The sequence below is a fragment of the Ferrimonas sediminum genome (assembly GCF_900100175.1).
GTDB lineage: Bacteria > Pseudomonadota > Gammaproteobacteria > Enterobacterales > Shewanellaceae > Ferrimonas > Ferrimonas sediminum.
Map to the genome: position 1 here is coordinate 1 of NZ_FNEM01000020.1, position 57,671 is coordinate 57,671.

Annotated in this window: 54 protein-coding genes and 1 pseudogene (1 of these 55 running past the window's edge); 16 read left to right on the forward strand and 39 right to left on the reverse strand. The window is 59.4% G+C overall.

The window, feature by feature from the left end:
• Positions 1–391: 391 nt before the first annotated feature.
• Complete coding sequence (murI, locus tag BLT77_RS17240; RefSeq protein ID WP_090367846.1) at positions 392–1,159, reverse strand: glutamate racemase; 768 nt, start codon at positions 1,157–1,159, stop codon at positions 392–394.
• Positions 1,160–1,294: 135 nt separating this feature from the next.
• Between murI and trmA the strand changes: the two genes are divergently transcribed.
• Positions 1,295–2,395, forward strand: a complete 1,101-nt coding sequence (gene trmA, locus BLT77_RS17245) for a tRNA (uridine(54)-C5)-methyltransferase TrmA (protein ID WP_090367720.1) — start codon at positions 1,295–1,297, stop codon at positions 2,393–2,395.
• Positions 2,396–2,466: 71 nt separating this feature from the next.
• On the opposite strand, the gene BLT77_RS17250 is transcribed toward trmA, so the two are convergent.
• Together BLT77_RS17250 and fabR are read right to left on the reverse strand one after the other, a co-directional pair.
• Positions 2,467–3,054 carry a hypothetical protein gene (locus BLT77_RS17250; protein ID WP_143026673.1) on the reverse strand — a complete coding sequence of 196 codons (588 nt, stop codon included), beginning with the start codon at positions 3,052–3,054 and terminating at the stop codon, positions 2,467–2,469.
• Positions 3,055–3,269: 215 nt separating this feature from the next.
• Positions 3,270–3,911 (reverse strand): HTH-type transcriptional repressor FabR, encoded by a 642-nt coding sequence (fabR, locus tag BLT77_RS17255; protein ID WP_090367724.1) that lies wholly within the window; start codon positions 3,909–3,911, stop codon positions 3,270–3,272.
• A 145-nt stretch (positions 3,912–4,056) separates the two neighbouring features.
• Between fabR and BLT77_RS17260 the strand changes: the two genes are divergently transcribed.
• Positions 4,057–5,178, forward strand: coding sequence for an acyl-CoA desaturase (locus tag BLT77_RS17260; RefSeq protein WP_090367726.1), 1,122 nt, complete (start codon positions 4,057–4,059; stop codon positions 5,176–5,178).
• 189 nt (positions 5,179–5,367) lie between these two features.
• Here the strand turns inward: BLT77_RS17260 and BLT77_RS17265 are convergent, their stop codons facing one another.
• Positions 5,368–6,669 (reverse strand): endonuclease/exonuclease/phosphatase family protein, encoded by a 1,302-nt coding sequence (locus BLT77_RS17265; RefSeq protein WP_090367728.1) that lies wholly within the window; start codon positions 6,667–6,669, stop codon positions 5,368–5,370.
• Positions 6,670–6,943: 274 nt separating this feature from the next.
• Here BLT77_RS17265 and selD point away from each other — a divergent pair, with 274 nt between their 5' ends.
• Both selD and mnmH read left to right on the forward strand, forming a co-directional pair.
• Positions 6,944–7,984, forward strand: coding sequence for a selenide, water dikinase SelD (selD, locus tag BLT77_RS17270; protein ID WP_090367729.1), 1,041 nt, complete (start codon positions 6,944–6,946; stop codon positions 7,982–7,984).
• Complete coding sequence (gene mnmH, locus BLT77_RS17275) at positions 7,984–9,081, forward strand: tRNA 2-selenouridine(34) synthase MnmH (protein WP_090367732.1); 1,098 nt, start codon at positions 7,984–7,986, stop codon at positions 9,079–9,081. Before selD ends, mnmH begins: the two co-directional genes overlap by 1 nt.
• A 27-nt stretch (positions 9,082–9,108) precedes the next feature.
• Here mnmH and cysQ read toward each other — a convergent pair whose 3' ends face one another.
• The 14 genes from cysQ to gspC form a co-directional block, all read right to left on the reverse strand.
• On the reverse strand, positions 9,109–9,921 hold the full coding sequence (gene cysQ, locus BLT77_RS17280) for a 3'(2'),5'-bisphosphate nucleotidase CysQ (RefSeq protein WP_090367734.1): 813 nt from the start codon (positions 9,919–9,921) through the stop codon (positions 9,109–9,111).
• A gap of 25 nt (positions 9,922–9,946) precedes the next feature.
• Positions 9,947–10,498, reverse strand: coding sequence for an ADP compounds hydrolase NudE (gene nudE, locus BLT77_RS17285; RefSeq protein ID WP_090367736.1), 552 nt, complete (start codon positions 10,496–10,498; stop codon positions 9,947–9,949).
• Between the two features lie 115 nt (positions 10,499–10,613).
• Positions 10,614–11,366, reverse strand: coding sequence for a type II secretion system protein N (locus tag BLT77_RS17290; protein ID WP_090367738.1), 753 nt, complete (start codon positions 11,364–11,366; stop codon positions 10,614–10,616).
• A gap of 1 nt (position 11,367) precedes the next feature.
• Positions 11,368–11,844: a type II secretion system protein M gene (locus BLT77_RS17295; protein WP_090367740.1), complete on the reverse strand. Its 477-nt coding sequence runs from the start codon at positions 11,842–11,844 to the stop codon at positions 11,368–11,370.
• Positions 11,841–13,040, reverse strand: coding sequence for a type II secretion system protein GspL (gene gspL, locus BLT77_RS17300; protein WP_090367742.1), 1,200 nt, complete (start codon positions 13,038–13,040; stop codon positions 11,841–11,843). Before gspL ends, BLT77_RS17295 begins: the two co-directional genes overlap by 4 nt.
• Positions 13,037–14,032, reverse strand: a complete 996-nt coding sequence (gspK, locus tag BLT77_RS17305) for a type II secretion system minor pseudopilin GspK (protein WP_090367744.1) — start codon at positions 14,030–14,032, stop codon at positions 13,037–13,039. Before gspK ends, gspL begins: the two co-directional genes overlap by 4 nt.
• Positions 14,032–14,796 (reverse strand): type II secretion system minor pseudopilin GspJ, encoded by a 765-nt coding sequence (gspJ, locus tag BLT77_RS17310; RefSeq protein WP_090367746.1) that lies wholly within the window; start codon positions 14,794–14,796, stop codon positions 14,032–14,034. Before gspJ ends, gspK begins: the two co-directional genes overlap by 1 nt.
• Positions 14,777–15,145 carry a type II secretion system minor pseudopilin GspI gene (gspI, locus tag BLT77_RS17315; RefSeq protein WP_090367748.1) on the reverse strand — a complete coding sequence of 123 codons (369 nt, stop codon included), beginning with the start codon at positions 15,143–15,145 and terminating at the stop codon, positions 14,777–14,779. Before gspI ends, gspJ begins: the two co-directional genes overlap by 20 nt.
• A complete protein-coding gene (gene gspH, locus BLT77_RS17320; protein WP_090367750.1) occupies positions 15,142–15,726 on the reverse strand; it encodes a type II secretion system minor pseudopilin GspH in 585 nt (194 codons plus the stop codon). Before gspH ends, gspI begins: the two co-directional genes overlap by 4 nt.
• Positions 15,726–16,163, reverse strand: a complete 438-nt coding sequence (gene gspG / locus BLT77_RS17325; RefSeq protein WP_090367752.1) for a type II secretion system major pseudopilin GspG — start codon at positions 16,161–16,163, stop codon at positions 15,726–15,728. Before gspG ends, gspH begins: the two co-directional genes overlap by 1 nt.
• Positions 16,164–16,184: 21 nt before the next feature.
• Positions 16,185–17,402, reverse strand: coding sequence for a type II secretion system inner membrane protein GspF (gspF, locus tag BLT77_RS17330; RefSeq protein WP_090367753.1), 1,218 nt, complete (start codon positions 17,400–17,402; stop codon positions 16,185–16,187).
• A gap of 3 nt (positions 17,403–17,405) precedes the next feature.
• Positions 17,406–18,977, reverse strand: coding sequence for a type II secretion system ATPase GspE (gspE, locus tag BLT77_RS17335; RefSeq protein ID WP_090367755.1), 1,572 nt, complete (start codon positions 18,975–18,977; stop codon positions 17,406–17,408).
• Positions 18,978–18,980: 3 nt separating this feature from the next.
• A complete protein-coding gene (gspD, locus tag BLT77_RS17340) occupies positions 18,981–21,140 on the reverse strand; it encodes a type II secretion system secretin GspD (RefSeq protein ID WP_090367757.1) in 2,160 nt (719 codons plus the stop codon).
• 20 nt (positions 21,141–21,160) lie between these two features.
• On the reverse strand, positions 21,161–22,087 hold the full coding sequence (gspC, locus tag BLT77_RS17345) for a type II secretion system protein GspC (RefSeq protein WP_090367759.1): 927 nt from the start codon (positions 22,085–22,087) through the stop codon (positions 21,161–21,163).
• Positions 22,088–22,346: 259 nt separating this feature from the next.
• Here gspC and hslR point away from each other — a divergent pair, with 259 nt between their 5' ends.
• The 3 genes from hslR (at position 22,347) to BLT77_RS17360 (ending at position 25,352) form a co-directional block, all read left to right on the forward strand.
• Positions 22,347–22,751: a ribosome-associated heat shock protein Hsp15 gene (gene hslR, locus BLT77_RS17350; protein WP_090367761.1), complete on the forward strand. Its 405-nt coding sequence runs from the start codon at positions 22,347–22,349 to the stop codon at positions 22,749–22,751.
• A 13-nt stretch (positions 22,752–22,764) separates the two neighbouring features.
• A complete protein-coding gene (gene hslO, locus BLT77_RS17355) occupies positions 22,765–23,628 on the forward strand; it encodes an Hsp33 family molecular chaperone HslO (RefSeq protein ID WP_090367763.1) in 864 nt (287 codons plus the stop codon).
• A 182-nt stretch (positions 23,629–23,810) separates the two neighbouring features.
• Positions 23,811–25,352 (forward strand): phosphoenolpyruvate carboxykinase, encoded by a 1,542-nt coding sequence (locus BLT77_RS17360; protein WP_090367765.1) that lies wholly within the window; start codon positions 23,811–23,813, stop codon positions 25,350–25,352.
• Between the two features lie 216 nt (positions 25,353–25,568).
• Here the strand turns inward: BLT77_RS17360 and BLT77_RS17365 are convergent, their stop codons facing one another.
• Genes BLT77_RS17365 through greB form a run of 4 tightly spaced genes read right to left on the reverse strand, consistent with a single transcriptional unit; the run spans position 25,569 to position 28,911 of the window.
• Entirely contained in the window at positions 25,569–26,396 is an 828-nt protein-coding gene (locus BLT77_RS17365; protein ID WP_143026674.1) for an SdiA-regulated/phytase-like domain-containing protein, read from the reverse strand.
• Positions 26,381–27,682 (reverse strand): two-component system sensor histidine kinase EnvZ, encoded by a 1,302-nt coding sequence (gene envZ, locus BLT77_RS17370; protein WP_090367769.1) that lies wholly within the window; start codon positions 27,680–27,682, stop codon positions 26,381–26,383. Before envZ ends, BLT77_RS17365 begins: the two co-directional genes overlap by 16 nt.
• Before the next feature lie 9 nt (positions 27,683–27,691).
• Positions 27,692–28,417, reverse strand: coding sequence for an osmolarity response regulator transcription factor OmpR (gene ompR / locus BLT77_RS17375; RefSeq protein WP_028112663.1), 726 nt, complete (start codon positions 28,415–28,417; stop codon positions 27,692–27,694).
• A gap of 11 nt (positions 28,418–28,428) precedes the next feature.
• Positions 28,429–28,911: a transcription elongation factor GreB gene (gene greB, locus BLT77_RS17380; RefSeq protein WP_090367771.1), complete on the reverse strand. Its 483-nt coding sequence runs from the start codon at positions 28,909–28,911 to the stop codon at positions 28,429–28,431.
• A 159-nt stretch (positions 28,912–29,070) separates the two neighbouring features.
• Here greB and BLT77_RS17385 point away from each other — a divergent pair, with 159 nt between their 5' ends.
• A complete protein-coding gene (locus BLT77_RS17385; protein WP_090367773.1) occupies positions 29,071–31,398 on the forward strand; it encodes a Tex family protein in 2,328 nt (775 codons plus the stop codon).
• Here BLT77_RS17385 and BLT77_RS17390 read toward each other — a convergent pair.
• Complete coding sequence (locus tag BLT77_RS17390) at positions 31,388–31,852, reverse strand: hypothetical protein (RefSeq protein WP_143026675.1); 465 nt, start codon at positions 31,850–31,852, stop codon at positions 31,388–31,390. The genes BLT77_RS17385 and BLT77_RS17390 overlap by 11 nt on opposite strands.
• A 57-nt stretch (positions 31,853–31,909) precedes the next feature.
• On the reverse strand, positions 31,910–32,710 hold the full coding sequence (bioH, locus tag BLT77_RS17395; protein ID WP_090367777.1) for a pimeloyl-ACP methyl ester esterase BioH: 801 nt from the start codon (positions 32,708–32,710) through the stop codon (positions 31,910–31,912).
• Between bioH and BLT77_RS17400 the strand changes: the two genes are divergently transcribed.
• A complete protein-coding gene (locus tag BLT77_RS17400; RefSeq protein ID WP_090367779.1) occupies positions 32,709–33,437 on the forward strand; it encodes a ComFC family protein in 729 nt (242 codons plus the stop codon). The two genes, bioH and BLT77_RS17400, sit on opposite strands and share 2 nt — an antisense overlap.
• 20 nt (positions 33,438–33,457) lie before the next feature.
• Here the strand turns inward: BLT77_RS17400 and BLT77_RS17405 are convergent, their stop codons facing one another.
• Complete coding sequence (locus tag BLT77_RS17405) at positions 33,458–35,911, reverse strand: M14 family zinc carboxypeptidase (protein ID WP_176819369.1); 2,454 nt, start codon at positions 35,909–35,911, stop codon at positions 33,458–33,460.
• 214 nt (positions 35,912–36,125) lie between these two features.
• Here BLT77_RS17405 and nfuA point away from each other — a divergent pair, with 214 nt between their 5' ends.
• Entirely contained in the window at positions 36,126–36,704 is a 579-nt protein-coding gene (gene nfuA / locus BLT77_RS17410) for a Fe-S biogenesis protein NfuA (RefSeq protein ID WP_090367783.1), read from the forward strand.
• Between the two features lie 55 nt (positions 36,705–36,759).
• On the opposite strand, the gene dinF is transcribed toward nfuA, so the two are convergent.
• Positions 36,760–38,097, reverse strand: a complete 1,338-nt coding sequence (dinF, locus tag BLT77_RS17415; RefSeq protein WP_090367785.1) for an MATE family efflux transporter DinF — start codon at positions 38,095–38,097, stop codon at positions 36,760–36,762.
• Positions 38,098–38,116: 19 nt separating this feature from the next.
• Between dinF and BLT77_RS17420 the strand changes: the two genes are divergently transcribed.
• On the forward strand, positions 38,117–39,169 hold the full coding sequence (locus BLT77_RS17420) for a polysaccharide deacetylase family protein (protein WP_090367786.1): 1,053 nt from the start codon (positions 38,117–38,119) through the stop codon (positions 39,167–39,169).
• 182 nt (positions 39,170–39,351) lie between these two features.
• On the opposite strand, the gene BLT77_RS17425 is transcribed toward BLT77_RS17420, so the two are convergent.
• The 5 genes from BLT77_RS17425 to BLT77_RS17445 form a co-directional block, all read right to left on the reverse strand.
• Entirely contained in the window at positions 39,352–39,972 is a 621-nt protein-coding gene (locus tag BLT77_RS17425; RefSeq protein ID WP_090367788.1) for an SCO family protein, read from the reverse strand.
• Entirely contained in the window at positions 39,972–40,877 is a 906-nt protein-coding gene (gene cyoE, locus BLT77_RS17430; RefSeq protein ID WP_090367790.1) for a heme o synthase, read from the reverse strand. Before cyoE ends, BLT77_RS17425 begins: the two co-directional genes overlap by 1 nt.
• Positions 40,871–41,854: a COX15/CtaA family protein gene (locus tag BLT77_RS17435; RefSeq protein ID WP_090367791.1), complete on the reverse strand. Its 984-nt coding sequence runs from the start codon at positions 41,852–41,854 to the stop codon at positions 40,871–40,873. Before BLT77_RS17435 ends, cyoE begins: the two co-directional genes overlap by 7 nt.
• A gap of 9 nt (positions 41,855–41,863) precedes the next feature.
• Positions 41,864–42,403 carry a hypothetical protein gene (locus BLT77_RS17440; protein ID WP_090367793.1) on the reverse strand — a complete coding sequence of 180 codons (540 nt, stop codon included), beginning with the start codon at positions 42,401–42,403 and terminating at the stop codon, positions 41,864–41,866.
• Positions 42,404–42,512: 109 nt separating this feature from the next.
• Entirely contained in the window at positions 42,513–43,223 is a 711-nt protein-coding gene (locus BLT77_RS17445) for an SURF1 family protein (protein WP_090367795.1), read from the reverse strand.
• Between the two features lie 24 nt (positions 43,224–43,247).
• On the opposite strand from BLT77_RS17445, the gene BLT77_RS17450 reads away from it, so the two are divergent.
• Entirely contained in the window at positions 43,248–43,463 is a 216-nt protein-coding gene (locus BLT77_RS17450; protein ID WP_090367797.1) for a DUF2909 domain-containing protein, read from the forward strand.
• Here the strand turns inward: BLT77_RS17450 and BLT77_RS17455 are convergent.
• The 6 genes and pseudogenes from BLT77_RS17455 to lexA form a co-directional block, all read right to left on the reverse strand.
• Positions 43,460–44,332 carry a cytochrome c oxidase subunit 3 gene (locus BLT77_RS17455; RefSeq protein WP_090367799.1) on the reverse strand — a complete coding sequence of 291 codons (873 nt, stop codon included), beginning with the start codon at positions 44,330–44,332 and terminating at the stop codon, positions 43,460–43,462. The genes BLT77_RS17450 and BLT77_RS17455 overlap by 4 nt on opposite strands.
• A 13-nt stretch (positions 44,333–44,345) precedes the next feature.
• Positions 44,346–44,885 (reverse strand): cytochrome c oxidase assembly protein, encoded by a 540-nt coding sequence (locus BLT77_RS17460; protein WP_090367801.1) that lies wholly within the window; start codon positions 44,883–44,885, stop codon positions 44,346–44,348.
• Between the two features lies 1 nt (position 44,886).
• Positions 44,887–46,500 carry a cytochrome c oxidase subunit I gene (ctaD, locus tag BLT77_RS17465; RefSeq protein WP_090367803.1) on the reverse strand — a complete coding sequence of 538 codons (1,614 nt, stop codon included), beginning with the start codon at positions 46,498–46,500 and terminating at the stop codon, positions 44,887–44,889.
• A gap of 31 nt (positions 46,501–46,531) precedes the next feature.
• A pseudogene (gene coxB / locus BLT77_RS17470) lies at positions 46,532–47,596 on the reverse strand (cytochrome c oxidase subunit II); the annotation flags it as partial.
• A gap of 421 nt (positions 47,597–48,017) precedes the next feature.
• A complete protein-coding gene (locus tag BLT77_RS17475; protein WP_090367807.1) occupies positions 48,018–48,467 on the reverse strand; it encodes a SulA-like leucine-rich domain-containing protein in 450 nt (149 codons plus the stop codon).
• Positions 48,467–49,087 (reverse strand): transcriptional repressor LexA, encoded by a 621-nt coding sequence (lexA, locus tag BLT77_RS17480; protein WP_028112645.1) that lies wholly within the window; start codon positions 49,085–49,087, stop codon positions 48,467–48,469. The genes BLT77_RS17475 and lexA overlap by 1 nt, the downstream gene beginning before the upstream one ends.
• A gap of 227 nt (positions 49,088–49,314) precedes the next feature.
• Here lexA and plsB point away from each other — a divergent pair, with 227 nt between their 5' ends.
• The 4 genes from plsB (at position 49,315) to BLT77_RS17500 (ending at position 54,800) form a co-directional block, all read left to right on the forward strand.
• Positions 49,315–51,696 (forward strand): glycerol-3-phosphate 1-O-acyltransferase PlsB, encoded by a 2,382-nt coding sequence (plsB, locus tag BLT77_RS17485; protein WP_090367809.1) that lies wholly within the window; start codon positions 49,315–49,317, stop codon positions 51,694–51,696.
• A 55-nt stretch (positions 51,697–51,751) separates the two neighbouring features.
• Positions 51,752–52,987: an aromatic amino acid transport family protein gene (locus tag BLT77_RS17490; protein WP_090367810.1), complete on the forward strand. Its 1,236-nt coding sequence runs from the start codon at positions 51,752–51,754 to the stop codon at positions 52,985–52,987.
• The gene (locus BLT77_RS17495; RefSeq protein ID WP_090367812.1) at positions 52,984–53,703 is read left to right on the forward strand and encodes a tRNA-uridine aminocarboxypropyltransferase; all 720 of its coding nucleotides are present in this window, start codon (positions 52,984–52,986) and stop codon (positions 53,701–53,703) included. The genes BLT77_RS17490 and BLT77_RS17495 overlap by 4 nt, the downstream gene beginning before the upstream one ends.
• 668 nt (positions 53,704–54,371) lie before the next feature.
• The gene (locus BLT77_RS17500) at positions 54,372–54,800 is read left to right on the forward strand and encodes a DUF2057 family protein (protein ID WP_090367814.1); all 429 of its coding nucleotides are present in this window, start codon (positions 54,372–54,374) and stop codon (positions 54,798–54,800) included.
• 190 nt (positions 54,801–54,990) lie between these two features.
• Here the strand turns inward: BLT77_RS17500 and BLT77_RS17505 are convergent, their stop codons facing one another.
• Both BLT77_RS17505 and BLT77_RS17510 read right to left on the reverse strand, forming a co-directional pair.
• The gene (locus BLT77_RS17505; protein ID WP_090367816.1) at positions 54,991–55,392 is read right to left on the reverse strand and encodes a MerR family DNA-binding protein; all 402 of its coding nucleotides are present in this window, start codon (positions 55,390–55,392) and stop codon (positions 54,991–54,993) included.
• Positions 55,393–55,396: 4 nt separating this feature from the next.
• Positions 55,397–57,671, reverse strand: the 3' portion of a protein-coding gene (locus tag BLT77_RS17510; protein ID WP_090367818.1) for an efflux RND transporter permease subunit. The gene runs 860 nt beyond the window's last position; only the last 2,275 of its 3,135 coding nucleotides appear in the window; the start codon falls outside the window, past its right edge — the gene reads right to left on this strand; its stop codon occupies positions 55,397–55,399.

The window sequence follows — 57,671 nt, forward strand, 5'->3', positions numbered from 1 at the left end:
TTTTTTGAAGTCCGAAGACTTCGACTCAATGAATTACTGAATTAACTTGTTATAGTCACTCAGTGCAACATTGATATTTGAGATATCAATCCTGCGCGAGTGCCCACACAGATTGTCTGACTAATTGTTAAAGAACGTTGCAAAGTGAACCGTGGTTCCCGTTGCTGAGGCTGCGTATCTTACGCTTTCCTCAATCCCCGTCAAGCGTTATTTTCAAAGGCTTTTCCGAGTGTCGAATTGTTGCTCAGTGCCTTACTCAGTAAGCCGCTGTGCCCCGTCGACAGGAAGCGCATTATAGGGAGCTTCCAGCGGAACGCAAGAGGGTTTTTCGATAAAAAAGACCGTTTGTGATCATTCTGACCTAAAAGGCTCAAAAGCAAACAAGTTCAGGTTAAAGATCAAACCCGTAGCCGCGTAACAGAGGTTTTAACTCCATTCCGGGGGCCGCCCCACTCCACAAATACTGGTTCGGTACCGTCAACGGCGCCTGAGGTCGATCGCTAAGTAAGGTTTGAGCACGCCGGGCAATGGCATCACCGGAATCCACCAGGGCAACGTCTGGCCCCAGTACCGCTGACAACTCTTCTCTTAATAGAGGGAAGTGGGTACATCCGAGCACCACCACATCGGGACGAGCACCCTTCCCCATAAAGGGCTGCAATATAGAGGCCAGCACAGAGGTCGATACCGGCCGCCCGGCCAGCTTATCCTCCGCCAGCCGAACCAGTTCACTGCTGCCCAGACGAAGTACTTCACAATCGGCAGCAAACTGATTCACCAACTCATCGGTATAAGAGCGCGACACGGTTCCCGGCGTTGCCAACAGGCCGATCACCTTGCGGCGGCTGAGCAGGGCCGCTGGCTTAATTGCTGGCACCACACCAATCACCGGTACCGACAACCTCTGCCGCAATGCCGGCAGGGCCAGGGTACTGGCCGAGTTGCATGCCACCACCACCAATGCTGGCTTCAGGGTGTTGACCGTTTCATGAATCAGCGACACGCACCCCGACACCAACACCTGGTCCTCCAGCTCCCCATAGGGGAAGCGAGCATTATCAGCCAGGTAATGGATCGGCCAGGCGGGAAACGCCTGCCTGATATGGCTATAGACTGACAAGCCGCCTACACCGGAATCAAACAACAGTATCGAGCTCATGGAAATCAGGGTCATCTATCGCGAAAATGGCAGCTGATGATTTTCACACAGAGCCGAGCATTTACCAAGAGGACTAGACTTACGGTGGCGCTTGGTTAGAATTCCCCCTCTTTTACCCAGCTACCGGAGACCCCCATGGATCTGAAAGCTCTTGATCCAGCTAATTACGATAAGCAATTGGCACAAAAATGCGAGCGCATGACCACCATGTTTGCGCCCTTTAATGCTCCGGATCTGGAGGTGTTTGCCTCCGAGCCAACCCACTACCGTATGCGTGCGGAGTTCCGGGTTTGGCACGATGAAGACGACCTGTACTACATCATGTTTGACCAGGCCAAGGGCGGCAAGGTTCGTACCGATCAGTTCCTGCCCGCCAGCGAGCTCATCAACACCTTTATGCCCAAGCTGATGGCTGCCATCAAACCCTTTCCGGCACTGAGGTTCAAGTTGTTCCAGGTGGACTTCCTCTCCTCCCTCAGTGGCGAGTTGGTGATCTCCATGCTGTATCACCGCCAGTTGGATGAGGCCTGGGAAACCGGTATTGCCGAATTGCGGGAACAATGGCAGCAACAGGGCTATAAGGTCGACATCATTGGCCGGGCCAAGAAACAGAAGATCTGCCTGGAACGGGACTATGTCGATGAAACCCTGACGGTTCATGGCACCCCGATGCATTACCGACAGATTGAAAACAGCTTTACCCAGCCTAACGGCCGGGTGGCAGAAAAGATGCTGGAGTGGGCGGTCGACTGCACTCGAAACAGCAGCGGCGATCTGCTGGAGCTGTACTGCGGCAACGGCAACTTCTCTCTGGCGCTGGCACAAAACTTCGAACGGGTTCTGGCCACCGAACTGGCCAAGCCATCGGTCGAGTCGGCCCAGCACAATATCGCTACCAACCGCATCGACAATGTCACCATCATTCGCATGTCCGCCGAAGACTTTACCGATGCCATGAACGGCGTCCGTGAGTTTCGTCGCCTGAAGGGCATCGATCTGACCGCCTTTAACTGCAACACCATCTTTGTGGATCCACCCCGTGCCGGTCTGGATAAGGCCACCGAGAAGATGGTCCAGGGTTACGACCGCATCCTCTACATCTCCTGTAACCCGGACACCCTGCTGGATAACCTGGAAACCCTGGGCCAGACTCATAAGATCACCCGGTTAGCGCTGTTCGACCAGTTCCCCTACACCCACCATATGGAAGCGGGTGTGCTGCTGGAGCGTAAGTAAGCCCTGACCGCCCCAACAAAAAGCGCAGCCAAGAGGCTGCGCTTTTTTGTCACCGGTACCTTGGCACTAGGCTAACGGCAGGTTTCGACAAAGCCAAAATTGACCTCATCGCTGTGTATGATGCCCAGGCAAACATCCTCAACCCGGTAGTAATACAGAAAACCACTTTGATCGCCGAACGCCAACCGTCCCGTTAACGAGGTTGACAGGTCCAGTGTGCCCCATTGAGTACAGGTGCTCTGATGGCAGACGATCACTGCACCATTGGCGTCAATCTCCACGCAGCCGTCAGAGGTACAGCTGCTCAGTGGTGCAGTGAACTCTGCAAGCTGAGCATCGGACGGAGCCATTCTGGCATCCCAGGCCGCAATTCCCATCATGGTTTCCGGCGAACCGGTCACGGCATCGGAGCCACAATAGCGGTCGGCAAACGCGGATACCTGTAACTCACTGTCTGTTTGACGCACCTGAGCCCGCCGTGACGTCTGCCCCTCGTTCACCGGCAACAGCTGATTCGAGGCCGACAGCGTCAGACCCGGTGTTAGAAAAGAGGGAGAAAACACACCGAGAAGCAGCTGGCCGCTGTCGGTCTTTAGGGCATACCCCGGCCGGGTAAAACTGGACCCGGGGAAGCACGCCTGGCGACCAAACCCCGCCACCGACACCGTTCCCGTCCAAAGCGTTTCGGCGTTGAACGCTTATTCGGCCACCGCCGAGTCTGTGCAGCCACAGACCGCGGCACTCAGCCCAACAGACACCGCTACAGCCTGAAGTTGTTTCAAAATCACAAGACCTTCCTTTTCATTGCGCCAGTGATTATAACTCGATTACCGACTCAATCCAGCCTATCACAAAAGGAAGTCAAGCTATTGATTTATGGTTGATTAACCTGTGGTTCCAGGTCTTTTTCTCGGCCACTTCGCTGCAGAGACTCCGAGCCTTTGGCGATCATTTTCAGTTGGATGATCAGCCTCTCGGCCAGGGCCTGCCGCTCCTTTTTATTCAGATCCAACGCTTCGGCCCCACTGGCAAACACCAGCGTCACCAGTGCTTCGGCCTGGGCATAGGCCAGATCCGGCCGGCGGCCGGCTTTAGCCTGAAGGTAGTGATTCAACTCATCGATGAAATGACGAATCTCCCGGTTAACCGCGCCACGAAACGCCGCCGAGGTACCGGAGCGCTCCCGCAACAGCAAGCGGAACACATTGGGGTTGCTGTCGATGAACTCCATAAAGGTCTCGATGGAGGCGCGAATCACGCTGCCCCCCTCTTCTGCCCGCTGCCGACCTTTACGCATCAGTTGCCGCAGTGTCAGGCCCCCTTCGTCCACCATGGTCAGACCCAGCTCTTCCATATCCTTGAAGTGACGATAGAACGAGGTTGGAGCAATGCCAGCTTCCCGGGCCACTTCCCTCAGGCTCAAGTTGGAGATGCTGCGCTCAGCGCTCAGCTGATTGAATGCCGCGTCCAACAATGCGCGCCGGGTGCGCTCTTTTTGCTGTGCTCGAATCCCCATTGATTTACTACCCTTAATGAACAAGTCGACCATTCTAACTTGAATGTCGGCAAAGCTCACCTGCGACCTATATCAATTGTCACTTGAGTTCTTCGACAAAGATCACCAAAATAGCGCACAGATGTAAGCTGAATGAGTATCACGGATGAATCCTAAACCGCCACTGATCATACTGAATGCCCTTATCTTCGGGCTCACCGCTCTGGCCGCACTGACCCTCGCTCCCCTGCATGGGTACCTCGTGGGCTATCAAACTGAAACCTTGGTGCTGGCCGTGCTGCTGTGGGCCTGGAACGGCCTATCGATCACCGCCGGCTATCACCGCCTCTGGTCCCACAAGGCTTATGCGGCCCACCCCACGGTACAGTGGTTCCTGGCCATTGGCGGTGCCATGGCATTGCAAAACAGCATCCTGCATTGGGCGTCGGATCATCGTCGCCACCATAAGCATGTGGACCACGACAGCAAAGATCCCTACAGCGCCAGCCGCGGCTTCTGGTACAGCCACATCGGCTGGATGCTGCGTAACTATCAGGGCGAGCCGGATTACAGCAACGCCCGGGATCTGCAGAAAAACACCATCGTGATGTTCCAGCACAAGCACTATGCCATCCTGGTGCTGGCCACCAATATCGCCCTGCCTCTGCTGGCCGGTGTGCTGATTGGTGACCTCTGGGGCACCTTGCTGATGGCTGGCGTGGTACGACTGGTGGCGATGCATCACGGAACCTTCTTCATCAACTCGCTGGCCCACATCTGGGGCAGCCAGCCCTACAGCGACAAGCAGTCCAGCCGCGACAACGGTGTCATCGCCCTGCTGACCTTCGGCGAGGGCTACCACAACTTCCACCATACCTTTGAGTATGACTGGCGCAATGGCATTCGCTGGTTCCACTTCGACCCCACCAAGTGGCTCATTGGCGCCCTGGCTAAACTGAAACTGGCGTCCAACCTGAGGGAGGTGCCGGCAGAACGCATCGAAACCGCCAAGCTGCAGATGCAACTTAAGCAGAGTAAGGCGATGTTGCTGGATCGGGGGCTACCGGAGGAATGGCTCAACAAACTGGAGTACCAATACCAGAGCGTACTGGAGCGGATGAAGCTTTACTATCAAATCAAGCAGCAGACTCTGAAGGAGAAGCGACAACATCTGGACAGCAGTGCCAAGGCGCAGCTAAAAGAGATGAAACTGTGCCTGCAGGAGCAGCAGCAACAATGGCTGAAACTGAGGCAACAGCTGGCAACGACCACACTGGCCAAACTCTGATCAGGCCATTACGCTGCCACAGTGGCAACCGCAGGGCCGGTGTTTCCAACATCGCGGACAGCGGCGCTTCTATCAGGATTAGAGGCAGGGGCCAACACCGCTTCTGATCCCAGGCAAACCGTCATTAACCGCAGCCACAAACACACAGGGCCAGCCTTTGGCTGACCCTGTGTGACGGGGTAACCTCGCCTACTGGCTAAAGCTGACGTCCATCCACACCAAGCGGTGAGACGAACTGGCCTGGGGGTCATTCACCATCTGGCCCTGGCCATTGTTTCGATAGAACAGCGCCTCCCCATCGTCACCAAGCTGGGCCCAGACAATGCCCTGATCCACGAACTTAAGCTGCTGTTCCAGCATGATGTAATCGTTACGCAGTGCATTCAGGCCGGTAATGATGCCGGGCATACTGTGGGTACTGGCCGTGGTCTGGGCATAATCTACCCCGGCGGCGCTGGTCGGTGCTTCCCAGTTAACCCCGGTAAAGCGGTGCAGGGTGCTGGAGTTGACCAGGGTCCGCATGGCGGCGGAATCGGCGCGATAGCTGGGAGCGCCATCGGCGCCCAGTGCCCAGGCACCTTCATGATCGTTGTAGAAGTTGCCCATCAGCACAAAGGGACGGCTACTGTCGTAGCCACCGGTGACGCGACGGCTGTTGTCATCGTCATTAACGATGTAGCTGTTGTAGTCCTGACTGATGTAATCGGCCACGAACTCCACCTGGGCGCGGTTGCGCATATAAGCCCGGTTGGAGGCATCCACCTCGGCTGGCTCACCCAGGTAGGTCGCCAACAGCTGTACTATGCGACCGTCTGGCAGCTTCATGGGAATGTCGACAAAGTTGGTGTCCATCAATGGCAGGCTGTTCCAGGTTTCGGAGGCAAACCAATCATTGCCGCTGCCATCCTGGGGCTTCTGCTGACCATCGGCGGTAGGCACTCTCTTCCACTCCAGCTGTCGGTAGGTGCGGACGTTGTTTTCATCCAGGGCATAACGAGACAGCAGCGCAAAGCTCTTTTCACCGGCATAATGGCCATAGCCTTTGGCATCGAAAGGCAGGGTGCCCGGCGCCGAACCGTCTTTATTCAGGTCATCGAGAACCGGGATGCCCGAGTTACTGTTGGCCAGGTACAGATAGGGGTAGCTGACCGCGTCCAGATCCGGATCCTGCGCCTGATTCAGATATTCACTGACAAACAGCTCCAGTGCCCGCTTGCGGTACTCTTCACCGCCCAGCCCATCGGCACCCGAGAATCCGGTCACCAGCAGCACATCCGGCCTGGCACGCTGAATCACCTCGGCCACATTTTGCAGGCGCGGCTCATTGCCGCTGCCGGTTTCGCTCAGAGCCTGGTTGTAATCGGAAAACTCCATGTCGGCATGGTAGGTGGCAAAGCGTATGGTGTCGCTGAAATCCGAAGTGCTGCTGGAATCACTGCAGGCACTGAGCCACAGTGCCGTGGTCACCGCTAACATGGGTTTCAAATTCATCGGGACTCTCTTGGATGGACTAACTAAACAGGCGCTCAAATTACGACCAAAGGTGAACTAAATCAAGGACATAAATGCTGCGCGATTGTGATGGGATTGTTTACCGGAAGCCGAATTTCCTTTGAAATCCAGCACCTAAGCAATTTGAGTCGTGATTATAAAGCAATGACAACCTAATTTAATCGTGGGAATCTGAACCAACATAGATTCCCTTGGCCTTCGCATGGGGTATCATCTGTCTCATTTCCACCGAAACCGAAACAGGCAAACGACGATGACCACACCCATCAAACTGACGGAATACAGCCACGGAGCGGGATGCGGATGCAAGATCTCCCCCAAGGTACTGGATACCTTGCTGGCCAGTCAGCTTACGCCCTTTGATGACTCGCGCCTGGTGGTCGGCAACGCCAGCCGCGATGATGCTGCCGTCTACGATCTGGATGGTACCACCGGCATTATCAGCACCACCGACTTCTTTATGCCCATCGTCGATGATCCCTTCACCTTTGGCCGCATTGCGGCCACCAATGCCATCAGTGATATCTACGCCATGGGCGGCCGTCCCATCATGGCCATCGCTATTTTCGGCTGGCCAGTCAACCTGCTGCCAGCAGAAGTGGGGCAACAGGTGATCGAAGGCGGCCGCGCCGCCTGTCGCGACGCCGGCATCATGCTGGCCGGAGGGCACTCCATCGATGCCCCGGAGCCAATTTTTGGCCTGGCAGTCACCGGCCAGGTGCCCCTGCCCCAGCTTAAGCGTAACGATACTGCCACCGCCGGCAGCACCCTGTATCTGACCAAACCTCTGGGAGTCGGCATTCTGACCACCGCCCAGAAACAGAAGAAACTGGCGCAAGAACACGACGGCATCGCCGTGGAAGCGATGTGCCAGTTGAATACCATCGGCGCCGATCTGGCACAGATCGACGGCGTCAGCGCCATGACCGACGTCACCGGGTTCGGCTTGGCCGGTCACCTGATTGAACTCTGCGAAGGCGCCAACCTGCGTGCCCGGGTCTCTCTGTCCAAATTGCCGCTGCTGGATCAGGTCGATCACTATCTGGCCCAAGGCTGCATTCCTGGCGGGGCCGGCCGTAACTTCGACAGCTACGGCCACAAGCTGCCTCCCCTGGATGAGCGCAGCCGAACCCTGATGTGCGACCCTCAAACCTCAGGCGGGCTGCTGATCGCGGTGGAGCCTCATGCCATTGCCCAGGTGGAAGCCCTGCTGGCATCCGCTAAGCTGCCACTGCACCCCATCGGCACCCTGACCGCCCCCCTGGGTGAAGGCCGCATTGAGGTAACCGAATAATGGCGACTGTCAGTGCCGACCACTATCGAGACATCCTGCTCTCCGACCGTCCTCTGATCGATCTGCGGTCGCCGGTAGAGTTTGCCAAAGGCGCCTTTCCCAACAGCATCAACCTGCCGCTGATGACCGACCAGGAGCGCGCCGCCGTGGGAACCTGTTATAAGAAACAGGGACAGATGGCGGCGATAGAGCTGGGCCACAAACTGGTTCAGGGCAAGGTCAAGGCACAGCGGCAGCAAGCCTGGAGCGAGTTCCTTGAGCGTCACCCGGATGCCTACCTGTACTGCTTCCGAGGCGGCCTCAGGAGCCAGCTCAGCCAGGAGTGGATCGCCGAAACCGGTCATCAGCGCCCCTACATTGAGGGCGGCTACAAGGCGATGCGCAGCTTTCTGATGGCACAGACCGACACCATCACCGAGCAGGCACCGATGTGGATCATCGGCGGCATGACCGGCTGTGGTAAGACCGACTTTCTCAAGTGCCGTCAGGACATGGTGGATCTGGAGGGGCTGGCCAATCACCGGGGCTCCAGCTTTGGCCGCCAAATCACCGAACAGCCGGTTCAGATTGACTTTGAAAACGCCCTCGCCGTGGCACTGATGAAGCATCAGCAACAGCATCAGCAGCTGGTGCTGGAGGATGAGAGCCGCCTTATCGGCCGGGTGTCATTGCCGCTGGAGATGCATGAGCGGATGCAGGCAGCGCCGCTGGTGTTGCTGGAGGTATCGCAACACGACCGCATCGAGCGGATCCTAAAGGACTACGTCACCGACATGGCCAGCGCCTTCATCGGCCGGGACGGCGAGGAGCTGGGTTATACCAACTTCCAGGGCCACCTGCTGGGCGCGCTGGATCGAATTCAGAAGCGCCTCGGCGATCAGAAGTACCGCCAACTCCGAGGGATCATGGAGCACGCGCTGCAGCGTCAGCCCAGCGGCGACCTGGACGGGCACCGGCAGTGGATCGACACCCTGCTGCAGGAGTACTACGACCCCATGTACCGTCATCAACTGGAAAAGCGGCGTCAACGGGTGGTGTTTCAGGGCAACCATCAGGATGTCCATCAATGGCTGGATCACAAGGCCGGAACTCAATAATAAAAAACGGCCTCAGGGGCCGTTTTTTTATGCGTGCTGCAGAATCTCGCGCCAGGGCAGCGTTGGCGCCCCCATGACCAGATAATTGGGGTTTTCCAGACTTTCACGCTCATTGTAAGACAATGGCTGCAGGTCGATATCCAGAATCCGTCCGCCGGCCTGCTCGACAATGCACTGCGATGCCCCGGTGTCCCACTCTCCGGTAGGCCCCAGGCGCAGGTATACGTCCGCTTCCCCTTCGGCCACCATGCAGCTTTTCAGCGACGCACTGCCAAAGGGCACAAAGCGATAATTGCGACCCGGCTCCAACAAGTCGATCACCGCTTCCAGGCGCTGACGGCGGCTGACGGCGATCACCATCTCCTCGTCGACCAGGGCCGCTTCACGACTGTGAATGGGACTGTTGATGCCATTGGCACGCTTAAACGCGCCCAGGCCTTTGCCGGCAAAATAGCACACCTTGGAGATGGGCGCGTACACCACCCCCATCACCGGAACATGGTTATCAATCAGGGCGATGTTAACCGCAAAGTCACCGCTGCCGGCGATAAACTCCTGGGTGCCATCAAGGGGATCAATCAACCAGTAACGGCCCCAGGCCTGGCGGTCACTCAAGGGAATGTCGGCATCTTCCTCCGAAAGAATCGGAATCTCCGGCGCCAGTTTGGCCAGGGCAGCCACGATCAGCTCATGGGCCGCCAGATCGGCGCTGGTCACCGGGGTATTGTCGGACTTGGTGATCTCTTGATATTGACCGTGCTCATAAATCGTTCGGATCTGCTCGCCAGCCTGACGCGCAATCTCAATTACGGGTTCTAACAGCGTGTTATTTCTCTCCACAACCTCTACCTACTGTGGCAAATCTCTAACTAAGTTTCAGCGCTTTTCTCGCCAAAAACAAGGCGCTGATCGCTCGGGATTCGGAGAAATCCGCCCGCGCCAACAACCCGTCCAGATCGGCAATGGGCCAGGGCACCAGTTCCAGCGGTTCAGGCTCATCCCCTTCTAACTTGCTAGGCGTCAATCCTTGAGCGAGCAAGATAATCATTTTGCTTGAAAAATACCCTGGTGCCAGCGCCACTTCCATTAGCGGCGTCAGGCGTTCAGCCTGAAAGCCGGCCTCCTCCTGCAGTTCGCGGTTGGCGGCCTGCAGCTCATCTTCACCGGGATCAATTAACCCTTTAACAAAACCCAATTCGTACGTTTCGGTGCCGACGGCGTACTCCTTTACCAGCAACACGGTGTGCTCATCCAGCATCGGTACCACCATCACCGCGCCACGGGATCCGCCCTGCATCCGCTCATAGACACGCTCGACACCATTACTGAATTTGAGATGGACCTGCTCAACACGAAACAGCCGGCTTTTGGCCACCAGCTCGGTGTGGATAATCTGCGGTTTTTGTTGCGAACTCATGGATTCCAGGATTCAGGGTTGCGTATGGGATTAGCATACACACTCGCCTGTCGATTTGATATTGGTCACATAATAAAAAGGGCCGCCGAAGCGACCCTGTTGCGGTAAGCCGGCGCTAAAAACCGGGGATGCGGCCAGAGTACTGCAGCGGATAGGCACCACTGGCGTCCGCCTGCCCCAGGAAACCCAAAGACTTGGTCAGCGCTTCCGGCTGGCTGTCGGTAGCCCGAATCCGCGCATCCAGCTCAACCTGCATATTGGCTTTCAGCATGGCGGTACCGGAGACTCCGATGCGGTTATCCTGTTCAGTCATGGTCAGCATCAAATTGCCCTGCTGACAGCTGAGTTTACTGCTGAGGTTGCCCAGAGGAAACTGGCCAAACTGGTTATTCACATCCAGTTGCTGCACCATCAAGCGGCCATCGAGACGCTCGCACCAGGGCTGCCCCTGGGCACCGTCGGCCAGATTAAGATTGATCTCGCCGGCCACCTGGGTGCGGAACGGCAACCGTCGTTTGCCCACCAGCACCGACACCGGGCTGTCCAGTCGCAGGCCTTCCACCTCCAATCCAGACAGGCCATAGGCCACCGTGCCGCGACCGCTGATCGCACCGCTCACCGATACCGCCGCTTCCACTTTTCCCTGCAGCAGTGACCCGGGAGCCACCTTCCAGCTAAGATTCTCCAGCGTCCGTCCCGACACCGTCAGGGTCGCAGCGCGCCCCTGCCACAGGCTGCCCTCCAGCCCCAGCACCTGCACCCCTTTCGGTTTAGGAGCCAACTGCCAAACCATGGAGACCGGCACCGTAATCACCAGAAACAGAATGTACAACGCCAATGCGGCGACGCCATATTTTACAAAACGCATGTTACCCCTTCACCAGCTGTAAGCGCCGAACTTCTACCTTGCCATTGGCATCGGCTCTGGACAGATCCAGCGCTTCCACCCGTACGCCCTGCTCAGAGAGGTAGGACAGCCAATTCAACAAGCCGTCGAAACTGCTTTCATCCAGCCATACCTGCAACTTATCCCCCTGGGGCTGCATGCGGTCAATGGACAGGGCAAACTGCCTGGCGCTCTCGGTAGCCAGCTGACTCAGGCTGCCTCGCGCCTGGGTGCCAGCGCCGGACTTCTGACTCAGGTAGCGACCGGCGTCGGCCTTGAGGCTGGCCAGCTTGGCCTGCTCCGACTTAAGACCACGCTCGGCCTGGATCACGGCGTTCCCCAAAGGCTGCCACACCATCCAGTAAAACAGCCCGACCACCAGAAACGGCGCCGCCAGGGTCAGCATCTGCCGCTCACGGGGATTCAATCTACTCCACCAGAGTTTCACTGCTGCCATCATCGTGTCCTCACCGTCAGGGCGCCACTGACCCCCTGCTCCTCATTATTCATTGCGCCGGTTTCCACCACAAACTGGGAGCCGGCCTGCTGCTGAAACTGCTCAAACTGAGCGAAGCTCTTGGCATTAACCTGCAACCTGAGTTCACCGCGATCGGCGTTGTAGCGCAGTGACACCGGCTTCAGATCGGGAATAGCGGCAAAAGCGGGTTGCAACTGCACGAACATAGTCAGCAGCTGCCCCTTCTGGTTGCCGCCTCCCATGGCACGAACCTTAGACGCCATCAACTGGCTGGGGTGCAGCGCCGCGTTCACCCGTTCATTGGGGAACAGCCGTTTGTAGATGGCATCGGACTCGGCCCGGATCGCCGTCCGTTTGCTATCAAGCTGATACCACTGCATCCCCTGATAGGCGATAGACAGCAACAGGGTCACCGTCGCCACCGCGGCCACCTTGCCCCAGATCTGCCAGACCCGGCCATACTCCCGCTTTGGAGCATAATCGCCACTGAGCAAGTTGCATCGCGACTGCGCCATCCCCTGAGCCAATACCTGCATCGGCAGATCCAGCTGCTGGTACTGCCAGTCGATGCCGTCGATGTCCGCCGGTGCCGGCGTAAAGGTCGCGACGGGCGTCGGCTGCTCGATGTCACCCTGCTCCCCGGCCACCATTGGCAGCCAATCCAGATCGATGCAGCTTCCTCCCAGTCCAAACCGGCACAGCCATTGCTGCTCCAGTTGCATGACCGCGCCGGCGCAAGCAGAGGGGCACGGCAGAGCCAGCACATCCGGAACAATGCGGTTAGGCACCAGTTTGGCATCGCCGAGCCAGCTCAGCCAGGTTGCCATCTGCTGATGACTGACCACACTGACGGCCAACTCGTCGCCGTCACGTTCTCCGGTAACAAAGTGGAGCTTATCCACGTCTTCGGCCAGCTCATCTTCCAACATAAAGGGCAGGCCCTTTATGGCCTGACGAGCCATCTTGGCTGGCAGGGTCACCTGAGTCAGGGTCAGGGCGCTGGAGTCCACCAGCACATCCACCGGTCGGCCGCCGGCACGCTCAGTCAGACTGGACAGAGACGATGCGTCGCGCAGCACCCCTGACCCTATCACCGCCTGCTGCTCTTCTGACCAGGTTATCCAGCTAATGGGCGCATCGGCACGCTCGCCCAGACGCACCACTAATCGTTCGCTCACTGTTGGCCTCCATACTGTCGGGTCAGCACCACAAACTGTGTGCCTCCCGACCGCTGTAAAATACTCTCAAGCCGGAAGATGGTGTTATCCACCTTGGCGGCGCCACGGAATCGAAAATGACTGCTGTCGACCACAAAGCTGCTCTTGGCTTTGTCATCCAGCTTGACACTCTGCACCACCGATTCTTCCCAAAACTTGTCAATGCTCTCCCAACCGTCCTGGGGACGGTTGCCGATCAAATCTTCCACTTCCGAACGACTCAGCTCACCATTGAACATGCCCACCAGCAATGACGCCCGCTCCACCGGTACGGTGTTAACGTTGACGATCTGAGTCGAATCGCCTGGAATCGCACAGACGTAATCTTTAACCGCTTTGTACATCGGTTGGCTGATCCCCAGTACCGCCCGCATCTCGCTGTGGTGCCACATCGGCTGATTAGCCGCCCGGTAGGGCACCTCCCGCGCTTCGTAATCCGCATCTTCGGCACCATAGCTGCCCTGGGTACGGTCATCCGCATCCAGATAATCATGCAACCGTTCCGCCGCCATCTCAGCCATATAGAGATCAAAACCAATCTCTTCCAGCATCGCCTGGAACTGCTTCTGTACCAGCGGCTTCTGATTGGGATTGGCCTTCTTCTCATCGTCAGTAAGCCCCTGAGACAGCGCATTGATGTTGAAACAGCTGCGCATGTCGTCCAGGTGGCCGATGATCTGTCCGCCCTCGACGGGGTAGATCACATCGGCGGTGGCCCAATACTGCTGCAGATGGACGGTACCATCGGCATCTTCCATATCCTGCTTCAGCGCTCGCTTGGCCAGCTCTTCTGCCGACAGAGCAAACCAATAGGCCTGCTCATACTGGTTGTGGTTCACCGTGCGCCGCACCGCCAACCGGCTGCGTTCACTGAACGAGGCGGCGATGGTTGTCATCACGGCCAGTACCAGCAGAACGGTCAGAAGGGCGATGCCCTGTTGTCGTTTCACGATCAGTTGCCCTCCTCGTTGCCGCCGCTGCCACCGGAGTTGTTGCCACCGTTGCTGCCGCCGGAGTTGTTGCCTCCGTTACTGCCGCCGGAGTTGTTGCCTCCGTTGCTGCCGCCGTTATCGTTGTCGCCATTGTTGGCGTCATTTTGGGCACTGCCGACGCCGTCAGGAAGCAGAAAACGGCGCTCCACTTCGCCAAAATCTTCCAGCTCCATCTTCACCGACACCGCCCGGGCCAGCGGGCTGCCGTTAAGCTTGGTCTGCCACTTATCGTCCACAAAGAAGGCAAACTTCAGGTCCACGACCTTGTCCAGCAACACCAACTCCTGCGGGTCTTCCCCCTCGACGGGATCCGGGTAGATGTGGTGCAGCCGCTGCAGCTGATTTTCCTGCAGCCGATAACCTACCTGCTGCAGTGTGCCCCGGGGCAACTGGCCTCTGGGGTTGAGCCACCCCAGGCGATAAAAGCTGATGCCGTCGGCATCGGAGTCGATCCAGCCATCACCAAACTGATAGTTGGAATCGCTGGGCTCGGCACCATCCCCGCGAACCGGGCGCATTACCAGCTGCTCAAAATCACGTTGCATCAGTGACATGGCTCGCTGAACCTGCTTTAGCCGCAGATGGTGAGTCTCGCTGGTTTCATTCACCGACAGCACATTAGTCAGCACCCCGGCCGTGGCGACCCCAAGCAGGGCAAAAATCGCCATCGCCAGCAGCATCTCCAGCAGGGTGAAGCCGGAGACCTTAGTCCGGTTTGGCCACATAGGTGGTCACCTCGCTGATGATGGGGTCAAAGCCGGGATCCAGGCTGACCTTAACTCGAATTGCCCGGAACTCTTCGTCTCCGGTCTTAATCACTTCCTGACGCCAGTACCACTGCTGGTCTGCCAGTTCCACCCGCCCCTTTTTGCCGTTACCCAGTTCAGGAAACGCCGACTCCAGCCGCGCATCCACCATGCGGTTGTGGGCCACAAAGGTGGCAAAGGTTTTCTCTCGTAATATGGGCACCGCCGCCAGTTGTTCGCCGGCACTTTTAACCACCGCCACCGCGGCCATGGCGAATACCGCCAGGGCCACCATCACCTCCAACAGGGTAAAGCCGCGATGCCTCACCGCTCCTCCTCCAGGCGCACGATGTCACCGATGGCGTTGCCTTCTAGCTCAATCATCAGGGTGGGGCGAGCCGTATCGTCTTCAAACTGGAGGGAGAACGGGGTGATCTCCCCGGAAGGCAGGATCAACAGCTGCGGCTCTGGATTGCTTTTTTTCTCTTCGTCCGACTTTTCAAACAGCGACTCATCCAGACCAAACTCGCTCTCATCCTCTTCATCGGACTGTGCCAGCGGCATGCCTTCGATGGACAGGCTCAAGAATACCCCTTCGGGCATCTGCCGCTCCCGGTACAGGCGTTCCGCCTGCAACGGTTCCCAGTCGTCCTTGTCGACATTGAAGCGGGCAAAAAAGTAGTGATCCTCTTCCACCACCACACCCACTTCCTGACCGGACAGCACCGACTCCTCCAGTGCCATGGACACCACAGAAGCAAACTCGTTGGCGGCTTTATCCAGCGCCTCCTGGCGTGGATCGCCGCCGACAGTCAGGGTCACCGACATAGCGGCCACCCCTATCAGCACCAGCACTAACATGATCTCCAGCAGGGTAAATCCCGGCTGGTGCCGAGGCGAGGTCTGCATTACTGGTAGTCCGTCAGGTTCCAGTTACAGATGTCATCTTCAGAACCGAATTGGAAATCCGGGCCGGCGGAACACAGGTCAAAGCGGCCTTTCTCGCCCGGGCTCAGCAATACGTAATCGTTGCCCCAGGGGTCCTTCGGCAGACGCTTAATGTAGCCACCTTCACGATAGCTGCGAGGCTCCGGAGAGAAGTTGGGACGATTCACCAGGGCGGTCACGCCCTGCTCGGTGGTGGGGTAGATGTTGTTGTCCAGACGGTACATGTCCATGGCATTTTCCAACGACACGATGTCCGCCACCGCCTTCTGAATGTCAGCCTTGTCTTTGGAGCCCATCAGGTTGGGCGCAATCATCGACGCCATAATGCCGATGATCACCAGTACCACCATCACTTCCAGCAGGGTAAAACCGCGCTGACGGTTGTGTTTGTTTCTCATTTCTGACCTCTAAAAACTTAATTAAATTAGGGTATTCATTGCCATCATCGGTTGCATGATGGACACCACAATAAACAGCACCACGCCAGCCATGGTCACTACGATCAACGGCTGCAGGACGGCCAGGGCCACACTGACCAGGGTTTCAAACTCCCGATCCTGGTTATCGGCCGCCCGGGCCAGCATGTTGTCCAGCTCACCGGATTTCTCACCGGATGCGATCATGTGCAGCATCATCGGTGGAAACAGCTTGGTGTGCTGCAGGGAGGCGCGCAGGCTGGCTCCCTCACGAACCTTGGTGGTGGCCTCGGCAACCGCGTCACGCACCCTCAGGTTCAGTAGCACATCCGAGGCGATGCCCATCGCTTCCAGCAACGGCACCCCGGACGCCGACAAGGTGCTTAGGGTGCGGGCGAAACGGGCGGTATTCAAGCCGCGGGCCACCCGACCCACCACCGGCAGTTTCAACACCGCGGTATGCCACTTCAATTTCAGGTCCCGATTGCGCAGCGACTGCTTAAAGCCGATCACCGCCACCAGGATGGCCCCTAGTATATAGAGGCCCCAGTTCTGTAAAAATTCCGAGGAATCGATCAACAGCTGTGTGGTCCACGGCAGCGACTGGCCCATGGAGCTGAACTGCTCCACCACCTGAGGCACTACCGCCACCAGCAGGAAGGAGACCACACCGATGGCCACCAGAGTCAGGATGATGGGGTAGACCATGGCCTGAATCAGCTTGGAGTTAAGCTCCTGTTGCCGCTCCTTGTAATCAGCCAGGCGCTCCAGCACCACCTCCAGATGCCCGGATTTTTCGCCGGATGCCACCATGGCCACATACAACTCGTCGAAGATGTGGGGAAACTCGCGCATCGACTCGGCCAGGGAATAGCCTTCCACCACCTTGGAGCGCACCGACATCACCATGCTCTTGGTCTTCGGCTGTTCACTCTGCTCGGCAACCGCCTTCAGAGCCTCTTCGATGGGCAGGCCACCGGCCACCAGCGTCGACAGCTGACGCGTCAGCATCGCCAGATCCGAGGTGGACAGCGTGTGCTTAAACAGGGTGAACGAGGCGGTCTGCTTACTCTTTTCCCGGGCCGAGGCCACCTGGATGTCCAGCGGTACCAGCTGCTTTTCACGCAGCTGGCTGCGGGCCTGGCGGGCAGTATCGGCTTCGATCACCCCTTTTACCTGCCGGCCACGGCTGTCCATGGCCTTATATTCAAACGCCGCCATGCTTTACTCCTCCCGAGTGACCCGAAGCACCTCTTCCAAGGTGGTCTGGCCCTCAAGCACCTTAAAGCAACCGTCGGCCCGAATGGACGGCACCGACTGACGCACGTATTTCTCGATGGCCAGCTCGCCACGGCCGCCATGAATCAGTTCACGAATGGCGTCGTCCACCACCAGCAGTTCATGAATACCGGTCCGGCCCCGGTAACCGGTCTGGTTACAGGCGTCGCAGCCACAGGCACGGTAGATGGTGGCCGGCTGAGACAGGCCCAGCAGGTCCATCTCGCGGGCATTGGTTTCATGGGGCTGCTTGCACTCTTTACACAGGGTCCGGATCAGGCGCTGCGCCAGTACCCCCAGCAACGAGGAGGACACCAGGAACGGCTCCACCCCCATGTCCTGCAAACGGGTAATGGCACCGGCGGCGGTGTTGGTGTGCAGCGTCGACATTACCAGGTGACCGGTCAATGACGCCTGAACCGCAATGGAGCCGGTTTCCAAGTCCCGAATCTCACCCACCATCACCACGTCGGGATCCTGACGCAGAATCGCGCGCAGGCCCCGAGCAAAGGTCATGTCGACCTTGGTGTTGACCTGGGTCTGGCCGATGCCTTCGATCTCGTATTCGATGGGATCTTCAACGGTCAGGATGTTTCGGTCACGGCTGTTGATCTCGGTCAGACCAGCGTACAGGGTGGTGGATTTACCGGAACCGGTGGGACCGGTCACCAGCAAAATACCGTGGGGTTTGCGAATCAGCTCGTCGAACTGATCCCGAATCGGTTTGCTCATCCCGAGCTGTTTCAGGTTCAGCATCGCCTGGTTCTTGTCCAGCAAACGCAGCACCACCCGCTCACCGCGAGAGCCGGGCATGGTGGACACCCGCACATCCACGGCACGACCGCCGATGCGCAGCGAGATCCTGCCATCCTGGGGCACCCGTTTCTCGGCGATGTCGAGACGGGCCATCACCTTGATCCGCGACACCAGCAGTGAACTGATCTTGCGTTGCTGCTTAAGCACCTCACGCAGCACGCCATCGACGCGGAAACGCACCACCAGCTCTTTCTCATAGGTTTCGACATGGATGTCCGACGCCCCGACCTTGATCGCTTCCGACAACAGGGCGTTGATCAACCGGATGATCGGCGCATCGTCCTCGGCATCCAGCAGATCTTCGGTTTCCGGTAGCTCGTCTGCCAGCGAGGTCAGATCGTCATCCTTGCCGATGTCTTCCATTAGCTGCTGAGCTTCGGAGCTGTCCTGCTGATAGACCTCGGTCAGTTTCAGCTCGAACGCCGTCTGATCCAGGGGGTGCAGTTTGATGCCCCCCCCGGCGATACGGCGGGCCTCCAGCATCGCCTTGGGCGTGCAAGCCGGGCCGTAGCTGAGCACCAACTCACCGGACTCCAGCTCATCCAGCACCAGGCTGAAACGGCGGGCAAAGGCAAAAGGCAGGCGCTGATGGCCAGCGTCCAGCTCCCCATCAATTTCGGCCTCAGCCGCCACCGCTTCGCTGTCCAGCTCCGCCTGCTCTACGGCCTGCTCGAGTGCGTCATTATGGGTCGACTCACTCATTGATTACTCCTTGACCGGCGGCACGTCGGTGCCCAGACCGTTGGTCTTGTCTTTCTTGAGGCTGTCCAGCTGCTCGTTCATCCAGCCACTGTCGTCGCGAATCGGCGTATTCATGTCGTTGCCGTTCTGGTAGTTATCCAGAATCGCCTTGGCTTCCGGAGTCAGGTTCTGAGGCTGAACCCATTCTGGCAATACCGGTACATTGGTGTACGGCATCAGCGCCACGCCCTCTTCATCCTGGGCCAACTGCTCGGCACGGATGTAGTTGTACTTGCGGCCAGACAGGCCATTCATGGTCACCCCATCACGAATGATGGTGGGCTTAATGAAGATCATCAGGTTGCGCTTGGTCTTTTTGGAACTGGTGGAGGTAAACAGCGCCCCCAAGTAGGGGATGTCACCGAGCCACGGCACCTTGGAGACACTTTCCTGCACGTCTTCGTTGAGCAGGCCGCCCAGGACAATGGTCTCGCCAGAGTCTGCCAACACCGTGGTTTTCAGCTCCCGCTTACCAAAGGTTACGTCCACCGAGGTCCGGCCGTTGACGTTGGAGGTCTCCTGAACAATCTCCATCTGCACCGCATCACCTTCGTTGATCTGAGGCCGAACGGTCAGCTTGATGCCGACCTCTTTGCGCTCTACGGTCTGGAACGGGTTGTCGTTACCGGAGCTGGCGGCGGAGCCAGTGATCACCGGCACCTCGTCACCGACGATGAAGCTGGCTTCCTGGTTGTCCAGGGTGGTGATGCTCGGGGTGGCCAGCACGTTAGAGTTGGTGTCGGACGCCACCGCCTGCAGCAGAGCACCGAAGTCACCGAACTGCACGCCCCAGGCCATACCGTTAACCTTGGCCAATGCCGCAGCCAGGGTAGAGATGTCGCCAGGGGTATCCGGGTTCTCGGTACAGGTACCGTCATTACACACGGTCGACCCTTCGGTCTCCTGCGCATCCCACAAACCGGCACCAATCTCGCCGATGGTGACACCGGTACCGTTGTTAAACTGAGTCAAACCGCCGGCCTCGGAGTACATCTGCACCCCGAAGGCGATGTCATCGCCTTCGGCGATCTCAACGATGATCGCTTCCACCAGCACCTGGGCGCGGCGAATGTCCAGCTGGCGAATTACGCTCGACAGCTCCTGCATCTGATCCGGTTGGGCGTTGATCACCAGGGCGTTGGAGTCGGCATGGGCCATGATGGTGATGCCCTGGCTCTTGCTGCCGGAACGGCTGCTGCCTTTAGACGCCTCGTCGGCTTTCTCCAGGCTGTCGGCAAAGCCGGACAGCACCTCCTGCAACTCCTCCGCCTGGGCGTACTTGAGGTAGAATACCTGAGTGTTGCCGGAGTTACGCATGTCTTGATCCAGCGAGTGCACCAACTGCACCGCCCGCTTACGGGCCTTCTCATCACCGCTGACCACCACCGAGTTGGTTCGCTCATCGGCCACCACCTTGGGAACGCTGCCACTGGCGCTGCTCTGCTGGCCGCCACTGCGGTACAGGGCATCAATGATGCGAACCATCTCCGCTGCCGACGCGTACTGCAGCTTCACCACCTGAACCTTGGTGTCACCCTGAAGGTCGACCCGCTTGACGATCTCCACCAGCTTGTTCACCACCGAGGCCCGGCCGGTGATCATCAGTACGTTGGAGGGGTCGTAGTTAACCACATTACCGCCGCCGCTGTTGTCATTGAGCTGGCGCAGCAGTGGCGCCAACTGCTTGGCTTCGACGTTGTACAGCGGCACGATGCGGGTCACCATCTCATCGCCGGCACCGGGACGCTCTTCATCCGCCACCCGAATGTTGGCGTTCTTGGCATCTTTGCCCTTGATCACCTTGATGATGTCACCGTCCATCTCGACCACGGCATAGCCATACACCTGCAGCACACTGAGGAAGAACTGGTAGTACTGCTCGTCGTTGAGCAGGTCGTAACTGCGGACGTTGATTTTGCCGCGAACCGTCGGATCGACGATGATGGTTTTTTGCAGGTTTTTACCAACAATATTGATAAATTCCTGAATGTCTGTGCCTTTAAAGTTGGCCGCATACTGAGCCGCCATCACTGGCGTACCCATAGCAAAAATCGAAGCTCCGGCAATCAGACCCGCTGCAATGCGATTGCGAATCCAAGGCGTTCGGCGTGTGTGTGTCTTCATTGTATTCCCCATAGCCTCGATCATTTTTGGTTGGGCAGGCTAAACATAATTTCAGTAAGTTGACCTTCACGCTCCACCATCACGGCCATTTCCGTCAGCTCCGGCAACTCCGCCAGTAACTGCATCGCCTCTGACATCTGGGTGAGATCATATCCATTGATGGCCACCGCCAGATCACCGGATTTCAATCCAGCATCGGAAAACAGGGCGCGGTCTTTACCGGGATTGAGGCGATAGCCTTTCAGGCCACCGTCCGCTTTCACCGGACTGATTGAGATGTAGTCGGTCAGCTTACCGGGATCGGTCAGCAGATCCGTGCGGGCGGCGTCCAGTTGCGCCGACACTTTGTTATTATTGCGCATATCCTGGGTCCGAGGCTCAGAAGTGCCGGTTTTCAGCCTCTTAGTCTCTTCGGAGATGGTTTTGCTGTATTCGATGCCGTCCAGCATCAGGGTCTCGTAGCGGCCGCGGTTTACAATAATGGCGCGATCGGCATACACCTCATGCAGGCTAGCCGAGGTGCTCTTGATCTTGTCGCCGATGCCATAGGTCTCCTGGCTACCGGCACTTTCAATCACCGCGATGCCACGCTCCTGCTCGGAACTGGCCACCAGACCGGTCAGCAGAATACGCAGGGTGGTTTTGGGCGCATCGGTGATCAAGCTGGTGTCCACCGGCTTGGGTTTGTTGGATTCTTTGCTCTTATCGACATCGCCGAACAGCGACAACCGCTGCACCGGAGCCAAGTCCAGTGCCCCACTCTGGCCGGACTGCTGCACCGACGGTCGCCATACCGCCGCCGGCTCCTGAGCCTCGGGCACCAACATCCAGGTCAACTGAGATGCGATATAGATGGCATAGACAGCCAACAACAGAGTGAGAACGCGGGCAATGGCCGCTTGTGGCAATTTTGCAAGACCGTGAAGCCCTTGCTGCAGATAATCCATATAATTAGTGCTCTTTACTCATCCAGCCAGCAGCATTATCGAGTTCATTTAGAAAGAAATTTCGCAAATATTCATGCTAACCCACGGTCTGCCGTACGAACAAGCATAATACTTGGACAATAAAAGTAGATAGGCGAATAATGGTCAAATTTAGCCAATTATGCTACCTTTGGCGGCCACACCGCGCTGTGAGGCCTCCCCAGTTTTTGATCTTAAAAGCTGCCGTTATGTCACTCTTTTCATAATCTGACACTGAACCATGACCAAAAAACGTACCAAAACTGAAATTACTGCTGTCCGCCTGGATAAATGGTTGTGGGCTGCGCGTTTTTACAAAACCCGGGCGCTGGCCCAGGAAATGGTCAGTGGTGGCAAAGTCCACTATAACGGCCAAAGATGCAAGCCCAGTCGTCAGGTTTCTGTCGGCGGGATGGTAAAACTGTGGCAGGGACATGATGAAAAAGAAGTGGTGATAAAAGGCTTATCCGAGAAGCGTTTATCCGCACCACTGGCACAAGAGCTGTATCTTGAAACCGAACAAAGCTTGAAAAAACGCCAGGCCGCCTCCACATCTCGACACATCCTGGCAGCCGGAATGGCCAACCCCTCGGTTCGCCCAGACAAGAAACAACGCCGCCAAATCATGAAGCTGAAACAGCAGTAAACGAGAGACCATCATGAGCCAAGACAAACTACACCGTTACCTGTTCGAACAAGCCGACGTCCGCGGTGAAATCGTGCAGCTGCAAGACAGCTACCAGCAGATGCTGGCCGGCAAGCCGTATCCCAAGCAAGTCGCCACTCTGATGGGCGAAATGCTGGCCGCCACCTCCCTGTTGACCGCCATCCTGAAGTTCGAAGGCGAAATTGCGGTTCAGCTGCAGGGAAATGGTCCGGTCAGCCTGGTAGCCGTCAACGGCAACCACAACCAGCAACTGCGCGCCATCGCCCGCTGGGAAGGAGAGCCGGAGCATCAGGATCTGCGTGAGCTGATCGGCACCGGTCAGCTGGTGATCACCATCACCCCCACCGAAGGCGAGCGCTACCAGGGCATCGTCGGCCTGAGCGAAGACAGTGTGGCTGGCTGCCTGGAGCAGTACTTTGACCAGTCTGAGCAGCTGAAGACCCGGCTGTGGCTGCACGCCGATGGCATCAACGCCGCCGGCATGCTGCTGCAGGTCCTGCCTCAGAGCGACAAGGAGCAGGATGTGGAGTTTGAACACCTGGAGTCCCTGACCGATACGGTCAAGGCCGACGAGCTGTTCGGCCTGGAAGCAGAGCAAGTACTGCACCGCCTCTATCACCAGGAGGAGGTTCGCCTGTTTGACGCCACCGACGTCAGCTTCAAGTGCGGCTGCTCCAAGCAACGCAGCCTCAACGCCCTGGCCAGCCTGCACAAGGATGAACTGCTGGAGATCGTCGAAGAGCGGGGCCAGATCGACATCCATTGCGACTACTGCGGCGAAAACTACCGCTTCGATCGCATCGACCTGGAAGCGCTGTGGTCCGGCAACGCCCCGCAGTCTGATCAACAACACTGATAGATTCCCGCTATCAATGAATAATGGCGACCGCCAGGTCGCCATGTGATCCCGCTCACGAACATCGATCTTTACGCCTATCCTCGCTACACTCCTCATTGAACAGTAAATGTTCAACCCAGTCCCAAAAAAATTTGAATAAGGCTGATGGCCTGACCATCGCGCCAAGGAGTCAAAATAGTATGACCACATGCAGGATGCGTGTCTTGTCCAACCTCTCCACCAGTGAACTGGTTGAGCAAGCACTGGCACGTGGCGAGGGCGTCCTCGCCGACAACGGTGCCCTCTGTGTCGAAACCGGTACCAGAACCGGCCGCTCCCCCAACGACCGCTTTATCGTTCGAGAGCCCAGCACCGAAGGCGACATCGACTGGGGCCAGGTCAACCGACCGTTCGACAGCAACAAATTCGATGCCCTGTGGCTGCAGGTGGAAGCCTACCTGACCGAGAAAGAGTGTTTTCAGTCCGAGCTGGAGGTAGGGGCCGACCCCGAGCACTACCTACCGGTACGAGTGACCACCGAAACCGCATGGCAACAACTGTTTGCCCGCAACCTGTTCATTGTGCCCAAGAAGTACAATCAGGCCGACAAGGCGGAATGGCAAATCTACAACGCCCCCGGTTTCCGGTGCCAACCCGAGCGAGACGGCACCCACTCCGACGGCTGCGTAATCATCCATTTTGCCCAGCGCAAGGTACTGCTGGCGGGCATGCGTTACGCCGGCGAGATGAAAAAATCGATGTTCTCGGTGCAGAACTTCCTGTTACCGGCCAAAGGGGTGCTGCCGATGCACTGCTCCGCCAACGTCGGCGAGACCGGCGATACCACCCTATTTTTTGGCCTGTCCGGCACCGGCAAAACCACCCTGTCGGCGGATCCCAAGCGCGCCCTGATCGGCGACGACGAGCACGGCTGGGCCCCCGGGGGCGTCTTTAACATCGAGGGAGGCTGCTACGCCAAGTGCATCGACCTGTCCGCCAAGAACGAGCCTGTCATCTGGAACGCCATCCATTTTGGAGCCGTGCTGGAAAATGTGGTTCTGAATCAACAGCGCACCCCGGACTATGGCGATGACCGCCTCACCCAGAACAGCCGTGCCGCCTACCCGCTGGAGCACATCGAACGTCGCATCGCCGCCAACCGCGGCGCCGAACCCAACGCGGTGGTGTTCCTCACCTGTGACGTGTCCGGGGTATTGCCCCCGGTCTCCTGCCTCAGCAAAGAGGCCGCGGCCTACCACTTCCTATCCGGCTACACCGCCAAGGTTGGCTCGACCGAGATGGGGGCCGCAGACGGTATTGAGTCGACATTTTCCACCTGCTTTGGCGCGCCGTTTTTCCCCCGGGCCGCTGGCGTGTACGCCGAGCTGCTGATGAAGCGGATAGAGAGTTTCGATACCAAGGTGTACCTGGTGAATACCGGCTGGACCGGCGGCCCCTACGGCCTGGGACAACGGTTTGACATCCCCACCACCCGAGCCATCATCGATGCCATCGTCTCCGGCGAACTGGCCAACACCAAGACCGAGCACCTGCCGCAACTGAACCTGACGGTACCGGTGGCGGTCAGCGGCGTCGACAGCACTCTGTTGAACCCGAGACAGACCTGGGCCGATAAGGACAAATACGATCGCTACGCGGCCAAGCTGGCGGCAGAATTTAGCGAAAATTTTGTTAAATACGATGTGTCTCAAGCCATCATCGACGCCGGCCCGAAACGCTAACGATTCCGGCATCACCACCGGGCCGCCCCGTTGAGGGCGGCTTTTTTACGTTTAGTGCATCGTGACTAAAACAATCGCCCTTCGAAACCGAACCGCTGACTGCAACCGCAATGGTCACTGACTTACGGTGCCAACAGAGTGTCACGCAAATGAATAATCTCGATTCTCAGCCACAAAAAAGGGCACCGATGGGTGCCCTTTATTATCTCCAGAGGTTCACTCTGTCGCTTTCGGTGGTTGCCACAGTTGCCAGCCGGCGTCACTGACGTCACTGGACTCTTTGCCCAGCAACAAAGTGTCCGGCGAGATCCAGGTCAACGCTTCCCATTGGCCATCCCCGACCGGCTGGTACTCTTTTGCATGCTCCCAGTCCACCCCCTGCTCGGTCAGATCGGCAATCCATACAAAGGCGTTGAAATTCAGCCCACCTCGGTAACCCAACAAAGCCAGCTTACCGGTTTGAGGCTGCCAGTCGGCGGCGCTGATGTAACCCCACACCGGCAAAGACTGCTGCGCCTCGACCCGGTAGCTGCCGGGGATTTTAGGCAACTTGTACACCCGTGAACGGCCGTTGCCCCAGTTCTTGGAAAACACCCACAACGACTCCTTGGTGGCCACCAGGGCTTCGCAATCAAAGTTGTGGGTGTAGCCCTTGCGGCTGAAGTCGGTCTGTTCGGCGAAGCTGAACTGGATCGGCACCGCGCTGACCGGCCCCTCCCCCTCGGGAATCGGCGTCCGATAGATGGTCAAATCCTCACGATTGCCGCGATTGTTGCCGCAGTCCGCCACAAACAAGTGCTCACCGTCACTGGCCACATCCTCCCAATCCCGCGCTCGAACGCCACTGAAGCGCACCTGCCCCAGGGGTTCCCCCTGCGCGGAGAAACGAAACAGCCGGGCGCTGTCGCCGCTGTCGTTGTGGGCCCACAACTGGCGGCCGTCCCAGGCGATGCCGGAGATCTCATCCAGCACCGGCGGCAACGGCCGCAGTTGCGGTGGATGCGGCGCCGCCAGGGCGGCGGCCAGCATTAACGAGGTAACCATACTGTTGCCTTCAATCCTCCGTGGCTGCGGTTGGCCAGTTCCACCCGGCCTCCTTCGCCATCCACTACACGTTTTACGATCGCCAGGCCCAATCCGGACCCCACCGACCCCCGCGCCGTATCTCCCTGGGTAAAGGGTTCAAACAACGCCTCGATCTTCTGAGGCGGAATGCCCGGGCCATTATCGGCCACGGAAAACCACACCCACTGGTCATCAAAACCGGAACTCAGTTTCAGGTCACCGCCGCCATAGCGGATCCCGTTTTCAATCAGGTTGGCCAACACCCGTTTCATCGCCACCAGCGGCAGAGGAATCGCCGGCACCTGTCCCAGCTCCAGCTTCACCTCGGTATGGCGCAGACTCTCCTGCACCGCCGCTTCCTGCAGCAGCTGATCCAGGCTGTGTTCGGTCAGCTCCTCCGCCGGGTTACCGCGCACAAACTCGATGAACTGATCGATGATCTGGTTCATGTCATCGATGTCATGCTCGATGCCCTCTTTCAGGAAGCTGTCCTGATCCCCCATCATCTCACTGGCGAGGCGAATGCGGGTCAGCGGGGTTCTCAGGTCGTGGGACACCCCTGCCAGCAACAGTTGCCTGTCGGTCTCCAGCTGCTTCATGGAGCGGGACATCTGGTTAAAGGCCTGAATTACCGCCACCACCTCCGCCGGGCCCTTTAACGGTAAGGGGTCCGGGAATTTCCCTCTCGACACCGCCAGTGCCGCCCGCTGCAGCCGCCTCAGGGGACGGCTCTGCTGGCGGGCGAACCACCAGCCGCCGGCCACCGACAGGGCACCGATCACCATCAGGTAGATGGTCAGGGGGGAGATTTTGGATTCATCGAAACCGGTCAGGGGCACCCGCAGCCACACCGACGGGGCCTGAGGTGGACGAATCCAGATCAGGAACTGCTCACCGGCGGAGATTCGCACTTCGGCATCACCCCCCAGGTAATGGGACATCTGATCCGACAGCACGTAGTAACGCCGGGCCATGCTCAGGCCGTTTTTACGCGCCTCCGGCTGGGTGAACACCTCCATGTAATCGTCATCTTCCAGCTTATCCCGCAGCGCATCCACCACCGTCAGCCGGGTGCGATCCAGCTCCAGGTCGCGAAACAGCAGCTCCACCTGGCGCGCCAGCAACTGGTTGATCTGCTGAGTCGACGGCCGAATGACGTAGATCGACATCGACACGTAGGACACCAACTGGTTGATCAACAGCAGGCAGCCAATCAGCAGCACCGTCTGGCCAAAATTGCTGCGGGGCAGCAGTCGCGACAACATCAGCCGGCGCTACTTAGCCGAACTGCCATCGGGGACAAACACGTAGCCCAGGCCCCAGACGGTCTGAATGTACCTTGGGTTACTGGGGTCGTCCTCGATTAACCGGCGCAGGCGCGACACCTGGACATCGATGGAACGCTCCAGGGCGCTGTAATCCCGGCCCCGGGCCTGATTCATCAGCTTATCCCGGCTCATGGGCTCTCTGGGGTGGGACACCAGCACCTTGAGCACCGCAAATTCGCCGGAGGTCAGCGGGATCACCTCATCGCCTTTAAACATCTCCCGGGTCGCCAGATTGAGGCGGTAGTCACCAAACACCACCTCCTGCTCCTGCTGGGACGGGGCGCCGGGCAGTTCACCGGGACGACGACGCAGCACCGCTTTGATGCGTGCCAGCAGCTCGCGAGGGTTAAAGGGCTTCGGCAGATAGTCATCGGCCCCCAGCTCCAGGCCGATGATCCGATCCACCTCGTCGCCTTTGGCGGTCAGCATCACGATGGGAATCTCGTTATTGGACTGGCGCAGACGACGACAGATACTGAGGCCGTCCTCACCGGGCAACATCAGGTCCAGCACCAGCAGGTGGAAATTCTCCCGCTCCAGTAGGCGGTCCATCTGTTCGGCGTTGGCCGCCGCCCGCACCTGATAACCCTGCTCACCCAGATAACGTTCGATCAACCCACGCAACCGCAGGTCGTCGTCCACCACCAGTACCTTGGAGGTTTCCTGATTCATTCGCCTCTCCCTTAATCCGCTGCTCGATAGCGTATCTCGTTGATATAGTACACCTGTTCGCCCTCAGGTGTGGCAACGATCACCTCGTCGTCCACCTGCTTGCCCAACAGGGCTCTGGCCAGCGGAGAGTCGATACTCACCTTGCCCTCGCTGACATTAAATTCATCCGGCCCCACCAGTTGGTAACGACTGTGCTCTCCGGCCTCGGACTCCAGCTCCACCCAGGCGCCGAAGAACACCCGGCCCTCCTGGCGGGCGTCGGGCTCGACAATGCGCAGCACCTCCATCCGCTTGGACAGAAACCGCACCCGGCGGTCAATCTCCCGCAGACGCTTTTTGCCGTAGATGTATTCGGCATTTTCAGACCGATCCCCCAGCGCCGCCGCTTCCTGTACGGCCTGAGTCACCCTGGGGCGCTCCTCTTTCCACAGGTACTTCAACTCCTGCTCCAGAAGATTCCAGCCTTCACGGGTAATCAAATTGGCTTTTTTCATTTGGCTTCAATTTCTTAACGGGTCAATCCGAGGAACTATAATGATATCAACCCCTGAGCCTTTGCGCCTCAATCTGACTCAACATTCCTGCCGGGTGTGCTATGGTGCCAGTCGGTTATTATTTCCAACCTACACCAGACAAAGGCCATTTGACTCGCTATGCAGACCATCGCTCAACGACTCGCCCAGGAACTCCAGGTTCGTACTCAACAGGTGGACGCCACCATCGCCCTTCTGGACGACGGTGCTACCGTGCCCTTCGTCGCCCGTTACCGCAAAGAGGTGACCGGCGGTCTGGATGATACCCAGCTACGGCAACTGCATAGCCGTCTGAATTACTTGCGGGAACTGGATGCACGCCGTGAAACGATTCTGCAAAGCATCGACCAACAAGGCAAGCTGGATACAACTCTGCTTACAAAGATCCGCGCCGCCGACAGCAAAACCGAACTGGAAGATCTGTATCTGCCCTACAAGCCCAAACGTCGCACCAAGGGGCAGATCGCCAAAGAAGCCGGGCTGGAACCGCTGGCGGATGCGCTGCTGAACCAGCGGCAGCTGGATCCGGAGCTGGCCGCCAGCGGCTACCTCAATGTCGACGCCGGCATCGATACCAACAAGGCCGCCCTGGACGGCGCCCGCGCCATTCTGATGGAGCGCTTTGCCGAACAGGCCGAGGTGATCGCCGCAGTGCGCGAGCACATGAATCAACAGGCACAGATGGAGGTCCGGGTCAGCCCGGGCCAGGAGCAGGCCGGTGCCAAGTTCCGCGACTACTTCGAACACGACGAGGCCTTTAAGCGCATTCCGTCCCACCGAGCTCTGGCGATGCTGCGCGGCCGGAACGAAGGCGTGCTGACCCTGAACTTGAACGCGGATCCGCAAGCGGAACCCGGCCAGAAACACAGCCAGTGTGAAAGCATCATCGCCGAGCGCCTCAATCTGAAACTGGGCAATCAGCCGGCAGACGCCTGGCTCAAGAGCGTGGTGCAGTGGACCTGGAAGGTCAAACTCAGCCTGCAGATGGAAACCGAACTGCTGGGGCAGATGCGGGAACGGGCGGAAGCCGACGCCATCAAGGTGTTCGCCGACAACCTGGGTGACCTGCTGATGGCCGCCCCGGCCGGGCCCCGAACCACCCTGGGCCTGGATCCCGGACTGCGCACCGGCGTCAAAGTGGTGGTGGTGGATCACACCGGCAAACTGCTGGCTACCGACACCATCTACCCCCATGCGCCCCGCAATCAGTGGGACGCCTCGATTCAGACCCTGGCCAAACTGGCCAAGGCCCATGGGGTTGAACTGGTGGCCATCGGCAACGGCACCGCCTCGCGGGAAACCGACAAGCTGGCGGCGGATCTCAAGCAGCGTCATCCGGAGCTGAAACTGGAGAAGGTGATGGTCAGCGAAGCCGGCGCCTCGGTCTACTCCGCCTCCGAAACCGCCGCCAAAGAGTTTCCGGAACTGGATGTGTCCCTGCGCGGCGCCGTCTCCATCGCCCGTCGGTTGCAGGATCCTCTGGCCGAGCTGGTGAAGATCGACCCTCAGTCCATCGGCGTGGGCCAGTATCAGCATGACGTCAGCCAGACCCAGTTGGCCCGCTCCCTGGATGCCGTGGTGGAGGACTGTGTCAACGCCGTGGGCGTCGACGTCAATACCGCCTCGGCCGCCCTGCTGACCCGGGTAGCCGGATTAAGCCAGACCCTGGCCCACAACCTGGTCAGCTACCGGGATCAACACGGCACCTTTGCCGAGCGCAAGCAATTGCTCAAGGTGCCGCGGCTGGGGCCCAAGGCGTTTGAGCAAAGTGCCGGCTTCCTTCGCATCAACCAGGGTCGCAACCCGCTGGACAGCTCCGGGGTGCACCCGGAAGCCTACCCTCTGGTTGAGCGCATCAGCCGCCAGTGCGGCAAGCCTCTGGACGCCTTGCTGGGCAACAGCCAGGTTCTCAACAGTCTGTCGGCGACCCAGTTTGCCGACGACCAGTTTGGTATCCCCACCGTCACCGACGTGCTGGCCGAGCTGGATAAGCCAGGGCGGGATCCTCGCGGCCAGTTTGAGACTGCCCAGTTTGCCGATGGCGTCGAGACCCTTAAAGACCTGCAACCGGCAATGGTGCTGCAGGGCGTGGTCACCAACGTGACCCACTTCGGCGCCTTTGTGGACATCGGCGTCCATCAGGATGGCCTGGTGCACATTTCGGCCCTGTCCCATCAGTTTGTGGACGACCCACGCAAGGTGGTGAAAACCGGCGATGTGGTGCGGGTGAAGGTGATGGAGGTGGACATCGAACGCAAGCGCATCGGCCTGTCAATGCGTCTGGATGACGAGCCGGGCCAGGCCAGCAAAGCCAAGGGCCGCCCTCAGGACAAACGCAGTGCTTCAGGGGCGTCACGAAGCGGCAACGCCAAACCGCGTCCGTCATCTTCGCCGGCCGGCGCCATGGGCAACGCCTTTGCCGATGCCTTTGCCAAGGCTAAGCGTTAACCTGAAAGGCCGACGGTTCGGCAGGCTGTGCCACCTGGGTATAGAATCGCTTGATGACACGGGTAAAGCGCTGATAGTCAGTGTCATTCAAGTGAGCTGCCGGGTGGGCATCGACTCTGGGGCCGCTGCCATCACCGCCCTGACGGCTGACGCCGGGACGGGCAAAAGTGGGGGGGCGCCAGATTTCAAACTGCGGCCGGGACTGGGACGGGTGCTGTTGCTGCCCCTCCTCTCCGGATGAGTCCTCATCCGAGTGACGCCGTTTCAGTTTGCCGCTTTTCTGTTGGTTGATGCGATCGTGTTCCGGATCCAGCGCCCGCTCCGACGCCGACTTGTCCGCTTCCCGCGGCGGCACCACAGGCGCACGGGCCAGCTCCTGCTGCCGAACATCATCGGTAGCAGGGTTGGTCGTGACTATGGGCACTTGCGGGTAGTTGGATACCAGGAACATCACCCCTCCTCTCCTGGTTAATTATTCTCCAATCCCAAAGAAAAGTAAAAAAATCCGTCGTTAACGATGAAACTGCTGCAGTGCTGCCAGGGTCTCTTGCGGATGGGAGATGAACGGGGCATGGGCGGCTTTAGGCAGGATCACAGACACCGACTCCGGTGCCAGGGCGTCGACCAACTGAATCCCGGAGGCTGGCACCAGCGCGTCTAGGCGACCGTAGAGGCGTAACCAGGGCGTGGGCAACTGGGCCAGTAGCGAGCGCTGATCCGCCTGCTGCAGCACCGCCAACCCCTGTCGCAACGCCGCCTCATCCGGGCGCTGCGCCTTCGACAGCGCCTCGCGAATCAAACGGGTATCCTGGCGGGCACTGCGGCTACCCATGGCCTGCAGGGCCACAAAACGCTCCAGAGTGCCGTCAAAGTCCAACTCCAGGGCGGCGGCAAAGCCCGCCAGCACCTCCGGCTTAATGCCGGGCCACTGTGGCCGCTGCTCGAAGCAGGGGCTGCTGGCCAGGGTCACCAGATGCGACACCCGCGCCTGCTGTTGCCGGGCCACCTCGGTGGCCACCAGGCCCCCCATGGACCACCCCAGCAGGGTGCAAGGCGCCGACAGCTGGTCGTTCAGGGTGTGGGTCACTGCCGCCGCCATACCGGCAACCGTCAGGCCATCCCTCAGAGGAGCGCTGTCGCCAAAGCCGGGCAGATCCAGCAGCCCGACCCGAAAGCCCTGCTCAGCCAGCAACTCGGCGAACGGCGCGAATACCGCCGCATTCATGCCCCATCCGTGCAGCAATACGATGGGATGGCCCTGCCCCTGCCAGGTCAGGCTTAATGGTGCGGGGTCGGCTAGGCTTAATGGCATGTCAATTCTCTATCAGACTCTGGAACGGCTGGTGGCGGCCAGTCTACCCAACCGCTGCTACCTGTGCCAGCAACCCCTGCATCAAGGCCAGGGGTTATGTGATACCTGCTGCAGTGATGGGCTGCTGGAGCAGGTGTGTCTGCACTGCCATAAGCCCCTGTTCCAGACACCGCCCCATCGTTGTGGCCACTGCCTGAGCCGCAAACGCTGGCGACCGGTGATCAGCGCCTTTCACTACCACCGGCCGGCGGGGCGGTGTGCCGCCCTGATCAAAACCCAGCAACAATGGGGGCTGGTTGCCCCCATGGTGGATCATCTGGCACAGCAGATCCGGTTTTATCACTCCCAGGGTATCATCGGCTGGCCCCAAGCCCTGGTATCGGTGCCCATGCACCGCACACGGCTGCAGCAGCAGGGCTTCAATCATGCCCACCTGATAGCCCGGGCACTGTCGCAACGACTGGGCGTGCCCCACGCCGAAACCCTGGCAGCCAAGGTGAAAGCCACCCCACCCCAACACGCCCTCAGCGGCCGCGAACGCCGTCGCAACCTGGGTGACGCCTACCGGATTCAGGCCAACTCCGACATTACCCAGGTGGCGCTGGTGGATGACATCATCACCACCGGCACCACCCTGGCCATACTGGCCGCCAGCCTGGGAAAACAGGGCATCGCCGTCAGCCAGTACTGGACCCTGGCCAGTGCCATTCAACGCGTCAGCCGCTAGCCATCATTCGCACACCGGACTCAATTCAGGGCTGGCACCAGATACAGGCTGTTGGCCACCAACCGCTCCGAGCCCAGCCAGAAATTTCGAAACAGCGGGTTGTCCGCCAGCAGTACCACCGCCCCTTTGTCCTTACGGGCCACCACTGCGCTGGCCTGGCCCCCCACGGAGGACTGGTACTCCGGTGCCATAAAGCCGGACAGCAACGGTCGATCGGCGTAACGGGCCACCTGGTAGGCCTGGCCGCCCGCCAGCTGCAGCACCATCTCCCGATCCTTCATCATCGGCAAGGTCTCAGTTAACCCAAAGCCAAGGGGATGGCTGGTATCCAGGCGCCAATCGACAATGGCCCCGCCAATGGTCCGCCTGGCATCCTCCTGATGACGCTCGGCAAACTGAATCGGATGGTCCTCGAACTCATTCTCCAGCTGCCGCCGTCCCATGATGCTGACGTCCACCAGATTCCAGTCGGCCACCTCCCGAGCACCACCCTGCCAGGCCACCAACACGCCGCCCTGGCGCACAAAACGTTGAATCCGGGCCTCAATGGCCGGGGTCATCTGTCGATAGCGGCCATCCACCAGAAACAGGTGGGTAAACTCCTCCATGGGCACCCGCTCGGCGTACTCGGCATCGATCAGGGTGGCAGCCACCCCCACTTGCTGGTCCAGATAGCTCCACAACTGCCCTACTTCATACTGGCTGACGTTACGCCCCACCAGAATCAGCGGCCTGGCCACGGAGGCAGGCCGGAATTTGCGACTGCCCAGATCCGGCCCGGTCAGTGCCTGGCCCCGGGCCACCGCCTGAGGCGACAGGCCATAGGAGTGGATCAGGGTGGTCAGTGCCGCCTCAATGCCAGGCTGGTTACCGGCCATCAGCAGGGTGCCGGGCTGCACCTCAATCTCACCGTCGCGCCCCTGCAGACGGCCCGCCACTTCGGCAAAACGCACCTTAATCTGCCGGGACAGCAGATAAGCCAGTGCCGCCGGTGCCCGGCGCTGATTCCAATCCAGGATCCAGGCCAGTGCCGGCTCGATGGCCCCGGCCGCCGGTTGAGGCGGCTGACTGACCACCTTGGGACGCCGCTTCAGGGTGATCACATCCAGATTGAACGCCAGATCGACCCCAAAGGCAGACACGTCGTAGAAGGTGTTGTCGGCAAACTGGGTGCGTCGGTCAAACAGCGCCGCCACCAGGGCGTATCGGGACTGGGCGAACGGAATGTAGACACTGCCCCGAGGGTAGCTAACACCCCTGCTGGTCACCGAGTTGGCCAGATACTGGAACTCGACCCGGTGGGCCGACAGGATCACGGTCAGCGCCTGCAGTCGGCCCCGATCGCCACCGCTGCTCACCAGCAACCCGGCGCCACTGCGATCCTGCCCCTGCTCGAAGGAGCGGACAAAGAAATCCCGTTGATACTGCTGCAGCGCCTTCCCCTGCTCGAAACTGCCCAGGACGGTGGAGAATGAGGTGGCCAGCTGGTTACGGATGGCGTCCCGAAAGCTGCGCTGGCCGTACTCGGTGTCCCGCAGATGACCCCGTACCGATGCCTGCTCAAACAGAATGCCGACGCCGCCATTGATGTCCGGATAGGTCGAGCCTTTGCCGTAATAGAAGTCGTCGAAAGACTCACGGGAGAAGTAGGGTTGGCCCAGTGCGTCCAGCGCCTCGGCGTGATAACGCCCCAGCGCCGAGGTCAACGACTGGTTCTGGGCCGGTGTCAGCGGGTGAGTGCGGCTGGGCACTCCGGGTTGGAAGAAGTAGCTGCTGTTGTGGCCCATCTCGTGATAGTCACCCACCACATGGGGCTGCCAGCGCTGAAACACCGCCACCCGGCCACGACTCTCCGGGTGACGCAGATACAACCAATCCCGGTTCAGATCCGCCAGGAAGTGGTTGACCCGGCCACTGGGCCAAGCCTGGAAATGCTCCCGGTGCCAATTGCTGCCATTGAGCTGGCTGCCGGTAAATCCATTGACCCAGTTGGCAAAGCGGTCGTTACCGTCCGGATTCTGGCTGGGAGTAATCAGAATCACCATCTCCTGCAGCCAACGCTGCACCCGGGGCGATTGCGACGCCGCCAGGTAATAGGCAAACAGCGTCCCGGCATGCAGACCACTGGCCTCATCACCGTGAATGCTGTAGGCCAGCCACACCACAGTGGGGCCGCCGACCCGATCTCCTTCGCTGACCCGGGCCCGGTCGGCCAGGATCTGCGGCAGCCGTTGCTGATTGGCTTCAGAGGTGATGACCGCCGCAATCTGCTGGCGGCCCTGGTGGCTGACACCGGCGGACTCCAAACTGACACGGGGCGATTGACGGGCCAGTGTCTGAAAATAGGTCAGCACCTGATCGTATCGTAGATGGCGTTCACCGATGGGATGGCCAAACTGCTGAGTCGGCGTCGGCAGGGTTGGCAGATAGGTCTCCTGCTGTGGCAACAGTGGATCGACCGACGCCAGGGCCATTGCGGATATCAGACTGAAAGCTAAAAGAAAAACGCGCATCTTCCGTGAACTTATTGTTGTTATTTAGTAAAAACATGCTATCAGTCACACTGAACGCAATCCAGCCAAAGCGTGACCCGGATCGCCATAAGGGGCTATAATCCGCTCCCCCGTCGGGTTATGATGCAGATAACCGACTTTATTAGTCAGGCATTAACCGCAGTAGAGAGCAGTTATGATCACCATTACCGAAGCCGCCCAGAGCCACTTCAAGAAGTTGCTCGAGCAGCAGCCGGAAGGCACCAATATTCGAGTTTTCGTCATCAACCCCGGCACCCCCCAGGCGGAATGCGGCGTATCTTACTGCCCATCCGATGCGGTGGAAGAGGATGACACCACTCTGCCATTTAATGGCTTCGACGCCCTGGTTGACGCCAAAAGCATTCCGTTTCTGGAAGAGGCGCTGATCGACTACGTCACCGATCAACTGGGCTCCCAGCTGACTCTGAAGGCCCCCAACGCCAAGATGCGTAAGGTCGCTGACGACGCCCCGCTGAAGGAGCGCCTGGATTACGTGATCCAGTCGCAGGTAAACCCGCAGCTGGCCAGCCACGGGGGTTACATCACCCTGGTGGAGCTGACGGACGACGGCGTTGCCGTAATTCAGTTTGGCGGCGGCTGTAACGGCTGTTCCATGGTGGATGTCACTCTGAAAGACGGCATCGAAAAGCAGCTGTTGGAAGCTTTTGCCAACGAACTGACTGCCGTTAAGGACGTAACCGAACATCAGCACGGCGAGCACTCTTTCTATTAAGAGCCCGCGTTGATCTCCACGCCCGGCACAGCCGGGCGTGGTCGTTTCTGAAGGCCTAGCTGCCGCGCACCGGCCTCAGTGCCTCGGGCTTGAGATAGCGGTGGTAGTGCCAGGCCAGGGTGATGCCCCGCAGCGCCATAAAGCCGTTCAGTGCCAGCCATAAACCGTGATTGCCCCAGTCCCGGGTCAACCACCACAACAGGAAAAACCCCAGCGCCGACACCAGCATGGCGTTGCGCATCTGGGCGCCCTGAGCCGCACCGATGTAAACCCCATCAAACAGAAAACAGCTAAACGCCATCATTGGCAGCACCACGACCCAGGGCAGATAGGTCTGCGCGTGTGCCTGCACCGGCGGCAGATCCGTCAGCAATCGAATCAGTCCGTCGCCCCCAACCGCAAAGGCGGCGGCAAAGCCCAATGCCGTTAGGCCCGACCAGAACCAGCCCAGGGTCACCGCATCCACAAACCGGCGCCGGTCGACCCGGCCCCAGGCCCGGCCCACCTCCACTTCGGCACTGTAGGCAAAGCCGTCCAGCGCGTACGCCATCACCAACATGAAGTTCATCAGCACCGCGTTGCCAGCCACCACCACGTCACCCAGGCGCGCGCCCATGATGGTGACAAAACTCAGGCACAGCTGCAGGCACAGGGTGCGCAGGAAGATGTCCCGGTTCAGGCGCACCAAGCGGCTGAGGCCATTCAATGACCAAGGCAGACGTTCGACCCGATTGGCCACCAGCACCCGCCACACCAGATACGCCGCCAGCGCCATGGTGCCGTATTCGGCGCACAGGCTGGCCCAGGCGGCCCCTGGAACGCCCCAGCCAAAGCCCATCACAAACAGCAGATCCAGACCGATGTTGAGGCTGTTGCCCAGAATCAACTGCCACATCGCCACCTTGGGCTGCCCCCGCCCCAGCAGAAACCCCAGCAACACCAGATTGATCAGGGCCGCCGGAGCGCCCCAGATTCGAATCTGAAAATACTGGCTGGCATACAGCTGCACCTGGTCGCTGCCACCCGCCAGGGGCAGACCCCAATGGAGAATCGGCCACTGCAGTACCAGCAGTGCCGATGCCAGCCCCAGCGCCAGTATCAACCCCTGCCCCAACACCCGTAGCTGGGCCTGAATGTCATCGGCTCCATGACCCTGAGCCACCAGTGCCGTGGTGCCCATGCGTAAAAATCCCAGCATCCACATCAGAAAGGTTATAATCATGGACCCGACGGCCACACCTCCAAGGTAATAGGCCTCATCGAGGTGACCGATCACCGCCGTATCCACCAGCCCCAGCAGCGGGATAGTGATGTTGGATAAGATCATCGGCCAGGCCAGCGCAAAGGTGCGCTTGTGGGCCTGGCGCTGAGTCAGCACGGCGGGAATCGTCATCGAAACTTGGAACCTTAATATGAATCGTAATGTAGTAAGACTGGCTATTGTGGCAGGTCTTTTCTGTGCATGGCCAAGTCTGGCCAGCGTAATACTGCAGTATCACCATGTTAGCGAAGATACCCCTGCCAGCACCAGCGTCACTCCGACGCAGTTTGCTGAACAGATGGCGTACCTGGCAGACAACGACTTTAACGTGGTGCCCCTGAATGACGTCATCGATGCCGTGCGCCAGCGGCGGGTTCTGCCACCCAAAACCGTGGCCATCACCTTCGATGACGGCTATCAGAATGTGGCCGACAACGCCCACCCCATTCTGCGCCGGCACCGGTTTCCCTACACCCTGTTTGTCAGTGTCGCGCCCATCGAGCAGAATTATGGCGAGATGCTGGACTGGAACGCACTGCGGGCGCTGTCCCGGGACGGGGCGACCATCGCCAATCACAGCTACGCCCACGATCACCTGATTCGTCGCCTTGACGGTGAAACACAAGCCGTCTGGCTGGATCGCATCGAAGCCGACATTCGTCAGACCGAAGCCGCCATCGAAAGGGAGATCGGCTACAGCGTCCGCCAACTGGCCTACCCCTATGGTGAATTCAATCAGGCCCTGAGAGCCCGTCTGGCTAGCATGGACTACGTCGGTATCGGCCAGCACTCCGGTGCCGCCGGCCCTTACAGCAGCCTGACCGCCATTCCCCGCTATCCGGTGGCCGGCCCCTATGCCGACATGTCGGCCCTGAAAGTGAAACTGCACAGCCTCAATATGCCGGTAACCGGGTTGGAGGGTGAGGAATCCCAGTTGGTGGATCGGGATCGGCCGACTCTGACCGTCACCCTGGACGGTGACGACGTCCGCACTGATGCGTTGATGTGTTACATCCAGGGGCAGGGGGGTAAGGCACCCACCTGGCTCAACGACCACAGCTTCAGTATTCAGGCCGACCTGCCGTTACCGGCGGGCCGCTCCCGTTACAACTGCACCGCCCCCAGCAAAACCAGCGGCGGCTACTACTGGTTCTCCCAGCCCTGGGTCCAGGCCCGGGCCGACGGCAGCTGGCCTGAAGAGTAATCCGGTTACAGCGGCCCCCGGTCGGGGGCTGCTACCTCAGTGTTGCAGGCGCGGTTCATCGTCCTCGACCAGCGCCAACTGCGGCCGGGCCAGGTTGAACACCTTCACCACCGACGGGTCGATTTTTTTCTTGCCATCGTCAAAGTCAAAACTGCATCAAGAGCGATGCTCGAGTACAAGCTTTAACTGCGAAAACGGGCGATCGCCGGCAGGTCCGCCTTTAGATGCGCCATCGACACCAACCGCAACGCCCCGACGCCTCCCTGTGGCCGGAAGATCGCCTCCAGTTGCCCCTGTGGATTGATCAATACGATGTCGGCACTGTGGTCCACCGAATAGCCATCGGCGCCGTCACTGTCGACCATGGCGTACATCAATCCCAGGCTGCGGCTTAGGGCAAACAACTGACTGTGCTCACCGGTCACGGCCCGAAAAGCCGGGTTGAAATAGCCCACGTACTGATGCAGGCGGTCACTGCTGTCCCGCTGCGGGTCCACCGACATCAACACCACCTGCAGGTTCAGCTGCTGCGCCAGTGGCGGATAGGCCGACGCCAGCCGCGCCATGGTGCTGGGGCAGACGTCCGGGCAGGAGGTGAACCCCATAAACAACAGGGTCCAGTGACCACGCAGGCTGTCATTGCCATAGGGCTGGCCCAGATCATCGGTCAGTTCAAAGGCCACCAGTTCCCGCGGCTCTGGCAGCCACAAGGCCGACACCCTGGGCGGTTGCTGACCGCTCCAGGCCAGAAACAATCCGGCCAGCAAGGCCACTGCGGCTACGCCGCCATACAGCCAGCGCATCACAGCCCCACCGGCAAGTAGTGATCCACCAGCAGTAGCACAAACAGGGCCAGCAACTGCCAGATGGAAAACAGGAACAACTTAATAGCCGAATCCGGCTTGGGGCTGTACTTCAGTTGCCAGGCTTTCACCAGGAACCACAGGCTCAGTACGGTAGAACCCAGCAGGTAGATGCCCCCACTCATCCCCACCAACACCGGCAACATGCAGGCGATCACCAGCAAGAAGCTGTACAACAAAATGGAGGTTTTGGTGTATTCGATGCCATGGGTTACCGGCAACATCGGAATGTCGGCCTTGGCGTACTCATCCCGGCGGTGCACCGCCAGGGCCCAGAAATGGGGTGGCGTCCAGGTAAAGATGATGATCACCAGCAGCAAACCGTGGCCATGGAAATCACCGGTGACACTGGTCCAGCCCAACAGCGGCGGCATCGCCCCCGCCAGGCCGCCGATAACGATATTCTGCGGCGTCGCCCGCTTCAGAAAACCGGTGTAAACCAAGGCATAGCCCACCAGACTCGCCAGGGTCAGCCAGGCGGTGAGGGGATTCACGAACCCATACAGAATGACAAACCCCAGGCTGCCGATAGCGGCGGCAAACACACCACCCTGAAGCGGGGAGACCCGACCGGTGGCCACCGGTCGATTGTGGGTCCGGGCCATGATGGTGTCGATGCGCCGATCCAGCAGGTGATTCACCGCCGCCGCGGCCCCGGCCATCAGGCCGATCCCGGTCAATCCCAGCACCAGAGTTGGCAGCGCTACCCAACCGGGGGAAGCCAGGGCCATCCCCACCAGGGCAGTCACCAGCATCAGCAGCACCACCTTGGGTTTGGTCATCTCCAGGTAGTCTCGCCAGATCAGTCCCGGGCTTCGCTTACTCCATCCTATGGCTTTCAACATGGCACTCTCTCCCTCTGGGTCGCCGACAGCCGGCTTCGGACTCGATAATTGGTGCACACCAGGGTCATCACCAGCAACGCGGCGCCGCCGTTGTGCGCCACCGCCACCGCCAGTGGCAACTGCCACACCACGTTGGCCAGGCCCAGTCCGACCTGGATCAGGGTCAACACCGCTATTGCGGTGCCCCAACGGCTCAGCTCCGGTCGGCGCACCAGTCGCAGTGCCAGCCACAGCAACAACGCCGCCGTCACCAACGCCCACAAGCGGTGGCTGACGTGAATGGTCATTCGGGCTCCGTAATCCAGGGTGCCGAACTCATAGCTACTGGCCGCAGGCTGTATCAGGCGAAACGCGTTCACCGGATCCCACTGCTGCCACCAGTTGCCTTCGCACACCGGCAAGGTGGTACACACAACCGCCGCGTAGTTGGCCGACGTCCAGCCACCCAGCGCAACCTGCAGCACCAGCGCCAATAGGGCCACCGCCGCCAACGGCGCCAGGCCGGTGGCCTGGGAATCCGGTTCCCCGGGTTGGCGTCGCATCCACAACAACCCCAGCAATGACAACAGCGTCAGCCCACCCAGCAGGTGACCCATCACCACCACCGGCATCAGATTCAGGGTCACGGTCCACATCCCCAACGCCCCCTGGAACAGCACCAGCGCCAGCAGCATCACTCCGTGGCCACGCTGGGGCGTGCGCCAACTCAGCAGGGCAATGGCCACGATCATCAGTCCCAGTAAGCTGGCGATGTAACGATGGCCCATCTCGGCCCAGGCCTTAGCCATCTCCAGCGGCCGATCCGGGAAGCGGCTCAGGGCCAGTGCTTCGTTGGCCTTGGCCTCGACCGGCGTTAAAAACCCATAGCAGCCTGGCCAGTCGGGGCAACCGAGGCCGGCGTCGGTCAGGCGGGTAAAGGCACCGACCACTATCACCACAAAGGCCAGCGCCGCGGTGGCCAGGATCAATCGATTCATCGGCTCCCCTCAGCCCACCCGGGACAGTTTCAGCAACTTGCGCATGTCTGCCAGCAGGTGTTTGCCCTGCAGGATCTGCGCACCCTGACCCTGCACCGCGCCATACCCCATCACCCACTGGCCCAGAGGGTCGACGATCACCAGGGTCTGCTCAGTCAACGCCGACTTCACCGCGTCATTGGCCCGGGCCAGCAGGAAGCCTTTCTCCATCAGCACCTGGGCCAGCTCCGGCCGCTGCTGATGATAAAAGACCACCGCATTGACCCGATCCCGTTCGCGGCCAAGGGCCTGCAGCACTTTCTGCATCGCGGTCAGGCGGTCTTCGCAACCAGCATCGCATTGGGAGGGCAGCAGATACAGCATCTGCCATTGCTGTTCGACCGGGTTCGGCTGGGCCAGCGAGCGGTAGTGCAGCCCCGACAGCAGTTGGCCTTTGTTGGTGGCACCGCCTTGATACCAGCCCAGCTGCAGCACCAGCAGGGCGGTTAAGAACGGCGCCAGAAACACCACCAGCAACAGCATTAACGGTTTGCGGTTACGGGAGTTCATGATTGCTCCTCTCATAATCGGGGCGCGGCGACACCGGCCACCGGTTACAGACAATTCAGGACTCTCCTCCCATTACCGCTAGGGGGAGACAACAGTGATACAGATCACACTATCTGGCTTGTTGCAGCGACGCAAGAGGCCGCTGCCGGCGCCAGAGCAGATAAACGATTACCAACCACGCCGTTGCCAGACCAAACCACTGCACCGCGTAGCCTTTGTGCTTATCCGGGCTCATGGATATCGGCCGCCAGTGGCGAATAAACCCAATCTCGGCCGGCTGATCGACAAACAGCAGATAGGGAAGCAGCGGCTGCCGCAACATCTGCTCAATTTCTTCGAAATTCACCGCCTGAATGCGGATCTTAGCCCCAGGTTCCCCGTGAGCCTGAGTGGACAGTGGATTGTGTCCCGGCCGGTACAAGCGCCCCGACACCGGCAACGTCGCCGGCAATTCTGGCAGGGCCGGCAGTTGATTCCTGCTTAGACCGGCGGCCACAAAGCCCAAGTCCAGCAACAACAGCGGCGCCTCCGCCCCAACCACCACCGGCTGCAGCCACTGGTAGCCCACCTGACCATTGAGGGTCCGGTTATCCAGCAGCAGCGGCGGCAGCGCCTGTGGCTGCACGGACACTGTCAGGCCAAAACCCGCCACATCGGCGGTGGCCTGCACCTGGCTCCAGCTCAACGTTCGCTGCGCCCGTTGCTGCAGTTGTTGCTGCAGCTGCTGCTTGGTGTCGGCCCGTTGCAGCTGCCACCAGCCCAGCTTGACCAGTGCACAAAATACCGCCAGAGTAATCAAAGGGAACCACCAATACTTCATACAAATCCCGACTAAGGAAGGTCCATGCAAATTGTGTTGAAACTGCTGCTTGTGGCGTTGCTGCTGTTCATTGTATTTAACCTGGGCCGGGCCCTGGTGCTGATGCTCAAAGACGACAACAGCAACCACAACATGAGTCAGTATCTGGGCCGGCGCGTGGCCCTGTCCGCCTTTGTGGTGGTGCTGCTGATACTGGCGTTGATGGGGGGCTGGCTGCAGCCAAACCCCCGCCCCTATTAAAGGATGTAGACGAACACAAACAGCAACAGCCACACCACGTCGACAAAATGCCAATACCAGGAACTGGCCTGGAAAGCGAAATGCTTCTGCGGCGTGAAGTGTCCCTTCACCACCCGCACAAACATGGTGATCAACATGATGGTTCCCAGGGTCACGTGCAGGCCGTGAAACCCGGTCAACAGGAAGAAGGTGTTGCCATACACCCCGGAACTCAGGGTCAGATTCATCTCCTGATAGGCGTGAAGGTACTCTTCGCCCTGCAGCACCAAAAAGCCCAGGCCCAGCAACACCGTGGCGCCCAGCCACCCAATCAGCGGCCGACGCCGATCCTGCTCCAGAGCCACATGGGCGAAATGCAGGGTCACCGACGAGGTCAGCAAGATCAAGGTGTTGTACAGCGGTAGCCCCTGCCAACCCATGGCCTGGGTGGTGTCGCCACCCGGGGTGGTGACCAGGGGCCACATCGCTTCAAAGGCGGGCCACAACACCTCGTGGGTCATGGCGTTGTTACCGGCGCCCCCTAACCAGGGCACCGCCACCATGCGGGCATAAAACAGGGCGCCGAAGAAGGCGCCGAAAAACATCACCTCGGAGAAGATAAACCAGGACATCCCCTGGCGAAACGAGCGATCCATCTGCCTGGAGTACAAGCCGGCCATGGACTCATTGATCACCGTGCCAAACCAGCCGATCACCATCACCACAATCACGGCAATGCCGGACAGCAAGACATAACCAAAGATGCCGGTATCGCCACTCTTGAGGCCACCCACGTAGTTGCCGGCGCCCAGGGCAATAAGAAACAGGCCGATGGCGCCGACAATGGGCCAGTAGCTCTGTTCCGGGACGTAGTACTTTTCATGTTTCATCGAATTGCTCTCCTTAGCCACGCTCGTTGGCCTGGTCGGTCACGTTGTAGAGCGTGTATGACAGGGTCAGGGTCTGAATCTCCTCCGGCAGGGCCGGATCCAGATAGAACAGCAACGGCATCTGGGTTTCTGCCCCCGCCTCCAGGGGCTGGTGGTTAAAGCAGAAGCACTCAATTTTGGAAAAATAGAGCGCCCCCTGCCCCGGCGTGACCGACGGTATCGCCTGACCAATAATGTCGCGTTGGGAAAGATTGCGCGCCAGAAAGGCCACCTGGCGGGTCTCCCCGGGGTGTACCTGGATGCGGTTAACCTCCGGCTCAAACTGCCAGGGCATGTCGCTGTGCACCGAAGTGATGAACTCCACGGTAACCAGGCGCTGACTGTCCACCTGATCACTGCTGGCGGCGGCGGTCTGGCGAGTTTTGCCATTGATGCCGGTGATGTCGCAGAAGACGTCATACAGCGGCACTAGGGCAAAGCCGAAACCAAACATCGCCACCGTCACCAGCAGCAACCGGGTCACCAGCCGTCGATTGGCATTAGGGACCGTCATCTCACGCCACCTTAGGGGGCGTATCGAAGGTATGCAGCGGTGCCGGCGACGCCACCGTCCACTCCAGCCCCTCAGCGCCGTCCCAGGGCTTGGCCGGCGCCTGCTGGCCGCCGCGAATGCACTTGATCACCAGGGCAAGGAAGATCAACTGCGACAAGCCAAAGGCAAAACCGCCGATGGACACAATCTGGTTGATGTCGGCGAACTGCAGGGCGTAATCCGGAATCCGTCTCGGCATGCCCGCCAAACCCAGGAAGTGCATGGGGAAGAACAGCACGTTCACCGACACCACCGAGCACCAGAAGTGCCACTTGGCCAGGCGCTCGCTGTACATGTGGCCGGTCCATTTCGGCAACCAGTAGTAGGCCGCCGCCATGATGGAGAACACCGCCCCCGTTACCAGTACGTAATGGAAATGGGCCACCACAAAGTAGGTGTCGTGGTATTGGAAGTCCACCGGCGTAATCGCCAGCATCAAGCCGGACAGGCCACCGATGGTAAACAGCACAATGAACGCCAGCGCAAACATCATCGGCGCCTCAAAGCTGATGGCTCCCCGCCACATGGTTGCCACCCAGTTGAACACCTTGACCCCGGTCGGCACGGAAATCAGCATGGTGCAGTACATGAAGAACAACTCCGCCGCCACCGGCATGCCGGTGGTGAACATATGGTGGGCCCAGACAATGAAGGACAACAGGGCTATGGAGGCGGTGGCGTACACCATGGAGGCGTAACCGAAGAGCTTCTTACGGGAAAATGCGGGCACAATGGCGGAGATGATGCCGAACGCCGGCAAAATCATGATGTACACCTCAGGGTGACCAAAGAACCAGAAGATGTGCTGGAACATCACCGGGTCACCACCGCCGGCGGCATCGAAGAACGCGGTGCCGAAGTACTTATCGGTCAACACCATGGTCACCGCACCCGCCAATACCGGCATCACCGCGATCAGCAGGAAAGCGGTAATCAGCCAGGTCCAGACAAACAGCGGCATCTTCATGTAGGTCATGCCCGGAGCCCGCAGATTGACGATGGTCACAATGACATTGATGGCCCCCATGATGGAGCTGATGCCCATGATGTGCACCGAGAATACAAACAGCGCGGTGGAATCACCGCTGAAAGTGGTCGACAACGGCGCGTAGAAAGTCCAGCCAAATGCCGGGCCGCCCCCCTCCATAAACAGACTGCCGATCAGCAGGGCAAAGGCAAACGGCAGAATCCAGAAGCTCCAGTTGTTCAGCCGTGGCAGCGCCATGTCCGGGGCCCCGATCATCATCGGAATCATCCAGTTGGCCAGTCCGGTAAACGCCGGCATCACCGCGCCGAACACCATCACCAGTCCATGGACCGTGGTCATCTGATTAAAAAAGTTGGGTTCCACCAGCTGCAGGCCAGGCTGAAACAGCTCCGCCCGAATCACCATCGCCATCGCCCCCCCCACCAGAAACATGGTGAAGCTGAACCACAGATACAGGGTACCGATCTCTTTATGGTTGGTGGTCAGCAACCAGCGCTTCAGTCCCCGGCGGGGGGCATGATGGTGCTCCTGGTCATGGGTATCGATGTGGCCGACATCGGCCTGATTCTCTCTCGTTGCTAAAGTCATTGGCCTGCCCTCACTGTCCCTTGGAGGCGGCTACATCCGCCGTCTGTACCACATCGCCGGTGTCATTACCCCAGGCGTTTCGTTCGTAGGTGACCACCGCCGCCAGCTCCTTATTAGTCAACTGGGCCGCAAATGCCTGCATGGCGGTACCGGCCTTGCCGTGAACCACAATGTCGATGTGCGCCGCCACCTCGCCAAGGGCGATGGGGCTGTCTTTCAATGCCGGGAACACCCCCTGCAGGCCAGCGCCGTTAGGCATATGGCAGGCCGCGCACCGAGACAGGTACACCTGCTCTCCCAGGGTCATGCTCTCCTCCAGGGTCAGCGTCTGAGACAGGGCTTCGGTCTCCGCCTTTGCCGCTGCCGCTGCCGCCCCCTGCTGCTCTGCCAGCCACAGATCAAACTCCGCTTCCGGCAGCACCTCCACCACCACCGGCATAAAGCCGTGATCCTTACCGCACAGTTCGGCACACTGGCCCCGGTAGGTGCCAGGCTTGTCCACCCGGGTCCAGGCTTCGTTGATGAACCCCGGGTTGGCGTCTTTTTTCACCGCGAAGGCCGGCACCCACCACGAGTGGATGACGTCGTCGGAGGTCATCAGGAATCGCACTTTGCGGTTGGCGGGAATCACCAGCGGCTTGTCCACTTCCAACAGGTAGTTTTCACCTTTGGCTTCGGCATCGCTGATTTGGCTCTGAGGCGTGGACAACAGGCTGAAAAACTCCACCCCCTGGTCGAAATACTTGTAATGCCACTTCCATTGGGAGCCGGTGATCTGAATGGTGAGATCGGACTGACTGGGATCTTCCATCGCCACCAGGGTTTTGGTGGCGGGCACCGCCATGACGATCAAAATAATGAACGGAATCACCGTCCACAAAATCTCAATCTTGGTGCTTTCATGGAAATTGGCGGGCACCGCGCCTTTGGATTTGCGATGGGCAATCAGGGAGTACAACATCACCCCGAACACCACAGCCGCAATGGCACAGCAGATATAGAAAATGGTCATGTGCAGGCCATATACCCGCTCACTGATGGCGGTCACGCCCGGGGTCAGATTGTAATCTGACTCGGCGACCGCCCACACTGGCATCAAGGCGATGATGGCCAGTAAAGCAATCCTTCTCACATCAACTACTCCTCTGTGTATTGCATATCGCAATATCCAGAGAAGAGCAGCACAGTAAAGCTCAGCCCTATGAAGCTCCCCTCCCCTCAATCGGTTTGGGCACACCGCCGACGCTTATCCGCGCGGCCGTTACTCCTGCCTCACACAGTTCTTCGACTGTGTCTTTTCTAACCTAATGACATATCCCGATTTGATCAAGATCAAGAATAGCACTCAATCCACGTATGCAAGGGCTAAAAAGAGGAAATGTCTTTATTTTGTTAATTGGCGAGAGAAAAGACTAAGGGTATGAAAAGGCGAATCAAATAACAGCAACCACTGCCGAATAGCGTTCATTATCGAAGACAGGCTTGAACGGGTTGTTCAAACCAGCATTCCCTCGTCTTTAATGAATCCAGTTCGACACCAGTTGAGTGGTCATGCGGCTGGATTGAGACTGGAACAGGTAGCCGGAACACTCGGCACGCCGACTGGCCAGCTCCAACCGGCGCCAGTCACGGGCAGCAATGGTAGGCAGCCAGGCGACGACCGCACTGCAGGTGCGGCCAGACAGCGCCTGCTCCACCGCCCACTGGCCTTCAACGTCGTCCTGACAACGAACGATCAGAATGCGATCCATGGCAACCCCGGCGTTTTGCAGAATCTGCTTCCAGCCGAACGCTGGTGGATTCACCAGCACCAGCCAGCGCTGTTTCTGACTCAACTCGGCCAGTTTCGGCGCCAATTCGGTCAGCGCCGCCGCGCCACTGTCCAGACGGGTCAGCTTGGGGTGGGTAGACCAGTTGCCCTGCCACAGGCCGGGATGACGAAACTGCGTTCCTTGCCGAGTCTTCATTATTGCAATCCTCCGTTTCGAATCACACCCACAGCCAGACCCTCAATACTCAGGGGCTCATGCTCCAGATCCACCACGATGGGCTGGTATTCACTGTTTTCGGCGTGCAGGTACACAAGGTTGTCCTTGCGCTGAAACCGTTTCACGGTGACGTCTTCGCCCACCCGGGCCACCACGATCTGGCCATTGTGGGCTTCCTGCTGGCTGTGAACCGCCAGCAGATCCCCGTCCATGATGCCGATATCGACCATGGAGTCGCCACGCACCCGCAGCAGGTAGTCGGCGTTGGGGCGGAACATACTGGGATCCAACTGACAATGCTGTTCAATATGTTGCTGAGCCAGAATCGGCTCCCCCGCCGCCACCTGACCAATCAGCGGCAATCCCAGCTGCTCGGGCTCCGGCCCGGTGTCCAACAGGCGGATGCCGCGCGACGTACCAGGGACAATTTCGATCACCTGCTTGCGCGCCAGCGCCTTCAGGTGCTCTTCGGCGGCATTAGCACTGCGAAACCCCAGACGTTTGGCGATCTCTGCACGAGTCGGCGGCATGCCGGTCTCCTGCATATGGTTGCGAATCAGTTCCAGCACCTGGGTCTGTCTCGGGGTCAACGGCTTCATATCTCTACCTGTTTATCTATACAGTACCACTGTGAGTATATACAGGTAGGCGATAAATTCAACAGTAATTTGTTGAATTTGCCTGCCCAAATCCCCCTGGGACAACACCCACTGACAATTGGCCGGTACAGCAGACTGCCGCCTGGGTCGCTTTCGGTGTAGAATCACAACCAGTTAACGAACAAAAAGCGAATAGAACGGTGACCCAAGAATTCTTATCGCCCTGGATGAAGGGCGCACGCTGGCTGCAAAAGCCGGTGGTGAACAGCCGGTTGGTGCCTGAAGATCCCATTGCCGAGCTGGACATCGATACCGACCGGCCCCTGGTGTACGTCATGAGCCACGAGTCGCATTCGGATCTGCTGGCCCTGCATGAGGCCTGCCTCAACGCCAACCTGCCGAGCCCGCTGCAGCCCCTGGAGATCAAAGGCCAGCCCGTCAGCCGGGTAGTGTGGCTAAATGGCGCCACCCCGTTGTTTGGTAAGGCCAAGAAGGCCGATTTCCTGGCCCGGTTCGAGAAACTGTTGTCGCTGCATCAGCAACACGACGACCTGGACGTTCAGGTGGTGCCGGTGTCCCTGATGTGGGGCCGCGACCCCGGTAAAGAGGAGAGCGTCAGCGCCACCTTGCTCAATAAGGAGCAACCCACCTGGCTGCGCAAGTTCTTTATCCTGATGATGCTGGGGCGGGATACCTTTATTCGCTTCTCCCGCCCGGTGTCTCTGCGTTACATGGCTGACAAGCACGGCACCGACGACAGCATTGCCCAGAAATTGGCTCGGGTCGCCCGAGTCCATTTCGGTCGTCAGCGCACCGTGGCCACCGGACCACGACTGCCGGATCGCGACGCGCTGTTCCGCAGCCTGCTGGCCTCCAAAGGGCTGGATGAAGCAATTCGGGATGAGGCCAAAAGCAAGAACATCAGCGAAGAGAAAGCCCGCGAGCGCGCGCTGGAATACCTGGAGGAGATCGCCGCCGATTACTCCAGCAACCTGATTCGTATCGGCGAGCGACTGCTGTCCTGGATCTGGAACAAGATCTACAAAGGCATCAATGTCCGCGGCGCCGAACAGGTGCGCCAGCTGTCCCAGGATGGCCATGAGATTGTGTTTGTGCCCTGCCACCGCAGCCACATGGACTACCTGTTGCTGTCCTACATCATCTATCAGCAGGGGATGGTGCCGCCGCACATCGCCGCCGGGGTCAACCTGAACTTCTGGCCCGCCGGGCCGATTTTCCGCCAGGGCGGCGCCTTCTTCATCCGTCGCTCCTTCAAAGGCAACAAACTGTACGCCGAGGTGTTCCGGGAATACCTGCACCAGCTGTTTGCCCGCGGCTACTCCATCGAGTACTTCTGTGAAGGCGGCCGCTCCCGCACCGGCCGGCTGCTGCCGCCCAAGACCGGCATGATCGCCATGACCATTCAAACCGTGTTGCGCGGCATTGAGCGTCCGGTAACCCTGGTGCCCATCTATCTGGGTTACGACCATGTGATGGAGGTGTCTACCTATCACAAGGAGCTGAAAGGGAAGAAAAAAGAGAAAGAGGGCATGCTGCAGGTCCTGTCCGCCATCAAGAAGCTGCGCAACTACGGCGAAGGTTACGTCAACTTCGGCCAACCGATCACCGTTCACCAGTTCCTCAACGATAAAGTACCGAACTGGCGCCAGGACACCCAGGCGGATCCGGATCAACGCCAGCCCTGGCTGACCCCGGTGGTCAACGAACTGGCCGGCCAGCTGATGTGCAACATCAATGATGCCGCCGCCGTCAGCGCCGTGACCCTGACCGCCACCACCCTGTTGGCCACGCCGCAGCACGCCATGGCCCGCGCCACCCTGGAGAAGCAGCTGGACTTCTATCTCAAGCTGCTGCAGGCGGTGCCCTACACCCCCTACACCACCCTCACCGAAGGGGACGGCAAGTCGATTCTGAAAACCGTGCTGGATCTGGAGAAGTTCCAGCTCAGCCAGGATGGACTGGGTGAGATCGTCAGCATCGCCGACAACCAGGCGATCACCATGACCTATTACCGCAACAACATCCTGCACCTGATGATCCTGCCCAGCCTGATCGCCTCGCTGGCACTGAAATCCGATCATCTCAACCGCAGTCAGTTGATTGACCAAGCCAGCGAGCTCTACCCTCTGCTGCAGGCCGAGCTGTTTATGGGGCTGGAAGGCGAACTGGAGGAGTACCTGCACGCGGTGATCAATGAGCTGATCAATAACGGTCACCTGGAAGAGTACGACGATCGGCTGCGGGTGGTCGAAAGCCACCGCAACGCCCTGATGCAACTGGGTGCCATCAGCCAGGAAACCCTGCAACGCTACGCCATTTTGCTGTCCCGTCTGCAGGCTGAGCCCCAGATCGAACGGGGTGCGCTGGAGAAGGAAAGCACCAAGCTGGCAGAGCGTTTGTGCAAGCTGCATGGCACCAGTGCTCCGGAGTTTTTCGACAAGAAGGTGTTCAACACCCTGACCCTGAGGCTCAAGGAGATGGGCTGCATCGGCGACAAACCCGATACCGACAAGATCAAGGCACTGGCGCAGCTGGTACTGAAACAACTGCCGGTGAGCATGCGCGCCTCCATCAACCAGGTAAGCTGATACCGCCCGCACCGCCAACCAGGGCCCCCTAGGGGCCCTTTTTTTGAGACATTGAATGAACAAACATCGCTCTCCCTCCCTGCTCGGCGGGGCCATGATCATCGCTGCCACTACCGTCGGTGCCGGCATGTTTTCCCTGCCAGTCACCAGCGCCGGTATGTGGTTCAACTACAGCCTGTTGGTGCTGGCCATTGCCTGGCTGTGCATGCTGCTGTCCGGCCTGTTTGTACTGGAAACCAATCTGCACTACCCCGTTGGCGCCAGTTTTGACTCCATGGTCGGTGACACCCTGGGTCGCCCATGGCGAGTCGCCAACGGCATCTCCATCGCCTTCGTACTCTACATTCTGACCTACGCCTACATCAGCGGCGGCAGCTCCATCGTCAGCCACCTGATGGAAGCCACCACCGGTGCCGAAGTGGACAGCAGGCTGGCCTCGCTGAGCTTTGCCGGCATCCTGGCAGTAATCGTCTGGCTTGGCGCCGGCGCCGTGGATCGCATCAGTACCCTGATGATCGGCGCCATGGTGCTCACCTTTGCCGCCGCCGGCGGCGACCTGCTAGGCGGAGTGTCCGCCAGCCACCTGTGGCCGGACAACAGTGGCGATACCGATTACGCCATCTTCGGCCTGGCGGCCCTGCCCTTCATGCTGGCCTCATTCGGCTATCACGGCAACGTCCCCAGCCTGGTGAAGTACTACGGCAAGCAGCCGGCCACCATCGCCAAGGCACTGCTGCTGGGCACCGGTCTGGCGTTTGTCATCTACGTACTGTGGCTGACGCTGACCTTTGGCAACCTCAGCCAACAGCAACTGCTACCGGTAATTCAGGCTGGCGGCAACATGGGGGATCTGGTGGCGGCGCTCGAGCACAACAGTCAGGGCAGCATCGGATCGGTGCTGTCGATCTTTGCCAATCTGGCGGTTGCCAGCTCCTTCCTCGGGGTCACCCTGGGGCTGTTCGACTTCATCGCCGATCTGTTCGGCTTTGATAACTCCCTCAGCGGACGCAGCAAAACCGCCGCCATCACCTTCCTGCCACCGCTGCTGCTGGCGCTGGCCTGGCCCCATGGCTTTATCTACGCCATCGGTTTTGCCGGCCTGGCGGCCACCTTGTGGGCGGCCATCGTACCAGCGCTGATGGCCCGCACCATTCGCCACCGACACCCCAGCGCCGCCTATCGGGCACCCGGCGGCCAGGCGGGCATTGCCATCGTCATCGCCTTCGGTCTGCTGGTAGCAGTGTGCGAAATCGCCAGCAAACTGCAACTGCTGCCGGTATTTGGCCAATGAGCGGCAACGCAGTACTGGCACTGCGACAACGGCTGCTGGCCGCGTCGCAGCGCCCCTACCGGGCCCGCGGTGCGACCTGTAAGCGCTGCCAGGGCTGCCTGACGGTAGTCAGCCACTGCTCCTGCGGCTATCAGCAGCCGCAGCAGACCCAGGTAGATTTTTGCCTGATCATGCACCGCAAGGAGCCGCTCAAACCCACCAATACCGGTCGGTTAATCGCCGACATCCTGCCGGACACCAGCGCCTTTGTCTGGGATCGCACCGAACCGGATGAGGCCATGCTGGCACTCCTTCAAGATCCACGCCGGCAACCCTACCTGGTGTTTCCCGGCGAGTACGTCGAGCGAGGCGAGGTACTCAGCGCCCCGCGCCCCTGTCCCAAGGGAAAGCGGCCCCTGTTTGTGTTACTGGACGCCACCTGGGCCCAGGCCAGGAAAATCTACTTCAAGAGCCCCTACCTGCAAACCCTGCCGGTACTGAGCATCGATCCGGATCGGCTCAGCAACTATCGCCTGCGGGAAGCGGCCCATCAGCACCAACTGGCGACTGCCGAGGTAGCCGCCATGGTGCTGGAGCTGGCCGGGGAGCCCGACGCTGCCGATGTGCTGGATGCCTACTTTCAGGTGTTCTCACAACGCTACTACGCCGGCAAACACCAACTCGACGCCCCGGTGGACGGCGACGCGTTCCAGCGACTGAGTCGCCGTCAGCCTTAAGAAAAGGGGCCTCCATACGCAACCCTTATGTTCAGTGGCATACCTTCAACGCTGCCGTCAGCCACGGCCGCTTCTCGGCGGCCGGATTCAGGCAGTTCGGTTTCGGTCATGGTGCAGTCTCCGTGTTGATTGGGTACCGGTATGGAGCCCGAATCCGAACCGAAAAATGGCTGTAGATGAATGCACTGTTCAGTAAATCCAACCGCTGCGACGCGCAGGTAAAAAAACTCCCGTCCCGATCCTTGACCCTCCCGCGGCGGGAGGCTTTATGCTGACCACCATGAAAACGAATGCTCCCCATCTCCTGTGTCGACTCGGGTGGGTACTGGCTCTGCTCCTGACAGTCAGCCTGCCCCTGTCAACCTTCCCGGTTACCGCCCATGGAATGCCTGCCATGGCCGCAGAAGCCGTGATGATGGACTGCGCCAGCCCCCATCAAAGCGAGTGCACCGAACGCTGCCCGTGCTGCGTCGGTGTCTGTCCGATGGGGTCTCTGATGGCCGTAGTGTCTGTCGGTCATCAACCAGTCCAGGTTATGGGGAGCATTCACCCTCTTTCTTTCGCCCCCGGTAACGTTTCGACACCACTCAATCAACTGCTGCGACCTCCCGCCCGGGTTTCCTGATTTTCTCCTTTTACTCAATCAATCCAAACTCAGGAAACCCATTATGAAAACTCTATTTTCTGCGATGATCATTGCCACCAGTGCCTTCTCCGCCTCCGCCGCCACCCTGTCTCTGCCTTCGTCGGTATGGGCCACCAGCCTCAATGGTGAACCGGTATCGCCGTTTGCCAGTGAGCTGCCTATAGGCAACGGCACTCAGGTGGTGGAGCTCAGGTACAGTGAACTGCTGCAACTGAATCCGGAAGATCACGAGATGGTCACCTCGGCTCCGCTGTACCTCAGCTTCAATGAAGATGGCAGCGAGCAATATCAACTGCTGCTGCCCGATCTTGAAGATGAACAGGCCGTGCGTCAGTTTGCCGCCAAGCCCCGGTTCACCCTGAGATCGGAGCACGGCACCCTGACCAGCTCTCAGCTGGGTCTCAGCGACATGCTGGTGGCCTTCGCCCGAATGCAGGCTCAACACCACTGAGCCCGCAGGCTGACTCCGCACCTCCCGGCGCTATAGCGCCGGTTTTTTTTATCTCGGTTCTTTCACCAGACAACTCACTCACCCGACGGATACGGTTCCCTGACCGCCACTCTGCATCGAGCCCCCCTCCCGAAAGAGCACAAAAAAAACGCCAGCGAAAAGCGCTGGCGTCTGTGGTTGCACCATCGCCCTACTCGTGCGAACACCCACTGCCGTTGAGGGAGTCCAGAATGGCACATTCCGGGCGGTCACTGCCGTCACAGGCACTCACCAGGGTCGATAACTGCCGCTCCAACTGCTGCAGTTGGTGTACCTTTTCCTGCACCACCAGCAACTGCTCGGTGGCCACAGATTTGACCGCTGCCGCAGTACGATCCTGGCGGGCATTCAGGGACAACAGCTGAGCGCACTGCTCGAGGCTGAACCCCAACGCCTTGCAGCGGGCCACGAAGTGCAACTGCGCCAACTGAGACTGCTGGTATTCACGGTAACCGTTGTCGCCCCGGCGGGCCTCAACCAGCTTGATGTCATGATAGTAACGGATGGTTTTCACGCTGAGCCCGGTTTCCCGGGCCACCTGGCCAATCTTCATCGTCCTACTCCCTGTCCAGTTGGCGCCGGTAGATCAGCAGATAGATGGCGGGAATCACAAACAGTGACAGCAAGGGTGCCGTGACCATTCCGCCCACCATGGGAGCGGCAATCTTCTGCATCACATCATTGCCTGAACCGGCCCCCCACATGATCGGTAACAGACCAAAGAAGATGGTGGCCACGGTCATCGCCTTGGGGCGGATGCGCATCACCGCACCTTCCAACAGCGCCGCTTTCAGATCCGACTCATGCCGATACTGCTCCGCACGCTGCCGGGCCTTAATGGCGTTGTTGAGATACACCAGCATGACCACGCCAAACTCCGCCGCCACACCGGCCAGAGCGATCATCCCCACGGCGACCGCCACCGACAGGTTGTACTCCAACAGGTACAGCAACCAGGCCGAGCCCACCAGGGCAAACGGCAGGCTAAGCATGATAATGCTGGCCTGAAGCATGGAACCAAAGGTCATCATCAGCAACAGGAAGATCACCGCCAGTGTCATCGGCACCACCTGCACCATCTTGGCTTCCACCCGCTGCATGTACTCATACTGGCCGGCAAAGCTGAGGCTGTAGCGGGGAGGCAACTGCAAACCGCTGTCCAGCTGGGTTCGGGCCTTGGCGATGTACTCACCGATGGAGATGTCCTTGATGTCTACAAACACCCAGGAGATCAGGCGGCCATTTTCGCTCTTGAGCATCGGAGCGCCGTCGCTGATGCTGATGCTGGCCACGGTCGACAACGGAATGTAATGACCGCTGGCGGTCACCACCGGCAACTCTCTGAGTTTATTGATGTCATCACGAAGCTCTCGGGGATACCTCAGGTTAATGGGGTAACGCTCGGCTCCCTGCACCGATTCGCCAATCTGCATGCCACCAATGGCCATTCGGACCACGTTCTGCACATCCTCCAAAGTGATGCCATAGCGGGCGGCCACCGCCAGTTTGGGCTCGATGTCGATGTAACGACCGCCACCGACACGCTCGGCAAACGCCGATACCGTGCCCGGCAGCTGGCTCAGCATCGCTTCCACTTCGCCACCAATTCGCTGCAGTTCATCCACATCGGCACCAGAGATTTTAATGCCGATGGGGGTTTTGATGCCGGTAGAGAGCATGTCGATACGGGTCTTGATAGGCTGCACCCAGGCGTTGGTGACGCCAGGCACTTTCACCGTACGCTGCAACTCATCAATGATCCCTTCCAACGTCATGCCGTCGCGCCAACTCTCTCTGGGATTCAGCATGATGGTGGTTTCCAGCATGGTCAGCGGCGCCGGATCGGTGGCGGTCTCGGCCCGGCCAACCTTACCGAACACCCGTTTCACTTCCGGAACGGTTTTGATCAACCGGTCGGTCTGCTGCAACAGCTCCGCCGCTTTACCGGCACTGACGCCGGGCAGAGTGGTGGGCATGTACAACAGGTCACCCTCCTCCAGTTCCGGCATAAACTCCGAGCCCAGTTGACTCAATGGGTGCCAGGCACTGAACAGTGCCACCAGCGCCAACACCAGGGTCATGCGCGGAAAGCGCAGCACCAGCTTCAACGCCGGCTGATACAGGGCGATCAGCACTCGGCTGATGGGGTTTTTATTTTCGTCGGGGATGCGGCCACGAATGAAGTAGCCCATCAGCACCGGAATCAGGGTAATGGCCAACAGTGCTGAAGCGGCCATGGCAAAGGTCTTGGTGTAGGCCAGCGGATGGAACAACCGCCCCTCCTGCGCCTCCAGCACAAACACCGGCATGAAGCTCAAGGTAATGATCAGCAGGCTGAAGAACAGGGCCGGCCCCACCTCCACCGATGCTTCCTTCATCAACTGCCAGCGAGCCTCCCCCTGAGGCTCATAGCCATGCTCAGCCCGATAGTGCTCCAGATGCTTGTGGGCATTCTCCACCATCACAATAGCCGCATCCACCACGGCCCCGATGGCAATGGCAATGCCCCCCAGGCTCATGATGTTGGCGTTGACCCCCATGAAACCCATAATGATAAAACTAATCAGAATCGACAATGGCAGGGTAATCACCGCCACCAGGGTCGAACGGGCGTGCAGCAAAAACAGCAAACACACCAATCCCACCACCAGCATCTCTTCGATCACCTTGTGGGTCAGATTATCCACCGACCCCAGAATCAACTGGGAGCGGTCGTAGGTGGTCACCACCTCCACCCCTTCCGGCAGGCCAGGCTTCAACTGCTCAAGCTTCTGCTTAACCGCTTCAATGGTGGCCAGGGCGTTTTCACCATAGCGCATCACGATGATGCCC

Bases quoted from the DNA above. Each gene is read 5' to 3' on its own strand.
- dinF (WP_090367785.1), bottom strand. From the start codon at position 38,097: ATGACGATTCCCGCCGTGCTGACTCAGCGCCAGGCCCACAAGCGCACC.
- nfuA (WP_090367783.1), top strand. From the start codon at position 36,126: ATGATCACCATTACCGAAGCCGCCCAGAGCCACTTCAAGAAGTTGCTC.
- BLT77_RS17290 (WP_090367738.1), bottom strand. From the start codon at position 11,366: ATGCGTTTTGTAAAATATGGCGTCGCCGCATTGGCGTTGTACATTCTG.
- BLT77_RS17490 (WP_090367810.1), top strand. From the start codon at position 51,752: ATGAACAAACATCGCTCTCCCTCCCTGCTCGGCGGGGCCATGATCATC.
- hslR (WP_090367761.1), top strand. From the start codon at position 22,347: ATGACCAAAAAACGTACCAAAACTGAAATTACTGCTGTCCGCCTGGAT.
- murI (WP_090367846.1), bottom strand. From the start codon at position 1,159: ATGAGCTCGATACTGTTGTTTGATTCCGGTGTAGGCGGCTTGTCAGTC.
- BLT77_RS17460 (WP_090367801.1), bottom strand. From the start codon at position 44,885: ATGACGGTCCCTAATGCCAATCGACGGCTGGTGACCCGGTTGCTGCTG.
- BLT77_RS17445 (WP_090367795.1), bottom strand. From the start codon at position 43,223: ATGAAGTATTGGTGGTTCCCTTTGATTACTCTGGCGGTATTTTGTGCA.
- BLT77_RS17495 (WP_090367812.1), top strand. From the start codon at position 52,984: ATGAGCGGCAACGCAGTACTGGCACTGCGACAACGGCTGCTGGCCGCG.
- BLT77_RS17500 (WP_090367814.1), top strand. From the start codon at position 54,372: ATGAAAACTCTATTTTCTGCGATGATCATTGCCACCAGTGCCTTCTCC.
- gspF (WP_090367753.1), bottom strand. From the start codon at position 17,402: ATGGCGGCGTTTGAATATAAGGCCATGGACAGCCGTGGCCGGCAGGTA.
- BLT77_RS17420 (WP_090367786.1), top strand. From the start codon at position 38,117: ATGAATCGTAATGTAGTAAGACTGGCTATTGTGGCAGGTCTTTTCTGT.
- gspC (WP_090367759.1), bottom strand. From the start codon at position 22,087: ATGGATTATCTGCAGCAAGGGCTTCACGGTCTTGCAAAATTGCCACAA.
- bioH (WP_090367777.1), bottom strand. From the start codon at position 32,710: ATGCCATTAAGCCTAGCCGACCCCGCACCATTAAGCCTGACCTGGCAG.
- BLT77_RS17295 (WP_090367740.1), bottom strand. From the start codon at position 11,844: ATGATGGCAGCAGTGAAACTCTGGTGGAGTAGATTGAATCCCCGTGAG.
- BLT77_RS17260 (WP_090367726.1), top strand. From the start codon at position 4,057: ATGAATCCTAAACCGCCACTGATCATACTGAATGCCCTTATCTTCGGG.
- BLT77_RS17360 (WP_090367765.1), top strand. From the start codon at position 23,811: ATGACCACATGCAGGATGCGTGTCTTGTCCAACCTCTCCACCAGTGAA.
- BLT77_RS17450 (WP_090367797.1), top strand. From the start codon at position 43,248: ATGCAAATTGTGTTGAAACTGCTGCTTGTGGCGTTGCTGCTGTTCATT.
- lexA (WP_028112645.1), bottom strand. From the start codon at position 49,087: ATGAAGCCGTTGACCCCGAGACAGACCCAGGTGCTGGAACTGATTCGC.
- BLT77_RS17400 (WP_090367779.1), top strand. From the start codon at position 32,709: ATGTCAATTCTCTATCAGACTCTGGAACGGCTGGTGGCGGCCAGTCTA.
- BLT77_RS17365 (WP_143026674.1), bottom strand. From the start codon at position 26,396: ATGGTTACCTCGTTAATGCTGGCCGCCGCCCTGGCGGCGCCGCATCCA.
- BLT77_RS17505 (WP_090367816.1), bottom strand. From the start codon at position 55,392: ATGAAGATTGGCCAGGTGGCCCGGGAAACCGGGCTCAGCGTGAAAACC.
- ompR (WP_028112663.1), bottom strand. From the start codon at position 28,417: ATGAATCAGGAAACCTCCAAGGTACTGGTGGTGGACGACGACCTGCGG.
- BLT77_RS17435 (WP_090367791.1), bottom strand. From the start codon at position 41,854: ATGAATCGATTGATCCTGGCCACCGCGGCGCTGGCCTTTGTGGTGATA.
- hslO (WP_090367763.1), top strand. From the start codon at position 22,765: ATGAGCCAAGACAAACTACACCGTTACCTGTTCGAACAAGCCGACGTC.
- BLT77_RS17455 (WP_090367799.1), bottom strand. From the start codon at position 44,332: ATGAAACATGAAAAGTACTACGTCCCGGAACAGAGCTACTGGCCCATT.
- BLT77_RS17405 (WP_176819369.1), bottom strand. From the start codon at position 35,911: ATGGCCCTGGCGTCGGTCGATCCACTGTTGCCACAGCAGGAGACCTAT.
- gspJ (WP_090367746.1), bottom strand. From the start codon at position 14,796: ATGTGGCCAAACCGGACTAAGGTCTCCGGCTTCACCCTGCTGGAGATG.
- ctaD (WP_090367803.1), bottom strand. From the start codon at position 46,500: ATGACTTTAGCAACGAGAGAGAATCAGGCCGATGTCGGCCACATCGAT.
- BLT77_RS17425 (WP_090367788.1), bottom strand. From the start codon at position 39,972: ATGCGCTGGCTGTATGGCGGCGTAGCCGCAGTGGCCTTGCTGGCCGGA.
- BLT77_RS17440 (WP_090367793.1), bottom strand. From the start codon at position 42,403: ATGAACTCCCGTAACCGCAAACCGTTAATGCTGTTGCTGGTGGTGTTT.
- nudE (WP_090367736.1), bottom strand. From the start codon at position 10,498: ATGAGTTCGCAACAAAAACCGCAGATTATCCACACCGAGCTGGTGGCC.
- plsB (WP_090367809.1), top strand. From the start codon at position 49,315: ATGAAGGGCGCACGCTGGCTGCAAAAGCCGGTGGTGAACAGCCGGTTG.
- BLT77_RS17385 (WP_090367773.1), top strand. From the start codon at position 29,071: ATGCAGACCATCGCTCAACGACTCGCCCAGGAACTCCAGGTTCGTACT.
- fabR (WP_090367724.1), bottom strand. From the start codon at position 3,911: ATGGGGATTCGAGCACAGCAAAAAGAGCGCACCCGGCGCGCATTGTTG.
- envZ (WP_090367769.1), bottom strand. From the start codon at position 27,682: ATGTTGTCGCGACTGCTGCCCCGCAGCAATTTTGGCCAGACGGTGCTG.
- gspD (WP_090367757.1), bottom strand. From the start codon at position 21,140: ATGAAGACACACACACGCCGAACGCCTTGGATTCGCAATCGCATTGCA.
- greB (WP_090367771.1), bottom strand. From the start codon at position 28,911: ATGAAAAAAGCCAATTTGATTACCCGTGAAGGCTGGAATCTTCTGGAG.
- BLT77_RS17475 (WP_090367807.1), bottom strand. From the start codon at position 48,467: ATGAAGACTCGGCAAGGAACGCAGTTTCGTCATCCCGGCCTGTGGCAG.
- mnmH (WP_090367732.1), top strand. From the start codon at position 7,984: ATGGCGACTGTCAGTGCCGACCACTATCGAGACATCCTGCTCTCCGAC.
- BLT77_RS17265 (WP_090367728.1), bottom strand. From the start codon at position 6,669: ATGAATTTGAAACCCATGTTAGCGGTGACCACGGCACTGTGGCTCAGT.
- gspG (WP_090367752.1), bottom strand. From the start codon at position 16,163: ATGAGAAACAAACACAACCGTCAGCGCGGTTTTACCCTGCTGGAAGTG.
- cyoE (WP_090367790.1), bottom strand. From the start codon at position 40,877: ATGTTGAAAGCCATAGGATGGAGTAAGCGAAGCCCGGGACTGATCTGG.
- gspE (WP_090367755.1), bottom strand. From the start codon at position 18,977: ATGAGTGAGTCGACCCATAATGACGCACTCGAGCAGGCCGTAGAGCAG.
- selD (WP_090367729.1), top strand. From the start codon at position 6,944: ATGACCACACCCATCAAACTGACGGAATACAGCCACGGAGCGGGATGC.
- trmA (WP_090367720.1), top strand. From the start codon at position 1,295: ATGGATCTGAAAGCTCTTGATCCAGCTAATTACGATAAGCAATTGGCA.
- gspH (WP_090367750.1), bottom strand. From the start codon at position 15,726: ATGCAGACCTCGCCTCGGCACCAGCCGGGATTTACCCTGCTGGAGATC.